General features: G+C 46.1%; 49 protein-coding genes and 1 pseudogene (1 of these 50 running past the window's edge). 29 read left to right on the top strand and 21 right to left on the bottom strand.

Going from position 1 to position 57,671, the window contains the following annotated elements:
• The 3 genes from ppk1 to LEP1GSC061_RS18320 form a co-directional block, all read left to right on the top strand.
• Positions 1-1,575, top strand: partial view of a polyphosphate kinase 1 gene (ppk1, locus tag LEP1GSC061_RS18330; RefSeq protein WP_016547271.1) — the 3' portion only. It extends 558 nt beyond the left edge of the window; 1,575 of the gene's 2,133 nt are visible here — the last part of the coding sequence; its start codon lies beyond the left edge, outside the window; its stop codon occupies positions 1,573-1,575.
• Positions 1,576-1,578: 3 nt separating this feature from the next.
• Positions 1,579-3,000: an FAD-binding oxidoreductase gene (locus LEP1GSC061_RS18325; RefSeq protein ID WP_016547197.1), complete on the top strand. Its 1,422-nt coding sequence runs from the start codon at positions 1,579-1,581 to the stop codon at positions 2,998-3,000.
• Between the two features lie 147 nt (positions 3,001-3,147).
• A complete protein-coding gene (locus LEP1GSC061_RS18320) occupies positions 3,148-3,864 on the top strand; it encodes a lysophospholipid acyltransferase family protein (protein ID WP_016547161.1) in 717 nt (238 codons plus the stop codon).
• Here LEP1GSC061_RS18320 and LEP1GSC061_RS18315 read toward each other — a convergent pair.
• From LEP1GSC061_RS18315 to LEP1GSC061_RS18305, 3 genes are all read right to left on the bottom strand, one after another.
• On the bottom strand, positions 3,853-4,494 hold the full coding sequence (locus tag LEP1GSC061_RS18315) for a hypothetical protein (protein WP_016547118.1): 642 nt from the start codon (positions 4,492-4,494) through the stop codon (positions 3,853-3,855). The genes LEP1GSC061_RS18320 and LEP1GSC061_RS18315 overlap by 12 nt on opposite strands.
• A gap of 162 nt (positions 4,495-4,656) precedes the next feature.
• Positions 4,657-5,277, bottom strand: coding sequence for a LuxR C-terminal-related transcriptional regulator (locus LEP1GSC061_RS18310; protein ID WP_040509979.1), 621 nt, complete (start codon positions 5,275-5,277; stop codon positions 4,657-4,659).
• 246 nt (positions 5,278-5,523) lie between these two features.
• Positions 5,524-6,339: an alpha/beta fold hydrolase gene (locus LEP1GSC061_RS18305; protein WP_332248712.1), complete on the bottom strand. Its 816-nt coding sequence runs from the start codon at positions 6,337-6,339 to the stop codon at positions 5,524-5,526.
• Positions 6,340-6,488: 149 nt separating this feature from the next.
• Between LEP1GSC061_RS18305 and LEP1GSC061_RS18300 the strand changes: the two are divergent.
• The 4 genes and pseudogenes from LEP1GSC061_RS18300 to LEP1GSC061_RS18285 all read left to right on the top strand — a co-directional run bounded on the left by LEP1GSC061_RS18300 (position 6,489) and on the right by LEP1GSC061_RS18285 (position 12,103).
• Positions 6,489-8,824: pseudogene (locus LEP1GSC061_RS18300) on the top strand (ATP-binding protein).
• A gap of 22 nt (positions 8,825-8,846) precedes the next feature.
• Positions 8,847-10,364 carry a hybrid sensor histidine kinase/response regulator gene (locus LEP1GSC061_RS18295; RefSeq protein WP_016546941.1) on the top strand — a complete coding sequence of 506 codons (1,518 nt, stop codon included), beginning with the start codon at positions 8,847-8,849 and terminating at the stop codon, positions 10,362-10,364.
• A 12-nt stretch (positions 10,365-10,376) separates the two neighbouring features.
• A complete protein-coding gene (locus LEP1GSC061_RS18290; protein WP_016547419.1) occupies positions 10,377-11,372 on the top strand; it encodes a phosphotransferase in 996 nt (331 codons plus the stop codon).
• Between the two features lie 2 nt (positions 11,373-11,374).
• Positions 11,375-12,103 (top strand): sugar phosphate nucleotidyltransferase, encoded by a 729-nt coding sequence (locus LEP1GSC061_RS18285; RefSeq protein ID WP_016547331.1) that lies wholly within the window; start codon positions 11,375-11,377, stop codon positions 12,101-12,103.
• 8 nt (positions 12,104-12,111) lie between these two features.
• Here the strand turns inward: LEP1GSC061_RS18285 and LEP1GSC061_RS18280 are convergent, their stop codons facing one another.
• Both LEP1GSC061_RS18280 and LEP1GSC061_RS20910 read right to left on the bottom strand, forming a co-directional pair.
• The gene (locus LEP1GSC061_RS18280; protein ID WP_198014287.1) at positions 12,112-12,789 is read right to left on the bottom strand and encodes a YqjF family protein; all 678 of its coding nucleotides are present in this window, start codon (positions 12,787-12,789) and stop codon (positions 12,112-12,114) included.
• Positions 12,790-12,842: 53 nt separating this feature from the next.
• On the bottom strand, positions 12,843-13,262 hold the full coding sequence (locus tag LEP1GSC061_RS20910; RefSeq protein ID WP_016547320.1) for an RDD family protein: 420 nt from the start codon (positions 13,260-13,262) through the stop codon (positions 12,843-12,845).
• A 152-nt stretch (positions 13,263-13,414) separates the two neighbouring features.
• Between LEP1GSC061_RS20910 and LEP1GSC061_RS18270 the strand changes: the two genes are divergently transcribed.
• Both LEP1GSC061_RS18270 and LEP1GSC061_RS18265 read left to right on the top strand, forming a co-directional pair.
• Positions 13,415-13,981 (top strand): RNA polymerase sigma factor, encoded by a 567-nt coding sequence (locus tag LEP1GSC061_RS18270; protein WP_016546989.1) that lies wholly within the window; start codon positions 13,415-13,417, stop codon positions 13,979-13,981.
• A gap of 11 nt (positions 13,982-13,992) precedes the next feature.
• Entirely contained in the window at positions 13,993-14,568 is a 576-nt protein-coding gene (locus LEP1GSC061_RS18265) for a ClpP family protease (RefSeq protein WP_040510103.1), read from the top strand.
• Between the two features lie 19 nt (positions 14,569-14,587).
• On the opposite strand, the gene LEP1GSC061_RS18260 is transcribed toward LEP1GSC061_RS18265, so the two are convergent.
• Both LEP1GSC061_RS18260 and LEP1GSC061_RS18255 read right to left on the bottom strand, forming a co-directional pair.
• Entirely contained in the window at positions 14,588-15,181 is a 594-nt protein-coding gene (locus LEP1GSC061_RS18260; RefSeq protein WP_040509977.1) for a GNAT family N-acetyltransferase, read from the bottom strand.
• Positions 15,182-15,217: 36 nt separating this feature from the next.
• The gene (locus LEP1GSC061_RS18255; protein ID WP_016547075.1) at positions 15,218-16,111 is read right to left on the bottom strand and encodes a hypothetical protein; all 894 of its coding nucleotides are present in this window, start codon (positions 16,109-16,111) and stop codon (positions 15,218-15,220) included.
• Positions 16,112-16,687: 576 nt separating this feature from the next.
• On the opposite strand from LEP1GSC061_RS18255, the gene LEP1GSC061_RS22030 reads away from it, so the two are divergent.
• Positions 16,688-16,810, top strand: a complete 123-nt coding sequence (locus tag LEP1GSC061_RS22030) for a hypothetical protein (RefSeq protein WP_269571882.1) — start codon at positions 16,688-16,690, stop codon at positions 16,808-16,810.
• A 46-nt stretch (positions 16,811-16,856) separates the two neighbouring features.
• Here LEP1GSC061_RS22030 and LEP1GSC061_RS18245 read toward each other — a convergent pair whose 3' ends face one another.
• A complete protein-coding gene (locus LEP1GSC061_RS18245; RefSeq protein ID WP_016547453.1) occupies positions 16,857-18,197 on the bottom strand; it encodes a glucose-6-phosphate isomerase in 1,341 nt (446 codons plus the stop codon).
• A gap of 136 nt (positions 18,198-18,333) precedes the next feature.
• Here LEP1GSC061_RS18245 and galK point away from each other — a divergent pair, with 136 nt between their 5' ends.
• The 3 genes from galK to LEP1GSC061_RS18230 all read left to right on the top strand — a co-directional run bounded on the left by galK (position 18,334) and on the right by LEP1GSC061_RS18230 (position 20,721).
• Positions 18,334-19,497 (top strand): galactokinase, encoded by a 1,164-nt coding sequence (gene galK / locus LEP1GSC061_RS18240; RefSeq protein ID WP_040509975.1) that lies wholly within the window; start codon positions 18,334-18,336, stop codon positions 19,495-19,497.
• Positions 19,498-19,670: 173 nt separating this feature from the next.
• Positions 19,671-20,090 carry an STAS domain-containing protein gene (locus tag LEP1GSC061_RS18235; RefSeq protein ID WP_040510102.1) on the top strand — a complete coding sequence of 140 codons (420 nt, stop codon included), beginning with the start codon at positions 19,671-19,673 and terminating at the stop codon, positions 20,088-20,090.
• 10 nt (positions 20,091-20,100) lie between these two features.
• Entirely contained in the window at positions 20,101-20,721 is a 621-nt protein-coding gene (locus LEP1GSC061_RS18230; RefSeq protein WP_016547390.1) for a uracil-DNA glycosylase family protein, read from the top strand.
• Positions 20,722-20,723: 2 nt separating this feature from the next.
• On the opposite strand, the gene LEP1GSC061_RS18225 is transcribed toward LEP1GSC061_RS18230, so the two are convergent.
• The 8 genes from LEP1GSC061_RS18225 to LEP1GSC061_RS18190 all read right to left on the bottom strand — a co-directional run bounded on the left by LEP1GSC061_RS18225 (position 20,724) and on the right by LEP1GSC061_RS18190 (position 26,633).
• Complete coding sequence (locus tag LEP1GSC061_RS18225) at positions 20,724-21,452, bottom strand: helix-turn-helix domain-containing protein (RefSeq protein WP_016547276.1); 729 nt, start codon at positions 21,450-21,452, stop codon at positions 20,724-20,726.
• A 13-nt stretch (positions 21,453-21,465) separates the two neighbouring features.
• Complete coding sequence (locus LEP1GSC061_RS18220; protein WP_016547389.1) at positions 21,466-21,750, bottom strand: helix-hairpin-helix domain-containing protein; 285 nt, start codon at positions 21,748-21,750, stop codon at positions 21,466-21,468.
• Between the two features lie 52 nt (positions 21,751-21,802).
• The gene (locus LEP1GSC061_RS18215) at positions 21,803-22,369 is read right to left on the bottom strand and encodes a hemerythrin domain-containing protein (protein WP_016547092.1); all 567 of its coding nucleotides are present in this window, start codon (positions 22,367-22,369) and stop codon (positions 21,803-21,805) included.
• A gap of 94 nt (positions 22,370-22,463) precedes the next feature.
• Positions 22,464-22,895, bottom strand: coding sequence for an EamA family transporter (locus LEP1GSC061_RS18210; RefSeq protein ID WP_016547413.1), 432 nt, complete (start codon positions 22,893-22,895; stop codon positions 22,464-22,466).
• On the bottom strand, positions 22,896-23,108 hold the full coding sequence (locus LEP1GSC061_RS18205) for a putative signal transducing protein (protein WP_016546957.1): 213 nt from the start codon (positions 23,106-23,108) through the stop codon (positions 22,896-22,898). It abuts the gene before it with no gap.
• A 58-nt stretch (positions 23,109-23,166) separates the two neighbouring features.
• On the bottom strand, positions 23,167-25,080 hold the full coding sequence (locus tag LEP1GSC061_RS18200; protein ID WP_016547130.1) for a B12-binding domain-containing radical SAM protein: 1,914 nt from the start codon (positions 25,078-25,080) through the stop codon (positions 23,167-23,169).
• 94 nt (positions 25,081-25,174) lie between these two features.
• Positions 25,175-25,588, bottom strand: a complete 414-nt coding sequence (gene lep / locus LEP1GSC061_RS18195; protein ID WP_016547040.1) for a LipL41-expression chaperone Lep — start codon at positions 25,586-25,588, stop codon at positions 25,175-25,177.
• Entirely contained in the window at positions 25,569-26,633 is a 1,065-nt protein-coding gene (locus LEP1GSC061_RS18190) for a lipoprotein LipL41 (RefSeq protein WP_016547097.1), read from the bottom strand. Before LEP1GSC061_RS18190 ends, lep begins: the two co-directional genes overlap by 20 nt.
• Positions 26,634-26,964: 331 nt before the next feature.
• On the opposite strand from LEP1GSC061_RS18190, the gene nadA reads away from it, so the two are divergent.
• Genes nadA through LEP1GSC061_RS18175 form a run of 3 tightly spaced genes read left to right on the top strand, consistent with a single transcriptional unit; the run spans position 26,965 to position 28,876 of the window.
• Positions 26,965-27,936 carry a quinolinate synthase NadA gene (nadA, locus tag LEP1GSC061_RS18185; RefSeq protein WP_040510101.1) on the top strand — a complete coding sequence of 324 codons (972 nt, stop codon included), beginning with the start codon at positions 26,965-26,967 and terminating at the stop codon, positions 27,934-27,936.
• Between the two features lie 5 nt (positions 27,937-27,941).
• On the top strand, positions 27,942-28,424 hold the full coding sequence (gene ispF / locus LEP1GSC061_RS18180; protein ID WP_016547367.1) for a 2-C-methyl-D-erythritol 2,4-cyclodiphosphate synthase: 483 nt from the start codon (positions 27,942-27,944) through the stop codon (positions 28,422-28,424).
• Entirely contained in the window at positions 28,397-28,876 is a 480-nt protein-coding gene (locus tag LEP1GSC061_RS18175) for a hypothetical protein (RefSeq protein ID WP_016547252.1), read from the top strand. Before ispF ends, LEP1GSC061_RS18175 begins: the two co-directional genes overlap by 28 nt.
• Here the strand turns inward: LEP1GSC061_RS18175 and LEP1GSC061_RS18170 are convergent.
• The gene (locus LEP1GSC061_RS18170; protein WP_016547295.1) at positions 28,868-29,311 is read right to left on the bottom strand and encodes a GNAT family N-acetyltransferase; all 444 of its coding nucleotides are present in this window, start codon (positions 29,309-29,311) and stop codon (positions 28,868-28,870) included. The two genes, LEP1GSC061_RS18175 and LEP1GSC061_RS18170, sit on opposite strands and share 9 nt — an antisense overlap.
• 191 nt (positions 29,312-29,502) lie before the next feature.
• Between LEP1GSC061_RS18170 and LEP1GSC061_RS18165 the strand changes: the two genes are divergently transcribed.
• The 9 genes from LEP1GSC061_RS18165 (at position 29,503) to LEP1GSC061_RS18120 (ending at position 41,368) form a co-directional block, all read left to right on the top strand.
• Complete coding sequence (locus LEP1GSC061_RS18165; RefSeq protein ID WP_040509972.1) at positions 29,503-29,856, top strand: DoxX family protein; 354 nt, start codon at positions 29,503-29,505, stop codon at positions 29,854-29,856.
• A gap of 152 nt (positions 29,857-30,008) precedes the next feature.
• On the top strand, positions 30,009-30,878 hold the full coding sequence (locus LEP1GSC061_RS18160) for a tetratricopeptide repeat protein (RefSeq protein ID WP_016547157.1): 870 nt from the start codon (positions 30,009-30,011) through the stop codon (positions 30,876-30,878).
• A 35-nt stretch (positions 30,879-30,913) separates the two neighbouring features.
• On the top strand, positions 30,914-31,867 hold the full coding sequence (locus LEP1GSC061_RS18155) for a DNA-processing protein DprA (protein ID WP_016547104.1): 954 nt from the start codon (positions 30,914-30,916) through the stop codon (positions 31,865-31,867).
• Between the two features lie 15 nt (positions 31,868-31,882).
• A complete protein-coding gene (locus LEP1GSC061_RS18150) occupies positions 31,883-33,382 on the top strand; it encodes an HTTM domain-containing protein (RefSeq protein WP_016547191.1) in 1,500 nt (499 codons plus the stop codon).
• A gap of 403 nt (positions 33,383-33,785) precedes the next feature.
• On the top strand, positions 33,786-39,584 hold the full coding sequence (locus LEP1GSC061_RS18140) for a beta strand repeat-containing protein (protein WP_016547263.1): 5,799 nt from the start codon (positions 33,786-33,788) through the stop codon (positions 39,582-39,584).
• Positions 39,581-40,063, top strand: a complete 483-nt coding sequence (locus tag LEP1GSC061_RS18135) for an LIC_10463 family lipoprotein (protein ID WP_016547448.1) — start codon at positions 39,581-39,583, stop codon at positions 40,061-40,063. The genes LEP1GSC061_RS18140 and LEP1GSC061_RS18135 overlap by 4 nt, the downstream gene beginning before the upstream one ends.
• On the top strand, positions 40,050-40,430 hold the full coding sequence (locus LEP1GSC061_RS18130) for a Bor/Iss family lipoprotein (protein ID WP_016546935.1): 381 nt from the start codon (positions 40,050-40,052) through the stop codon (positions 40,428-40,430). Before LEP1GSC061_RS18135 ends, LEP1GSC061_RS18130 begins: the two co-directional genes overlap by 14 nt.
• The gene (locus LEP1GSC061_RS18125) at positions 40,427-40,732 is read left to right on the top strand and encodes an LIC_10461 domain-containing protein (RefSeq protein WP_232218510.1); all 306 of its coding nucleotides are present in this window, start codon (positions 40,427-40,429) and stop codon (positions 40,730-40,732) included. The genes LEP1GSC061_RS18130 and LEP1GSC061_RS18125 overlap by 4 nt, the downstream gene beginning before the upstream one ends.
• A 48-nt stretch (positions 40,733-40,780) precedes the next feature.
• Positions 40,781-41,368, top strand: a complete 588-nt coding sequence (locus LEP1GSC061_RS18120; protein ID WP_016547066.1) for a DUF2179 domain-containing protein — start codon at positions 40,781-40,783, stop codon at positions 41,366-41,368.
• A 42-nt stretch (positions 41,369-41,410) separates the two neighbouring features.
• Here LEP1GSC061_RS18120 and LEP1GSC061_RS18115 read toward each other — a convergent pair whose 3' ends face one another.
• Together LEP1GSC061_RS18115 and LEP1GSC061_RS18110 are read right to left on the bottom strand one after the other, a co-directional pair.
• Entirely contained in the window at positions 41,411-41,941 is a 531-nt protein-coding gene (locus tag LEP1GSC061_RS18115; protein WP_016547175.1) for an SET domain-containing protein, read from the bottom strand.
• A 317-nt stretch (positions 41,942-42,258) separates the two neighbouring features.
• Positions 42,259-42,828: a hypothetical protein gene (locus tag LEP1GSC061_RS18110; protein ID WP_016547181.1), complete on the bottom strand. Its 570-nt coding sequence runs from the start codon at positions 42,826-42,828 to the stop codon at positions 42,259-42,261.
• Positions 42,829-43,032: 204 nt separating this feature from the next.
• Between LEP1GSC061_RS18110 and LEP1GSC061_RS18105 the strand changes: the two genes are divergently transcribed.
• Positions 43,033-43,440 (top strand): GreA/GreB family elongation factor, encoded by a 408-nt coding sequence (locus tag LEP1GSC061_RS18105; protein WP_016547348.1) that lies wholly within the window; start codon positions 43,033-43,035, stop codon positions 43,438-43,440.
• Here LEP1GSC061_RS18105 and LEP1GSC061_RS18100 read toward each other — a convergent pair.
• Entirely contained in the window at positions 43,437-45,674 is a 2,238-nt protein-coding gene (locus tag LEP1GSC061_RS18100) for a carbonic anhydrase (protein ID WP_016547141.1), read from the bottom strand. The two genes, LEP1GSC061_RS18105 and LEP1GSC061_RS18100, sit on opposite strands and share 4 nt — an antisense overlap.
• Before the next feature lie 233 nt (positions 45,675-45,907).
• Here LEP1GSC061_RS18100 and msrA point away from each other — a divergent pair, with 233 nt between their 5' ends.
• On the top strand, positions 45,908-46,531 hold the full coding sequence (gene msrA, locus LEP1GSC061_RS18095) for a peptide-methionine (S)-S-oxide reductase MsrA (protein ID WP_016547449.1): 624 nt from the start codon (positions 45,908-45,910) through the stop codon (positions 46,529-46,531).
• Between the two features lie 14 nt (positions 46,532-46,545).
• Here msrA and LEP1GSC061_RS18090 read toward each other — a convergent pair whose 3' ends face one another.
• Positions 46,546-47,253, bottom strand: a complete 708-nt coding sequence (locus LEP1GSC061_RS18090; RefSeq protein WP_040509968.1) for a LuxR family transcriptional regulator — start codon at positions 47,251-47,253, stop codon at positions 46,546-46,548.
• A 408-nt stretch (positions 47,254-47,661) separates the two neighbouring features.
• Here LEP1GSC061_RS18090 and LEP1GSC061_RS18085 point away from each other — a divergent pair, with 408 nt between their 5' ends.
• On the top strand, positions 47,662-48,291 hold the full coding sequence (locus LEP1GSC061_RS18085; RefSeq protein WP_040509967.1) for a glutathione S-transferase family protein: 630 nt from the start codon (positions 47,662-47,664) through the stop codon (positions 48,289-48,291).
• A gap of 471 nt (positions 48,292-48,762) precedes the next feature.
• Positions 48,763-56,136: an RHS repeat-associated core domain-containing protein gene (locus LEP1GSC061_RS18080; RefSeq protein ID WP_415751841.1), complete on the top strand. Its 7,374-nt coding sequence runs from the start codon at positions 48,763-48,765 to the stop codon at positions 56,134-56,136.
• Positions 56,137-57,671 lie beyond the last annotated feature (1,535 nt).

Genomic DNA, 57,671 nt, shown 5'->3' with positions numbered 1-57,671 from the left:
ATCGTTCTTACAGCAGACGACGAAAAGACGGGTCTCAAGAAGGATCTATTCGCGGTCGTGCAGGTGCCTTCCGTTCTCCCGCGATTCTTCCAACTGAAAGGAGAAGGGAAAGTAAGACGCTTCTTTCCTCTTGAAGAAATTATAAAGCTACACGTGAGCGATCTATTTTACGGGATGACCATCAAGGAAGTCTATCCTTTCCGAATCGTGAGGGACGCGGATATCTCCATCGATCAGGAAGCTTCCGTAAAGGACCTCTTGATCACTATGAAAAAGGAGATACGAAACCGTATCTGGGGAGAAGCGGTCCGCATGGACATCGATCAAGACACTTCTCCTTTCGTAAGAAACACACTTAAGGAATTACTGGAACTACAAGACCAGGAGATCTTCGAAGTGTCCTCTCTTTTGAATATCAGTGACACGATGTTCTTCTACGGTCTGGAACATACTTCTAAATTCAAATATCCGTTCTTCCAGCAAAAGACCACTCTCAAATTCGAATCTCCAGAGAAGATCTTTGAAGCAATCAAGAAGAAGGATAGATTACTCCACCATCCTTACCAATCTTTCGGAGCGATCGAAGACTTGCTCAGAATTTCCAGCGAGGATCCGAAAGTGCTGGGAATCAAAATGACTCTCTACCGAACGAGCGGAGATTCTCCCATCATCCAATACCTTGGACAGGCGGCCGAGAACGGCAAGCAGGTCACCGTTCTTGTGGAGTTGAAAGCTAGATTCGACGAGGAAAGGAATATCAAGTGGGCCCAGAAGCTGGAAGAAAGAGGGGTTCACGTGGTTTACGGAGTCGCCGGACTCAAGATCCATTGCAAGATGCTTCTAATCGTCCGCAGAGAAGAAGAGCATCTAGTCCGTTATGTGCACCTGGGAACGGGAAACTATAACTCCACTACGAGTAAATATTATACCGATCTAAGTTTCTTCACGGTCAATAAGGATATCACCGAAGACGTTTCCACCATCTTCAATACGATTACGAGTTACGCCAAGATGCCCATTTTACATAAACTGGCAGCTTCTCCTCATAATCTTAAATCCGTATTCTTAGAATTGATAGAGAAGGAAACCGAGAACGCCAAGGCGGGCAAACCTGCGAGAATCATATTCAAGATGAATAGCCTCGTGGATCCGCATATAATTCTGGCGATGTACAATGCAAGTCGCGCGGGGGTCATCATCGAGTTGATCATACGCGGAATCTGCTGTTTGAAACCGGGACTCCCCGGCATTTCGGAAAACATAACCGTGATCTCCATCGTAGGAAGATTCCTGGAGCATACTAGGATCTATTACTTCCTGGCAGGCGGAGAAGAAAGCACCTTTCTTGCTTCCGCGGATTGCATGCCAAGAAACTTCGAGAGAAGAATCGAGGTCCTGTTCCCTATACTCGATACCAAGAATAAGGACAGAATCAAGAAGATCCTGGACGTTCAGATCCGGGACAACGTGAAGGCCCGCTTACTTTCTCCGGACGGAGTGTATCGCAAGCGCCATAGAGTCGAGGGCGAGAAGCCGGTAGACAGTCAAATAGAGAGAATGAATTTCGCCGAATAAAACATGAGCATATTGAGCCTGGAAAACAAAAACAAACTAAAAAAACTCTTAGGAGAAGACAGAGTATTCTTCCATGATGAAAAAGTAATGGATGAGGCGACCTTTCTCTCCTACGGAACGGATCGCACCAAGGTCTATTCTCCCAATTACGAAATACTGACATTTCCGAAGAATACTCAAGAAGTCTCGGAAATCGTAAAATTCGCGTATGAAAACGATATCCAAGTGGTCCCTTCCGGAGGAAGAACCGGATACGCAGGAGGCGCTGTGGCAAAATCCGGCGGGATCGTCGTTTCCCTATCCAAGATGGACCAAGTCCTGGATTTCGATCCGTTCTTCGGCTCTCTAACCGTTCAAGCTGGAATGATCACCAAAAACCTGCACAACGAATGCGAGGAGAGAGGATTCTACTTTCCGGTCGATTTTGCCGCCACAGGCTCCTCTCAAATCGGGGGAAACATAGCGACTAATGCAGGCGGCGTAAGAGTGGTGCATTACGGGCTTATCCGTCAGTGGGTTCTAGGGCTAAAGGTCGTCACCGGAACGGGAGAGATCCTGGAGTTCAACGGAGAGATTCTGAAAAACAATACCGGCTACGATTTAAAACATCTATTTATCGGCTCCGAAGGAACCTTAGGAATCATAACCGAATGCACCGTCAAACTCACCAAGAAGCCATTGGACAATCGTATTCTATTTACCGCGGTTCCCGATTTTCCTTCCATATTGGAATTATTCAAGGAAACCCATAACATATCCGTTCCTATTCTCGCCTTCGAATTTCTAACCAAATATTGCCTGGACAAGGTCATAGACCATTTGCAGGTTCCGGATCCGTTCTCAGAACCGAGCCCATATTACGTTTTAATGGAATTCGAAATCGACGAGGCAGCCGACGAGGAGAAACTTTTCGCCTTCTTAGAAACCATTCTGGAAAAAGGTTTCGTGACCGATGGGAGCTTGGCTCAAAATTCCCGGCAAGCCGAGACTTTCTGGAAATATAGGGAAGGAATCAGCGAATCGATTTCGATAGACTATACCGTTCATAAAAACGATATTTCCCTGCCTCTCCGAAATATGAATCCGTTCCTGGAGGACATGCAGTCTCTCCTTTCCGATAAGTACCCCGGATTCGAAGTGGCCCTTTTCGGACATATAGGCGACGGAAATCTTCACTTAAACATAGTAAAGCCGAAAGACCTTTCCGATGCTGACTTCTTCTCGCAATGTAAAAGCGTTGATCCGAGCATGTTTCAGCTTTTGCAAAAACATCACGGATCCATTAGCGCGGAACACGGAATCGGTTTATTAAAGAAGGACTTCCTACATTTTTCCAGATCGGAAGCGGAGATAAACGTAATGCGCCTTATAAAAAAAGCATTAGATCCGAAAAACATCCTAAATCCGGGGAAAATTCTTCCCTAAAAAAAAGGCGATGGACGCACCCCGGACCATACCTTCCCGCACGGTAAACGGTTCCAGCAGGAACCGTTTTGGCGGCCCGGCATTACGATTGCTCGGATCGATACTTCGGCTTTTTCTTCTACCGTTCTTACGGAGGAGCGAAGAAGCGTGAAAGTTAAAATCGCAGCCTGGATTTCCTTTTTCATTCTGCGAATTATTTATCTAACTGTTCGCTGGGAAGAAATCGATCTTCCTAAATCCACCGAAGAGCAACTCCTAAAAGGAAAAGGGTTCCTATTGGCGCTCTGGCACAATCAAATCCCCAACGTAATCCATTTTACATATAAGTTTTTCATAAAGCGATACAATTTGGAAGTCGTACCGATGGCCTCCCGATCCAAGGACGGAGAGTTGGCCACTCGGGTCATCAGCCATTTCGGAATGCGCCCCAAAAGAGGTTCCAGTAAGAAAGGCGGCTCCACCGCTTTGAAAGCGCTAGTACAGGATTCCAAAAAAGGAAGCATAGGCCTGATTACTCCCGACGGTCCTACGGGTCCGATTTACGAATTAAAACCCGGGATCGTGCAATTGGCTTCTCTGACCGGATTTCCGGTAATCTCGTATTATGCAAAATACGATCGCTATTGGCAGGTACATAGCTGGGATAGAACGAAAGTCCCTAAACCATTTTCAAAAGCTAGATTTTATATTTCGGAGCCTTTCTTTATCCCTAAGTTAAAAGGCCCGGACGATCTGCAAAAATGGACTGCATCCTTAGAAAATTTTATGTTAGTCCAAACCGGAATAAGTGTGCAAGAGGCCCGAAACTTACGGGAAGAGATTCAAAAAGAGAAAGAAGCCAAATCGAAACGCTCAGGCAACTAAACGAAGCCTATAAAAGCTCCAATGTACGATAAAGATTCTGGAAATCAGAAGATACAAGGATTCTCCGTATTTGCTTTCGTTGGATTCTCCGATTTCTATAAAAGAAGAGATCAATTCCCTTAGAATCTCCCTTTCACCAGGATCCTCTACTTGATCCAAATCGATCGAAACAAGATTTTCGTCCTCCGGAAATCGCAGGCCGTTCGATTCCAAAAGAATTTCCAATAACTTCTCCGCCTCTATCACCACCGATTCGGAAGTAGTTTCCGGAGGTTCCGGTCCATCTAACAAAGCGTAGATGCCATCGGCTAATTCCAAAATCAGGGCGCCTAATACGGAATCGTCTTCGGATTCGAACATCCGATTGACTTTCTCGAATTTATCCTTAAGCAATCTCCGAACGTCTTCGAAAGCGTCCGAAGCGTATTTCATCTCGCCTTCGTCCATGGATTCTTCGAATCCTTGTAACCAATCCGGTCCTGTAGGTTCGAATCCGTCCCAGTCCGCCCATAAGGATTCGCAGGCGAGAAAGACTTGGTCCGCTGTATTTCCCACATGTTTGTACGTGGAGATAACGACGGCCAACTTTGCGATGGCCTCCGACCATTCCGTCTCTCGTATCCCCTTCATGCCGTATACCATATACTAATAACAAACGGAAGGAAGCAAGTTTCCCGATTATTCGATCGGGACTTAAGATTTATTTCTTAGCTTTCGCCCACTACCTATAATATGTAGTAGATAGTAATATTTACGACGACATATAAAATAAACCTTTGGGATTATTTTATATCAAGGACGGGAAAACTTGCGAACTAGATCCACTCTAGAGTTCACTTTCATTTTCTTGAAAATACTTTTGATTTGAATCCGAACCGTTCCTTCTTTCGTTCCGAAATAACCCGCTATTTGCTTAGTTCTCGCTCCGCGAACTATATGCTCCAGGATTTCCCTTTCTCTAGGAGTGAGAGAATTCAGTTCTTGCCTCGGAGGCTTGTGAAAGAAGGAGATAACGCGCGCCGCCAAACCTTGGGATAATATCCCTCCTTCTCTCATAACGGTAGTCGCCACATCGGCGATATCCTCTAAATCCTTCTTTAAAACGAAGCCTACGGCTCCGGCCTGTATGGCTTGGTAGAGAGTCTCGTCGGAATCCACCGTGGAAAGAACGACATACTTCGTATTCTTTCCTTGAACTTTTTCTTCCTTTAGAAATTCGATCCCCGAATTTTGGGACGGAAGAGCGTCCAAGAAAACCAAATCGAAACGATTCGGATCGGATTCGAAAAAAGATTCTACGGATGAGAACACATCCGTTCGCGAGACGTTCTCAATACTTCGTAATGATTCCACGCAAGATTTCGCAAATGACGTATCGCTTTCCACTATAGCAATTCTTGTTTCTCGCCTCATCGGATGGCCTGACTCTTAACTTTATGTGAATTTATAAAGTATATTCACGAGTCGGACAATTCGGACTTAGTCGTCTCAGAAATTCGAAATTTTTGCAAAAAATGTGGAACGTTCTGTCCGAAACTTGTCGCTGCTTGAATAAGTATAATGTGAAGCTCCGCTTCACGTCACTCGACCGAAACGAATATGCGAAGGGAAATCATTCGTCGTATTCTCCGGAAGTCCTCGGAAACTTTAATTTCCAGACTACAACCAGCTATTGATATGATTTCCGATTTCGGAAGCTCTCTCAAAATGAAGAGCGTGTTTCGCTCCTTGGATCCAAACTAGTTTACTATTCTTTAGATATCCGTGCAATTTCCTAACCATAGGAGGATCCGTAATCGGATCTTCGGTCCCGGATAAAATCAACGCCTTCTGTTTTACCGCGGAAAGTTTAGAACCTATAAAAATCTCCTTCTCTCTTTCCAGGGTGTTTTCGGTCAGATATCGATGCGGTAAATTATTCCATTGGCTGAGTAGCGCTTTCTTGGCGAGCCAACCTAATTTCGGCACATTCTCCTTATATAAAGAAGCGAAGAGCCTATCCATATCTTGCGGTTTATTCGGAAAAAGTAACTCTCTCATTTCGTCCCGTTTAGGATGCGGTATTCCCCCCGGAGCAAGTAAGAGGAGTTTTTTAATTCTTTCTTCCCTGGTCGAATCTCTGATTGCGATCATCATTGCAATCAGGGCTCCCATAGAATGACCGCCTATAACGAAATTTCGTAGATCCAATTTGCGGATAGAGTTATAAATCAACTCCGCAAATACGTCGACTTGGTAGAGATACCGCACTTTCGGTAGTATACTCCAGCCGAATCCCGGAATATCCGGAACAAGAATGTCATAATCCTTCCGCAAATAGGGAGCCAATTTGCGGAAACCGGTGGCGGAGTCCAAGAGTCCGTGCACGAACAAGAAAGTTTTGCCGGAAGAATCGGAAGCCCTGCGCCGTAAATAGAATATTTTATGTCCGCCTAAGTCCACATAAAGAGGTTCGAAACCTAATTCTTTCTCCATGAACTTGACTTTTTGTTTGGTGTAATTATTCAGAAGCAGTTCGTAGATAAATTCCATCTATTTAGGCATTGTTTTCGGTTCCGGCAAGAGATAGCAAGGAATCCAAATCAATTCCTTTGGGCGGAAATCCGATATAGTAAGAATATCCCATGGATAACTCGGAGCTCATTCAGCTGATTGAAAAGGCTTTCTTTCCCGCTCAGGAAGGAATCCTGATCCTGGAACCCGGGACCTATAGTATACTCGGATCCAATCCGAAAGCGGCAAGCATACTAGGATATTCCAGGGAAGAATTAGCCGGCTTAGGACTCAGCCAGCTTCTTTCCCGCCCGGATAGTATCGGCAACCACGGAAATGGTGCGGAAGAATTGGGTATCTCCCTTCTCTGGAACCTAAGGAAAAAGGACGGAGTTCAACTACTCGCCGATTTTACGATCAACGTTTTTTCCGACGCTCCCAAGTCCCCGCTCATTTTTCATATCTATCAGAGATCAGAAATCAGAGAGATCGAGCTTAGACTTTATTATCTACAAAGCATCCTTAGAACACTTCGACTCTTAAAATTGAATCTAAGATCTCTGCGTCTGAGTTCCGAAACCACCTTATTCCAGAAGATCTGCGATACCTTAAAGGAGAATCCTCACTACAGTTTGGTATGGGGATTTCATAGAAGAGAGGACGATTCGGATCAGATTCTCATCCAATCCGATCTGGACTCCAAATGGAGAAAAATTTTAGAGTCTGCCTGGGAAGAAAGAAAGCATTCCTCACCTTTCTCCACATTGCTGGACGGAAAGGAACAATTCCATATCTACGAATTCGGCACGCGGATCTATCCGGAGTGGGAAGATACCCTATTAACAAAAGATTTTAGACGTTCTCTCAGCCTTATCATCAGAGAAGAAGGAAAGATCATCGGAGGAATCGAAATCATATCCAAAGAGAATATGGCCTTTGATTCGGGCGAGAATTATCTTTACTTCGAGATCGTGGAGGACCTTCTCTCCTCTTTGCAATACCTACGCATAGAAAAACAAAAAAGAGAAACGGCTAAGTTACTACAATTCCAAGGAGCTTTATTGAATTCCTTGGAGGTCCCCTTACTTTCCACGGACGACGAAGGTTTTATTACCTACGCGAATAATAATTTAAGCACCTTATTGGGAATTCCTAGGGAAGAAATCTTAGGAATCCAAGTAAGAGATCTACTCAAATTGGAACCCGAAGCGATGGATATGATCCTTCTCGGTTCCAGGGCGGAAACCAGGATCACGATTCGAGGCAGACGAGAAGTACCTTTTCTTCTAGCTTCTTCTTCCTTAAAAGATGATTACGGGAACAGGATCGGAACGATCCTACTTCTACTCGATATCACGGAACAAAAGAAGAACGAAGAGCTCATACGCGCTTCCGAAATAAAATTGCGGAATCTTTTCGCATCCATGAATAACGGAATCGTAATATTGGATCCTGAAGGTAAAGTTCTGGAAGTGGCTCCGATCCTAAAATTCTTCCTATTCCAATTCTTAAACGTAGATGTAGGAGATGATTTCCCCAAACTATTCTCGGAAGAGGAGGAAAAAGGAATCCGAGCCAAGTTGGAAGAATGCCTCCAAATCCAAAGAGCGGTTTATTTCGATCTCTCCATGGCTCTCTTAGGGGAGGAAGAAAATTATTTTTCCATAAAATTCCTCCCTCTCAAAAAATACCAGGATTTGCCCGTCGCGGCGATGCTCGTATTCTCAGACGTCACTCAAACGAAATTATTGGATAGACAATTGTACGAGACGGCGAAATTCGCATCTATAGGAGAAATCGCAGCGGGGATCGCTCACGAAGTAAATAACCCCCTACAATCCAGCCTTCTCTATCTGGAAGATCTGATAGAACACGAAGATCAGGATGCGGACGAAAGAAAAAAAGTGTACAGAAGAATCGAGGGAGCCGCTCTAAGAATCCGAGATTTGATCAAGGGCCTTTTGGATCTGGGAAGAAGAGCCCCAAGGAAGAAGGAGTTGGTTTCGCCGTACTTCATTCTTCTCAGAGCCTGCGAACTCATCGAGGTAAGTTGCAAGAAGAACGGCATCGAATTGAAACGCGTTACCAGTCCGGAGCTGCCTCAGATTCTGGTCGCCTGGCAGGAGATAGAGCAGGTGCTCATCAACTGTCTCGTGAACGCCGTTAACGCGATTTCCGAAATGGAACATAAGCCGGCCGCCCCTTTAATTCAAGTTTCGGCGAGAAAAGAATTATATTTGAACGGAGAGACGGTAAGTTTTACCATTCAAGATAATGGTCCAGGAATGAGCGCCGAGGTCGTGGAGAAGGCATTTTTACCTCTCTACACGACACGAAGCAAGGAACCGGACTAGGGTTAACCATCTCCCAAAGAATCATTACCGATCACGGAGGCTCCATTTATCTGGAGTCCAATCCCGGACAAGGGACCAAGGTCACGATTCGCGTTCCAGTAGGCAAGGTATGACGAATTTTTATCGCAGGGCTAAATGACGACTCGGGGGAATCCCAACGTATTAGTGATAGACGACGAGGCGGAGATACGTACCGCCTTGGAAAGGGTAATCTCCCGCGAAGGCTATCACGTTTTTCTAGCCGAGGATTTCGATTCCGCGATGCGGATCGTAAGGGACCAGCAGGTAGATATCGTCATCTCCGATATTCTCATGGCGGGAAAAGACGGAATCGAAGTCGCAAGAGAAATTAAAAAATATAATTCTAATATTCCGGTTATCTTAATTACCGGAAATCCCCAATTGCATACTGCCGAAGAGGCTCTTCGAAACAGAGTTTTCGATTATATTTACAAACCCGTAAGTAGGCAAAACATTCTTGCCGCATTGGAAAACGCGAGAAGGGAAAAAGAGGAAAGGGATAGAAAATCCAAAAAGATCTTAAAGGCTGTAAGGGAGAAAACCCATCTAGCCCAACAATCCAAGGATTTGAATTATCGCAATAGTCTAATTCTGGAAACCACCGGCGATTGCGTCATCACTCTCGACGACGATCTTGTGATACACGGAGCCAACGAAGCGACGATACGCAATTTCGGCTACGAAGAAGGCGATATCATAGGGCAGAAAATTTCCCTTCTTATTTCGGAGGAAAATCGGAAAACTTACCTGGAAAGGATCCAACATCTGATCAATCGCAGGACCGGGCATAATATAGCAAGATTGCATAACGCGGAATTGATCAGCAGAACCGGGGAAAAAATCAATTTCGACATCTCCGTTTGCCGTTACGAGCTGAACGGTAAGACTTACTACACCGGAATCGCGAGGGATATCACCCAGAAAAACATCATTTCCGAAAAGTTGATAGACGCGGAAAGAAGAGCCTTTCTAACCACAATCGCGTCCAGTATCGGACACGAGATCAATAACGCATTAACCGCTGTACAGGGATTCATAGAAGTCGCAAGATTGCCCGATGCGGACGAGACGATCAAAGACAAGGCAATCCAGGTGACCTGGAATCAGATCACAAAACTGAAAAACCTGACATTCAACCTACTGCAACTCGGAAAACCGGGCGACTTGGCGAGAGATCGAGAACTGCTGGATCTGAACGAAGTCGTGGAATCCGTAATCGAAGTATTTCGTAAGACCACTCGTTTAAAATATTGTGAAATCGTTTTCCAGAGATCTTCGGAGAAGATGCTCGTGAACTCCAACTCGGATCAATTAAGCCTCCTCTTCTCCAATATTTTCCTAAATTCCGCCGACGCTACAGAGAATAAGGGAAGAATAGAAATTTCAGTGATCGAAAAGAACCGTCATCCTATGGTCAAGATCAGCGATAACGGAGTCGGCATGAGCCAGGAAACCATGCGAAAGATTTTTCAACCCTATTTCACCACCAAGAAGACCGGTCAAGGAACGGGATTGGGAATGTTTGTCGCAAAGGAGATCGCCGATATCTTCGGGATCCGGATCGAAATCGAATCGGAACCCGAAAAAGGCGCCGAATTCCGCTTGGTCTTTCCTGACAAATTGCAGAACTAGCCGAAAGAGGCTATGAACGAAGTACTAGGAGAAATAGATCTTCGCTTTCTGATCCAAGACGGTAAATTTCCGGACAAGGTGGACTTACTCACTCCCGAAGCCTCCGCCAGAAGATATTACAGAGTGACCTATCCGGACGGAGATACCAAAATCCTGTGCAAGGACGGGGTCTTCCAACACGACTTCATCGAAATCGGAAGCTTCCTGGAACACCACGGCTTCCATGTTCCCAAAATCTTTCGAACCGATGTACTCAACAAATTGATCCTACTCTCGGACGAGGGCGATTCGGATCTAAGCTCGGTTACGGACGACGCGACTTACAGGGACCTGCTGGTTCAAGCCATACAATTACTGATTTCCTTGCAAAAGCTAAGGCCTGAGCCGCCCGTTTCGGGAAGGGAGTTCGATTACGAAAAATTAAACTTCGAGAATCAATTTACCTATTCCTCCTTCGAAAGATTCTCCGAAATGTTCGGAATTAAGACTAGACTAAGACCGGAGGTAAAATTCTTCCTGGAAGAGGCCTCCGGTTTTCTTTCCGAATACAAGGAGAAGGTATTCTGCCATAGGGATTTTCACGCTCGCAATATCATGTTGTCTCCCGAAGGAAAGCTAACCCTCATAGATTTCCAGGATGCCAGAATGGGTACGCCGTTCTACGACTTAGCAAGCCTTCTTTACGACGCTTACAGACCGATTCCTTTCGCGATGCGCCAAGGGCTTTTCCTTTTGTTTCTAAAGTCCACGACCGCACAATATCCTAAACCGAAGGAATGCTATTATCTGCAATGTTTACAAAGATCCTATAAGGCTCTCGGATCCTATTTTATGTTAGTTGCTGATAAGAAACAGGATAAATACAGGGTGAGCATTCTGAATTGCTTGGACAATCTACTCGAGATCGTCCAAGTAGGACTTTTTCCGGACCAACTCTTTCTGTTCTTTCATTTGCTCAAGAAGGAACTTTTGGCGAGCGAATCCTTTAGATCCGGATCGAGGATTTAACTTTGGTCCGAAGGGCATTCTTTCCTGGAGCGGGATTCGGCACCCGCATGAAGGAATTAACGAAAAACCTACCCAAACCGCTATTAAAAGTATATAATATACCTCTTATTTACTACTCCTTATTTTGGGGAAAATATTGGGGAATAAAAGAAGCCGTCGTAAACGTCCATTATTTGGGAGACAAGATCCGCGAAGAATTACGAGGGTTCTCCGAATTCAAACTGGATATCTCGGAGGAAAAGCCGGACATACTAGGAACCGGAGGGGGAATCCGTACCGGTATCCATAGATATTGGAATCTAAAGGACGATTTCCTGGTGATCAATCCGGACTTTCTATTCTTCGCGGCCCCGTCTTTCTCTCCTTGGCCGAACGAAGAGGAAAAAGGGAATTTCGACTGCATCCTTTTTCTGGCAGAATCCGATCCTACACAATCCTACACGGGTCTTTCGCTTTCGGAAGGCAAAGTAAGTTTCGAGAAAGGCGGATATTTTTATTTGGGACTTTCTTGGATGAAAGCTTCTTGTCTGTCCTCAATTTCTCCCGACAAATACTACGATCTATCGGATACCTTTCGAGAATTGGCGGCAAAAGGAAGATTAGGAGGCAAAGTTTTTCCGGGGACCTTTCTGGATTTAGGAGAGAAGGAATTTTACGAGGCCCATCGAAATACCGATTTTTCGAATCGACTCCCGAAAGAATGGATCTCTTTTCGCGATAATATCAAATAAATAGAATATTATATCACCCTTTCCAGCCCCCAAGTAATCACTTCTATCCTCTTGGAAAAATGCAAAAGAGGAGAAGTATCCGGCAGCCTAAACCCCGGCAAATCCACCATCGTATTGGTTCGGATTTCCGCAGAAGCCTTCTGTAGAGGCCATGGTTCATGAAGTATCTCGCAACGATAAATTCTATCCTTTCGATTCGAATACAAACAATATCTTTCCGTTAACCAATATTCCAGGCTCCCCTTCTCCGCATTGTAAACATCGCTTTCAGGACGATATTCTCCTAAAAAACGGAATCGATCACCCAAAGGATATCTGGAAGAATCGTAATGAATCCGATTCTTATCGGAAAGAATATTAAACTTCGCATAATAATAGGGAAGATAATAAAAGGCTCTCGCGACTTTTACAGCCAAATAATTCGCCGCATCTAGGCTGAAGAAATATACTCCCGGCTTTCCATCCAGAGTTACATAGACCCTTACGTTTATCTCTGCAAATCGGGAGGTGAAAGGAATCTCCGGCAAATAATGCATTCGAATTCCGCTCATATGAAAAGGCACGACTCCTATCCATGTCTGGCCGTGATACATATCGATCTCCAATTGCTTTGGAACTAGAGGTCTTAATATGGAAACGGGCACCGACCAATGAGCGAAGAGTAGATCCTCCCAGACCTGCTTCATTCTCCATGGAGACGAAGGAACTTTCCAAGGGCGATGATCGGAGCGCATCTAACTTACTTTTCCAAAACCAGAGTATCTACGATTTTATCGTGAACGGTTTGCTTTCGCGAATCGAAGAATGCAACCATCCACGGGATCAAAAATAAACTAGCCGAGACTGCTTTAAAAACGGTGCGAGCAAACGCTTTTAAGAAACCGATCCGATTTCCTTCCAAATCGGTAATTTGGATCCTCATGAGAATTTTACCTATGGATCCACGGAATCTAGAACTGACGAGAAACAGATTTAGAAGCGGATAAACCGATGCGGAACCGATTAAAACCAGCTCCCTTACGGATTCATTTTCTCTAAACCGGGGCGAATCGATCACGAGTCCCGCGAAAAAGACCGGTACCCACATGGCATAAAGAAAACCGAGAAAAAAGTCCAGAAATTGTGCGATGATTCTTTTGATCGGATGTGCGTATCTCATGTTGGAACTCCTACAAATCCTCAGGTTAAGATATTCTCCTAAACCCTAGAACCGGACAGGGTTCCAATCTAGACTTCGGTCCGGCAGTATCAAACGGAAAAATTGTTCCATTTCGTACACCCCGAAATACAATTTGGGACCCTCTAACAGATATGCGCGATTTTACAGTACTAGTCAAGGAAGCTTCCCAAGGCGAAGAACCGGCGTTCAACGAGCTCATGACCCGTTTCGAAAAATATGTGAGTGCCCAGGCCTCGAAAAGAATTCGGGATGAGGCGAAAGCGGAAGACCTGAGCCAGGAAGTCTTCTTGGAGGCCTGGAAGGTTCTACCGAATCTCAGACAGCCGGAAGCTTTCCCGTTTCTTCTCCGAAGACTCGTACTCAAGCATTCGGATCGGATCCTGAGAAAGAAGGATTTGACCGGCACGGAACTCAACGCCGAAATCACAAGAGCGACGCCGGCTAATGGAGACGGGTGGAGAAAAGAAGTCCTGGAAGCTCTGGACGAACTTCCCGCCGAAGAGAAAGAACTTTTGGATCTTAGATATTTCGGAGAATTGAGCTACGAGGAAATCACTGAGAAAACCGGAATCCCGATAGGCAATCTTAAGAATAAGTTGAGAAGAAGCCGGGAGTTGCTTCGTAGGCAATTGCTGAACAAATCGGACAGAAAAGAATGGTTGGAAGTCCTACACGGCCCTATGGCGAAGGCATCCTAATGGAGAATCGGATGGAAAGCGCCGTTACCGAACTCCCTTCCTTTCCGGGAGCCAAGCTGGAGGAAAGCCAACTAAAAGAGAGAAAGGTTTTCCTTTGGGGTCAAGTGGACGATATTTCGGCTAAATACGTGGTGGAGCGTCTATTATATCTTTCGAATGAAGATCAGGAGAAGGACATCACTTTAGTAATCAATAGCCCCGGAGGCGCGAATACCGCCGGCATGGCGATCTTAGACACTATCGATCTGATTCCCAACGATGTGAAGACTGTTTGCATGGGCCTTGCCGCAAGCTTCGGAGCGCTTTTGCTGCTCTCCGGTACGAAAGGAAAACGATTCGCCTATCCTCATAGTAGAATCATGCTCCATCAACCTCATGTTCCCGGAAGATACGAAGCCAAGGCTACCGATATCGGTATCTTTGCCTCTATGATAGAGAAGGATAAGAAGGAAATCAATCGTATCATCGCCGCTAGGACCGGCCAACCTTTGGAGATCGTGGAGAAAGACACGGATCGCGACTTATGGTTGAGTCCCGAAGAAGCGAAAGAGTACGGAGTGATCGACGATATTCTCGAAAAATGGTAAAGGATAAGCTCCTTTCATTCTACGAATCCAATTTGAATCTTAGATTGTTTTTCACCGTCGGCCATTCGCTTTGCAGAATACTATAAACCGCAGTGTCTCTCAGGGTTCCGTTGGAATTCCAACGATGGTTCCGTAGGATTCCGTCCAATTTCGCTCCGAGTCTCTCGATCGCCTTTCGAGAAGGGAAATTGAAATAATTCGTCCGAAATTCGACCGCGATACAATTCAAAGTTTCGAAAGCGTGCTGCAAAAGTAGAAGCTTACATTCCGTATTGACGGAGGTTCTTTGGACGCTCTTGGCATACCAGGTGGTGCCGATTTCCAATCGCCTCGCATCTTTTTCGATATTCATATACCGAGTGCTACCCAAAATCTTTCCTTCCTTGCTTTGAACGACGAAAGGAAGTGAGACTCTTGCGTCCTCTTCTTCCCGAGCCTTTCGGATCCAGGCCTCCATCTTATCTGGAGTCGGGATAAAAGTGTACCATAATTTCCAAAGCTCTCCGTCGCTCACGGCTTCTTGCAAACCGGCTAAATGTTCCGCTCTTAAGGGAAGTAATTGTACGTTCTCGCCCTTTAAAGAAACGGGCACGGGCGGGTATTCTGAACTCAATATTTTTCGACCTCCAGGCGATTCACATTATAAAATTTAAATATAACTGGAAAGACACCAGGCGCATACTCCGTTCTTTACGGGGAGATCGGCGAATTTTAAGCTGACATCCTCCGGAACGGTGGCAAAGAAAATACGATCGTCCACGGTGCGCCCGCAAAGCTTGCAAACCGAGATTTTCCAAGGAGTCAGGGTTTCTCCTTCCTTTTCTCTCTCTCCCGGAAAAGGAAAAGGCCGAACTTCTTCGTCGTCGGCTATCTTTTCCCGTATGGATTTATATCCAGTTCCGAAAGGAACTTCTACCCGAAAGATATGTTCCCCGTCTGCGGTATCGTATCGTAAAAGACTCGGATTCAGACCTAGTTCTTTGAATTGCAAAAAAGCGAGAGCGATCCCTATCTCTTTTCCTTCTTCGTCGAAAGGATAATCTTCGTAATATTCCGATACGTTTTCGTAGTTTTTCGCGCGGGAAAGATATTCGGTCAGTTCTTCTTCCGCTTCGGAGGTGATTTCGGCTCGATTAGCGACTTCTAAAGCCACGCCGGTATTATTATGATAAATCGTGGTTCTGAGAAAGAAACCTTCTTCCTTCAGTCGGGAGCGAACCGCAAACGGTTCTGAGAAATTCCAAGATGAGAAGAATTCCGCATCTCTCTCCGCCAAGGATTCCTGCTCGGTGGGATTCCAGCCTCTTTCCCGAAAGTAGGAATTCCTACAATTTTCCGAATAGGCCTTTTGCAAGAGGCTTTGTAATAACGAAGCGGTGGGCGGGAGTATGTCCGTCCTCTTATAGAATTCCAGACAGAAACGAAGGTAATTTTCTAGATTGGAGGAATAATAGCCGGAAAGAACGAAACCGTGCAAGACGATCCGCTTGCCGAGCTCCATCGCCCGTATCAGGCGGTTCCATTTCGTAAATTCCAATTCCATCCGCTCGGAGTAACCTAAACTCTCCGAAAAGTATCCGGGTCACGACTCTCTGTCGCCTTTTTTTTAAGAGGCTAAAATCGAAAAAGAAACCGATCCCGAGCGAGAAACCTTAGGTCTTTCGCCCGGGAACGGTCTAATACGGTGCTATATTGGATGGGAAAAGATAACTGTTCCTACTTTGCTTGAATTGGTTTACGTATGTTCGTTTTCTACGAATCCGGTTCTATAATCGAGAAACGGAATAAGAAGGAAATTCGCGGGAGATCCGCTAGTGCCGAAACCCGAAGGGCTTAGGAGAGAGATGGAGGAGGAATATTTAGGAGATGCTTAGAAAGTAATTTTATGTGTTGGAATTGAAACCTATCCTGACGGGAAGGATTTAATTGTGAGAGACCGGGTTTATCGATTTTAGAAGAGTATAGATCGCCGAAAACGAGTTCCGATATTTCGGATCCCTCGGCTAAATCGCTCTGCTCGTCGTATTCGGTCTCGAACCCTACGATTGTTTGTGTTGATAAGGGTTTCTTCCCGGGATAAGGACTGGAGGATGGTCCGGAATGGAGGAAAAAAGCAAGAGTGAATAATGCTAAGGATGCGGCGACGATCCTAGTTGCTTTCCCTCTCAGAGCCATACAGCCTTATCCGAAACCCAAAGAATACTATGTCAAGCTTTTCGAAGCGGGTTTAAAAATCCGGTAGGAAATTTCTTTGCGATTTTTGCCGATTAAGGGACAAAATACTAAGTCTAAATTCCCTTATCCTTGAGTGTTTTGCGCAATCCTTCGAATCCTGGTTTACCTAGGAGCGCGAACATATTCTTCTTATACGCCTCCACCCCGGGTTGATCAAAAGGATTCACCCTCAATATATTTCCGGAAATCCCGCAAGCCAATTGGAAGAAATACATCAATTGGCCTATGCTCCCGATATCGGTGTCCGGAAATCGGATCTCCAGGCAAGGTACTTTTCCGGCGGAATGCGCCAATAATGTTCCTAGGATCGCCTGCCTATTCACTTCTCCCATCGATTTGCCGGAAAGAAAATTCAACCCGTCCAGATCCACCGGATCGGAAGGAATTTGCAAATCCGCCTTTTGCCGCTCCGGATAGAGAACCGTTTCGAAAATACTTCTCTCCCCTTCTTGCAGATACTGCCCCATCGAATGTAAATCGGTGGTCAGATCGACCGATGCGGGAAATATTCCGAGCCCTTGTTTTCCTTCACTCTCCCCGTAAAGCTGCTTCCACCACTCGGAGAAAGTATGCATGGACGGATCGTAATTCGCGATCACTTCCAGTTTTTTTCCGGATCGGTAGAATGCGTTGCGGTACGCAGCGTATCTACAAGCAGGATTGAGATCGGGTTTAAGCTCTCCGGTCAAGGCGTCCGCGGCTTCCTCGAATCCATTCCAAAATCTTAATATATCTAATCCTGCCGCGGCGATCGGAAATAGACCCACGGGAGTGAGAACGGAGTATCTGCCTCCGATATCGTCCGGAATTACGAAGGTTTCGAATCCCAATTCTTCCGACATTTTTCGGAGAGCGCCTTTGGATTCGTCTGTGATAGCAACCACTCTATCCTTGGCTCCGGCTCCGTATTTCCTACGGACCGAATCCCAGATCAAACGGAAGGCGAGAGCGGGTTCCGTCGTGGTTCCGGACTTGGAGATTACGATTACGGAAAATTCGCGATTCTCCAAATATTTTACCAATTCGGAATGATATCTGGAATCCAATTGATGTCCGGCATATAAAATTTCGGGTTGGCCAAGCTTAGGAGAAAAGAAATAAGATTGCGAGGCTTCTATGACGGCTCTGGAACCTAGATACGAGCCGCCGATTCCGATGACCACGACCGTTTCGGAGAAGGAGCGAAGCTTCTCCGCGACGGAAATAATGCGATCCAGCTCGGATCCCTTTTTACTCTGAGGAAGGCGAATCCAACCTAAGAATTCGGATCCGGGAGATTTTCCCGAAAGAAGATTTTCTAAAGCGAGTCCCGATTCCCGGAATAGATCCTCTTTTACTTTAGGATCGATAAACTCCGAAGCAAATCGGTCGCTTAGGTCCAAGGAAAAAGCCATCGGTACTCCCCATTTCGGAACATCCGAGACAAACTACGCTTATTGCCCGGAATGGCAAGGAAAAACGATCCTAGATTGATATTACAATTCGTCAAAATCCCTTGTAAGTTTGGATGATTCGTTTTTTTTCTTCCAAATGACTCCTTCTCTACGAGAGAATCTGATCTCCTCATTGGATCGAAATTTTCCGAATTCTACTAAAACGACTCCTATACGATTCTTTTCGGCGCCGGGTAGAATCAATATTATAGGGGAACATGTGGATTACGCGGGCGGGACCGTTTTTCCTGCGGCCATAGACTTCCGAGTATACCTGGCCGTCCGTAAGAATGATACGGAGACCTTTCGGATTCATTCCTTGGATTTTCAAGCAAGCCTTTCCACGAAATCCATCGAATACGATTCGAAGAATCCTTGGGCAAATTATATTCTAGGAGTCGCTTCGGAAGCTAAGAAGAAAGGGCTGCCAGTTCACGGATTCGATCTAGCCTTTACGGGAAATATTCCCCAGGGAGCGGGGCTTTCCTCTTCGGCCGCAGTAGAGGTCGTCGTAGGATTTGCTCTCTCCCGGATCTTTGGATGGGATCTTTCTAGAGAGGAGATCGCACTGCTCGGTCAGGCTGCGGAGAACCGATTCGTTGGAGTCAATTGCGGAATCATGGACCAGTTCGTTATCTCGGTAGCCAAACCGGATTCCTGTATTTCCCTGAACACGGAGACCTTAGAATATGAATACCATACCCTGGATCTTCCCGGTTTCGAGTTCTATCTAATAGATTCCAAAGTGAAGCACAATCTGAAGGAAAGCGAATATAACGAAAGAAGAAAGGAAGTGGAATCCGTCCGGAATAAGTTCCGATCGGTCTCTCCCGGATTGAAAAACGTCTATAACGCGGATCCGAATCTATTGGAGAAAGTAGATCTGAACCTAAACGAAAGGAAAAGGGCGTTGCATATACTCGGAGAAAAAGCCAGGGTTCAAAACGTTATTCGCTGCTTAGCTCAAAAAGACGCGATCGGTTTGGGCAAGGAACTTTACGCCTGCCATAAGTCCCTTTCCGAAAACTTCGAAGTATCTTGTGAAGAATCCGATTTTATCGTAGATGGACTTTTCAAAAGAAACGTCTTGGGAGCGAGAATGATCGGAGGCGGATTCGGAGGTTGTGTTTTGGTTTTGGACCGGGAGCACCGATCCGAGAAAATATTCTCCGAATTACAAAAAGAATACGTCGAAAAGTTCGGGTTCTCTCCGGAGATCTATCGCTTCCGGATTTCAGAAGGAGTGAAAGAGGACCCTTAAGAGATATGCAAATTCGGAACACATTCTCATACTGAGTCGGACCGACTGCGTGAACCTCCCGATAAGTGAGGGATAAAAAACGGATAAAAATTCTTGCTAAAACCGAAAGATATTTGATAGTCTTCGCATTCGGTCCCGTTTGGGATCTTTCTCCTTCGGGCAATTTGGAAATTATGGCAGACACTCCCTGGAACTTGGACAGTAAGGAATTCGATCACGACGCCCCTGAATTGGGCGTATATCTGGACCAAGCAAATACCCCGTCGGGACTTCCAAAGGACGCCGTTGTTCTTAAAATATCGGGAGAAATCAACCTATACTCTGCGCAAATCATGAAAGAAAGGTTCTTTCATCTCTTAGACCGGGGTTTCATTTATCTTTTGGTGAATATGGAAAACGTAAAGTACATCGATTCTTCCGGATTGGGTGTCTTTATGGCGACTCACTCCCGCCTAGTCAAAAGCGGTAAAGGAGGCATCGCGGTATTTTCCCCTTCTTCTCAGGTAAATAAGATTTTAGAACTCACCAAACTCAAGAGTCTGATCCGCGTAGGAAGTAATTCCGCGGAAGCTTGGAAGCTTCTCTCTCCCTGATTCCTTTCGGATGAAACGATCCTTAGAATTCGAAAGACATCTCGATACTCTCGTTCATTGCAGACTCTGTCCTAAAATGCAGGGAAATCCTGTACACGGCTCCCTGCCAGGGTCCAAGATCATGAGTATTGGACAGGCTCCCGGAATCCACGAGGAAAGGTACGGGAGGCCATTCGCCTATACCGCAGGTAAGACTCTATTCAAATGGTTTTCTTCCATAGGAATAGAAGAAGAAGTCTACCGTTCCGTAGTGAATATGTCCGCGGTTTGCAGATGCTTTCCGGGTAAGGCAAAGAGTGGGGACAGAAAACCGGATCCTACCGAAGTGGAAAATTGTTCCCGTTATCTTCGTTTCGAAGTAGAGTTCAATCGTCCGGAGCTCGTGATCCCGATCGGAAAATTGGCGATCGATCAGTTGTCGGAAGATAAGAAATACAAACTGGACGATGTGATCGGTAGAAAGTTTAAGAAAAACTATTATGGAGTGGAACTGGATTGGATTCCTCTCCCCCATCCTTCCGGTCTGAACGTTTGGAACCATTCTCCCCAAGCGAAAATTCTGATCGCAAAATCCTTGGACCTGATCCGCAAACACCCCGCGGTTAAAAGAGAATTCTTTTCTAGAAAGTAGAATCAAATTCCGTTTTTCTTCCGGAACCATTCCTTGGGAGAAACTCCCGAGAATTTTCTGAATTCCCGAATGAAGTGAGCCTGGTCGTAATACCCGGAGCGATAGGCAAGGTCCGTTAAGTTCTCCGATTCTTTAGAATGCTCGAAGATTTCTCCGAATCGAACAAGACTTGCATATTCCTTCGGGGAAAGTCCGATTCTTTCCTTAAAGTCCCTTTCCAATTTACTCTGGCTGATCCCCAAATCGGAAACAAGTTGTCGAATGGATACATCCCCCTTCGCTTCTTGTATTCTTCTTTCGGCTTCGGGTATATAACGGTCCGTCTTTTTTCTTTCGGGTAAAGAATTCCAAAAACGCGTCCAAGCTGCGAGACCGTCTCCTTCGGAATCTGCCTCTTCTTCGCAATCCGATAAGAGGGAAAGAACCTTGCTGGCAGGGAATAAGTCCGAAAGACCGATACTGCGATTCTTGATTTCCGAAAGGGAAAAATCCAACTTGGAAGAGAGAGAATAAGGAGAAGCGATTATCAGTAGACTACGAGTATTTCCGGTGGAAGTAAACTTGCGATGCTCGGTCAAAATTCCGGTAAGTCCCGCCTTTTCCAAGACTTGGACTTCCTCTTCTTTCTGCCAACGGATCCTTCCGCTTACCTGGACTCCGAATACGCAACTCCTAGAAGGAAGAACCGTATATGGTTCTGGATTTTCCCTAGTATTCCAGTAAACTTTCATACGAAGCTCGATCTTATCTACTTAGGACGGAATCTTTCCAATTCCACCATTTCCTTTTTTCGGGATCCGGATCTTCCGAACCGGCAATGTATACCGCACAACGGAATACATAGAGCATACAACGATCCACCCGAACGCCTTGTTGCCTGCAAAGATCTTCGTAGAGAATTTCCGGATCTTTCGAGGCGAGCTCCGCCTTACTCCTGAGACCTAGATTCCAAAGGTCCTCCGCGATGGATTTTCCCACCCCGGGCAGAATCCTAAACTCTCGCAAGACTTCGGTCTTCTCCGCTTTCATGTTTTAAAACATAAGGCAGAGAAGTAAAAAAGCAAGTCCCAAATTGAAGTTCCTACACGGAAACCGAACGGGCTCTTTCTTCGAAGGCAGCTCTCTGCTTCGGAGGAAGAGTAGGAAGAAGATACTTGGACCAAAGTTTCATCTCCTCCGGCTCCAAGGCCTTCATGATCTCCAAATGATGCGCTTCCAACTCGGAATCCGTAAACTGTTTCCAAATCAGCTCCTGGGTTTCCGTTTCCTCTCTTCTCATATGAGAGAAATAGCGACTCTGAAAATCGATAAGAGAATCGTAAAATTCCGCGGTATCCGAAACGCCCGCATTTTCTCTTTGCAGAATTTTAGCCAAGGCATCCAAACGATTCTCCAAATCGACATGTTCCCTTCTATCTTGTTCGGTACTCCCCGAAAGTCGGTCCTCCAGATGCCTAAGAGTGAATTTCTCCTCGTCTCTTGCGTGAGCCTCCAGGATTCGGAATATCTCCAAGGCTTTTCCTTTTAGTTCCTTCCATTCTTCGGAAACCGAGGATTCGATTCTCCCGGATTCTAAAACCAATTCCGCTAGTGCGTTTCTGATGGCCCGATGAGGGAAATGGAATACTTTCATACGTTGATTTTGCACGGATTCATTCTCCAAAACTCATGCGAGTATATTCGTGGAGGATCCGGAAAAATTGTATAAAATCGTCAAAAAGAAAGAATTCTAAATGAGAAAGTTATTTTCCCGTAGTTTGTCCCAAATGGAAGAGTAGAATCGCAAGTACGGCGGAGACTACGGAAAACAAATGGTAGAGATTGAACTTTTCTCCGAACAAATAGATCCCTACGAAAATGGAAGTGGTGAGAATGGAGAATACCGCATATAGAATATAATAAGAGGCCCCGAATCTGGTAAAAAGAAAATAGAAACCTAGGAACGTGATATAAAGTCCCACCCCGCTTAAGAATATTTGAAACAGATTTCTTTGGATATATTCCCTTGCACCTTCCTTCTCGAAAAACAACGCGGAGAATAGTAGAAGGACGGCGCACAAAACCGTATAACTGAGTAAAAATAAAAACGGATTATTGGAAGTTTCGGATTTCTTTTGCCCAAACGTAAAGAGTGCGTTGCCGAAAGCGGCAATCAACGCGTAAACGATATGCATCTAGTATTCTTTCTCCAGGTCTACAAGACGAGAGGCGAGGTCGTAATCCTCCTCGTCCACAAGAATCGTGATCAGTGTGTCGTTGGGCGGAAGGGTTCCGCGAAGTACATGCTGCTCGTCTCCGGTCTTGATATAAGAGATGTCTTCGTCGATCAATTTGGATTCTACGAGAGAGGCATGGATATAATCGTTCGTTTCGAATAATTTCTTCATACGAATCTCTCCTCTCCGGTCCTAGAAAATTTAAAAGGGGGAAATTAGAAGTCGGCAATCATTTTTCGGAATAACCGAGAACCTCCCAACACCAGCTCTTTTCCAAGGCCCTATCGGCGAAAGCAACGGTTTCAGGATCGGCATATTCTTTTAGACGCTTCCAGGCGGATTCGTTTCTAGTATTCTCCACGATTCTCGCGTTAGAAAAATCGCCTCCCAATTCTTCGGCTTTTTTGGCCGCCTCTTCCCATTTCATTTCTTGGAATACCGGAACATATTCCCGGATTTCTTCCACCCATTCCAATGGGAAGGTCTTTCCGAGCGGCAAAACGAGAACGATGCGATGCAGCATATTCTCCCCTCTGTGTGCCAGAGTCCTGGAGAGATAAGATGCGGGGACCCTTGCGAATTCGTCCAAGATATCGTCGATCAAATCGGGACTAAAGGGACGATCCGGATACAATACCAAATCCGTAACCGCAAAAGGATCCCTTTCGAAACGGGACCTCAGCTTGGAAAAGAATTCTTGTTTAGAATTTTCTAATGATTCCGATCTCCACCAGACGGACACGTGCCTAGAACCCGGAAGGGAAAAATCCGTAAGACCGAATTTTTCGTCCTTTCCCGGAGAAAAGGAGAATACGTCCGCATTTGTCGGATCCGGATCCACGAGTAGACTTCTAGGAGTCTCGTCCAATCTCCTATCTAGTCTTTCCTCGGAACGAAATAGTGTAGAACTCAGATCCTCGGGAGAAAAGTTAGGAGTGCGAATCACCCTATAAGGAGGTTTGGGAAGATAAATAAGTCCTTCGTTTTCCGCGTCCTTTCTCATCGCGGTTCCGGGAAGAATGGAAAGCGGAAATACCTGCACCCATTCTCCCAATCCGTGACCGTAAAAAAATTCGATCCCCTCCATCACGTCCTCCGGAGAGTCTCCGGGTAGACCTATGATCAGATCCAAAAGCAACTCTATACCTCGATCCGCGAGCATTCTTGCGGCCTCGGCGACCTTTTCCGGACTGCCGAACCGTTTTACCCGTTTTAGAGTTTCCTTATTGATGGACTGCATTCCGAGTTCTATGCGATTGAAACCCGCCAAAGCCAATTTGTCCGCGATCTTTTCCGTGATTCCTTCGGATCTCAATTCTCCGAACATGGTCATGCTTCGATCTTCATTGACTCGAATGATCGAGTCCAGAAAATCCTCGAAGCCGGGTCTATGATTGAAAGTCGGATCCAAAAACACCAACTCCTTGGCGCCGCGATCCTTTAAACTGGAAAGTAGTTTTACCGTTTCCGGTATATCCAGAGTTCTTAATACGTTGCTGCTCTTAGGATAAAAACAATACGTGCATTGGGATCTACAACCCCGAACGGTTTCCAAATAAGTGGATCTCGCGGGATCCACAGGCACAAAACCTTCCAAATAGGGAGAAGGATAACTCGTTAGGGGAAAATTAGCGTCTTCCTCCGGAGAGAAAGAGCTCATTTTACCGTTCTTATCCCGAAGCGCTATATTAGGAAGTTTGCGGGGATCCTCTCCGTCCAGAAGAGTGCGGATCAGTTCCGCAAAAGTATGCTCCGCTTCTCCGGAAACCGCGATATCGTATCCCTGCTCGGAAAGAACGAAAGGGTTGTCCGGATTCACCTCCGGACCGCCTACGAGAATCTTTGTCTTCGGGGATCTCGCCTTGACCTCTCTGGCCAGATGCAGACTTCTTTCCGTATTCCATAGATAAAGAGAGAACCCCACGAATTCAGGCTCTTCCTTTGCGATTCTATCCGCAAGGAGCGTATCCCCTTCCTTATCCGTGATCTCCGGATCTAGAACTTCCAGATCCAGTCCCTTCTTCTCCAAACCGTTTATACGTGCGGAAACCGCCAAGCATCCGGCTGCTAAGGGAACATTGCCCGTAGCGGCAAATGCACTAGGAGGTGGAACGGGAAGTTGAACGAGCTTGAGTTTAGCCATCGGAGTCTTAACTACAAGAGTTTAGACGGGAACGGTTTCTACAATTCGGAAATCGAAGCCCAAAGAAAGGGCTCCTAACGAAGACTTTAGCGAATTACGGTAGGGTCCGACTTTCCTCACCGGGAAGAGAGGCATCCGTAGACGGCTCTTCCGGTTTACCGAATTTCTTACATTCGAATAATTCGGAGAATTTCTCCTTGGATAACTCGCATTGTACCTGGAGTAGAGTCTTGTTCTCCACGCAGGAACGGATGATTGCCTCGCTAGTCTCCGGCTTTAAGACGCTACGAAGCATCAGAGCCTGAGTCTGCTTATCCATGGTTTCATCGTTCGCGATGAGCTTGGAGATATGGATTTGTGCATCGGAACATTCTTCCAGATTCGGTTTGGTTCTTTTGCATTCCGAAAGGAATAAGCAAAGAAATAAAAGAAAAGCGGACGTTATCCGCCCGCTCTTCTTCCGAAATCCGAAAAGTCGTCCGAAAGGATTACTTTTCAGTGTCGTCAACGGCTGCAGCCGCTTCTACGCGTTTACGCAATTCTCTCACGTATTTCTTGTCTGCACCGGTAATTCCCATAGCGGTCTCATAGAATTTGATCGCTTTTTCGAAATCTCCGGATTGGAAGTAATAAGTTCCGAGGTTTGCTTTCGCTCCCCAAGATTTTCCACCGGCTTTCTTGTCGGCTTTTTCCCAGTATTCTTTCGCTTTTTTGAAGCTAGGAGTTTCACCAGTGATTTCTTGGTAACCTTCGCCCAAAAGCTCGGCTACTTCGGGATCTTCGTCTTTAGTGAAAACGTCGATTTTCTCGGTTTTAACTTTAGGAGAAAGTCTGTCTTTGATGTAAAGAGCCGCTTCGTCCAAAGCTTTTCCAAAAGAGTCCAGAACGGAAGGGCAATCCAAGTTACCTACTCCTGCGTCTACTTTTGCAGGGTTGGAAACGACAGCCTTCTTAACTTCTCCGGTCTCAACTTTGATCAGAGTCGCGTCGAGAGGAATCAGCATGTAACGGATACCGGTTTGTTTGCTTACAGCACCGCCGCCGCCGTCTATGTTCTTACCGGTAGCCATGGAAGCGATAGCTCCCCCTACTTTCAGAGCGGCCGCACCGTAATCTACCATCATCTCGCTTCCGCATTCGGTATAAGGTTTTTGGTAACCGATGTGAAGAATCGCTTCCGCACCGAGTTGGTTTCCGAGTTTTACGCGGCTCTTAGTGATACCTGCCAGAGTAAGAGTAGCTTCGTTTAAGGAATCCGCTCTTTTGCTCAAGTCGATGAGTTTGTAGTAAGTTTCTTTATCGAATGCTTCGAAAACTTTCGCAGGCATTTGATCGATGAAGCTGGAACCTGCGCCGAAAACGGTTTCCCAGAGGCTTTTTTGAGGCTTCTCAACTGCCAGACCTACGTTACGGATGGAACCTAGGAATTTTTGAAGTTGGCGTCCTTCTTTGGACTTAGGGAAAACTGGGTATTCCACGTCTACGGTCTCGCCGCAATTGGAGACGGAGAATACGAGGGCTCCCGCGAAAAGCAGAGCTGCGATTTTTTTCATTGGGTTAATACCAATCCTTTATGGATGATTTTAGGAATAACTTCGTATTGGTCCCGGCATTTCATTTTCTGTCAATTTATTTTACGATACGAAGGGAAACGAATTCCGGATCGGAATTTCTTCCCACGATCCCGCCCGAAAAACGGGAATCAGGCGACGAAACGAAGCCGTTTTTCGGAAAGTTTTTCGGCCAAACTCTTTCTAGAAACACTTGCAAAGCGCCAATCCCGCAAAGATCGTACAATTCGGTTCAAAAATGGAATCCGTCTCGCCCGAGCGAGTCAAAATAGAAAAGGGGGGAAAACCCCCGAACCCGGCCGAAGGGGGCCCAATGAAGACTGTAGAGGAACTCCGAAAATCCCTGGAATCCACCTATATGGAGCATGAAATCGAGGAGAAGCTTCCGCTCATCCAAGAGATCAACCGGCTCAAAAAGGAAAAAAACGCTGTTCTTTTAGGACATAATTATATGACTCCGGACGTTTTCCACGGAGTTTCCGATATCGTAGGGGATTCTCTCTACCTGAGCAAGGCAGCTTCGGAGACCGATGCGGACATAATTCTATTTAACGGAGTGCATTTTATGGCGGAAACCGCCAAGCTCATGTCTCCGGAAAAAAAGGTACTCATAGCCGATCTAAAAGCAGGATGCTCTCTTGCGGAAAGTATCACCCGGGCGGACGTTCAAAAGCTAAAGGCCCAGTATCCCGGGGTTCCCGTGGTCACCTATGTGAACTGCACCGCAGAAGTGAAGGCCGAAACGGATATTTGCTGTACTTCCGCCAATGCGGTCCAGATCGTAAATTCCTTGGATTCGGATACTGTCATCTTCTTACCGGACGAATATCTTGCAGGCAACGTTCAAAACCAGACCTCTAAAAAGATCGTCTCCTTTCCCGGAAGATGCATGGTGCATGAAATGTATACCGCGGAGGACATTCTTTCCGTCCGGAGACAATGGCCCGGAGTGACCGTGATTTCCCACCCGGAATGCAATACGGATGTGGTAGCCGTTTCGGATTTCGCAGGATCCACTTCTCAGATGTCCAAATTTATCCGGGATTCCGGAGCAAAAGACGTTTTCCTCGTAACGGAATGTTCCATGGGAGACAATCTACGGTCCGAATTTCCGGAGAGGCAATTCGTATCTTCCTGTAGGACCTGCCCTCATATGAAACGGATTACCTTGGAAAAAATAAGAGACGCTCTCCTTCACGAAAGATATGAAATCCAATTGGATCCCGAAATCATTGAAAAAGGAAGAATGGCCGTCCAGAGAATGTTGGACGTGAGCTATAAATAGATCTGATGTATCGAATCGGACAAGGACTAGACTTCCATCGCTTAGAAACGAATCCCGAACGCCCTCTGATTTTAGGAGGAGCAAGGATAGAATCGGAACTCGCATTAGTAGGACATTCCGACGCGGATATCATAATACATGCGTTAGCCGACGCAATACTGGGCGCATTGGGGCTCGGGGATATCGGACAGCATTTTCCGGATACGGATCCTAGTTTAAAGAATATGGACTCCAGATTGATCTTAGAAAAGACATTGTCTTTGAGCGAAGAGAAGGGATTCTCCCTGGTGAATATTGATTGCACTCTAATCGGAGAAAAACCGAAGATCGCTCCTCATAGAACGAAAATCCAATCCTCGTTATCCTCCCTTCTCCGACTGCCCGAAGATTGCGTTTCGGTCAAGGCGACCACGACGGAAAAAATGGGTGCCTTAGGAAGAACGGAAGGGTTGGGTGCGAGTTGCGTAGTCTTACTGGTAAAAAATTAAGAATCGGTCCGGAGTTTCGGATCGCGATCTTAGCGACCCTATTCGTTCTGATCGGCCTATTCTTACTGCAATATTTCCGGGATTCACCCATTAAGGAAACCGCATATAGTATAAGATACTCCGTTCTGGATCGGATTCCCATCCGATCGTCCAAGGATCAGGTTCTGGATTATTTGGATAAAATGGAATGGGACAAGCGGGAATTTTCCGTCGGTCCCGTGGATCCGGATCCTTCCGGAGCGGATATTCTCGTCTTCAATAAGACCGGTTTCATCAATTCCAACGCATATTATACTTTTCGAAAGGAGAATAATGGAATCCGGGTGGATTTGGGATCTTACTGGGACTTCCGAAAATCCCCCGTATTTATAGCGAGAATTCGGGTTTTTCTGTATCTATTGTTTTTAGACGAACAGCTTGTGCAAGTCCGAGTGGTCAAGATCCTAGGCTGATATGATACCGGATCTTTTCATTAGGATAGCATCCTCTCCCGGAGAATAATAGGATTTTCTCCTACCTACCTCGACGAATCCCAGTTTTCGGTAAAGAGCTAACGCGGGAGAATTCGTATTAGAAACTTCTAAGAGAACTTCGGAGTAAGAATCGCAGAGAGATTTCAGAATTTTTTCCGCCTCTCCCTTCTTTCTTTTTTCGGGAAGGATTCCGATCCTTAGAAGTTCACAAGCATCGCCTAATTCCAAAAAAAGAAGGTATCCGGTATTTTCCGATACCCAGGCAGGATGGGATCCCAAATGGCTTCGAACGGATCTTTCACTCCAAGCTGAATCCGAAAATATCTTTCTTTCCAATTCTTCCAATAGAATGGAATCTCCCTCTTCCGCATATCTCCAGCCTTTTGGAAGAATCTTTTTTTTTCCCGAATCCAACCTATTTTCTCCTTGCCTAGGGCCTCGAGAATCCATACTAATTAGCGGTCGCTTTACGAAAGTAGATTCTTCGTTCGACTCGTATTTATTCGGGAGTTTTTCTCCGAGGAAGTCCGAAAGAATTTCCGAGATACCCCGACCGAATGAGAGGAGCCTTCTTCGAAAAGCCGAAAATCCATAGGAGTTTCATCATGAAAACAATCGGCAAATACGTTTATGCCACACCGTTCCTAATATTTGGAATTTTCCATTTTCTTAAAGCGGATATGTATGCAGGGATAGTTCCGAGCTTTATTCCCTTCCCTGTCCTTTGGGTCTATGTGACCGGAGCGGGTCTTGTAGCGGCGGCAATCAGCATCTTCATCAACAAAAAAACCAAATTGGCGACAACCTTACTTGCGGTTCTTTTAGGACTCTTTATCGTTCTCGTACATTTCAAAGGAGCGGCCAGCGGAGATATTCCTTCCACCGTTTCCCTTCTCAAAGATCTGGGACTCTTGGGCGGCGCCCTGGTCATCGCAGGTATTTCCAAAGACAATACCTGATCCCGATTCGGGGAGAATGCTCATTCTCCCCTCTCTTCCGCCTTTTTATTCGTCCGAAAAAAATTCCATTCGGAGGGATTTTCCGTCGACCACTCTAGTCGCTTCTCGACATGGTATCGGTAAGATATAAACGAAAAATCAGGTGGAATGTCATGAGAGCTCCTCTTACCTTTCTCGCACTTCTTCTTTTTATTTTAACCGATTGCAAGAACCTAAGTAAATTCTCCTCTGCGAGTAAAATCGCAAAACCTCCGACTGTCGAGGATCTGGAGGCGTGGAAACGTAGGCTGGATATGGACGAGTCCGAGATCGTAGAACTCGAAAAAAAGATCCGGGAAATGGCGGCAAAAACCAGATCCGCGGGAGCTTTGAGCTGGAAGATCGCGCAAGGTTATATGAAAATCGGCGATTACGATCTGGCCGCCAAATATTATAATAATGCGATCCAGGCCGAGGTATCCGGAAAAAAATCGGAAGTGGTCGGCGCCGACGTTCACTTCTTCGAATCCGCTCTTCCTTATTTCGATAAGGCCCTTTTACTCGCTCCCGTGGACCAACAACTTCTTTTCGAAACAGGCTTGGCCTACGCCAACGCATCCAAAGACAGAGGCTGGGAACCTAAAAGAAGGCAAACTGCAGTGGAGATATTCCAATCCCTCACCCGCCAGGACCCCAGAGATTCCCGATTTCCTTACCAATTGGCGCTCATCTATTTCGATTCTTCTATGAACGATTCCTCCTGGGAAGGTCTACATGCCGGTTTTCAGGACCAGGACAAGGCGTTCTCACTCTTGGATTCCGTTCTGAAAAAGGAGCCCAGAAACGTTCCGGTACTTTTTGCCAAGGCGAACTTCCTATATCGCTCCGGTAAAACCGATCTGGCCAAAGAGGAATACCTTCGTCTCAAAACCACCATAGAAGGATTAAAAACCGACGGCTTCATAAAGGAAGACCTGAACGAAAACGAATCTTATAAAAACGTAATTAATAATTTGAAAAAAATGGAATCCTCGGAAAAGTAAAAACGCCCAAGTTCCGAGGAACAGGAAGGTGAAAAATGGATTTTCTATCCCTAAGCTCTCCGTCCCTGCTCTCGATTTTAGCCAAGGGAAGAATCCTATCATCCTCCTCTGACGAAAAAGAAGCCGTAAAAGCAGTCGAATCCCTTCTCCCTAAAGAAATCCGGGAAAAGATAAGAATAGAAACTTCCTCTTATATCGGAGATCTTAAGAGGCTCGGAGCCTGCGTACTGAGTTACTTCGATCCGAACTACCCGGAACTATTGCGCGAAATTTACGACCCTCCTCCCAATTTATTCTGCTTCGGAGACGTTTCCGCACTGAATCGAAAATTCTTAGCGGTAGTAGGAACTAGAAAAGTCTCTCCCGTCACTCTTGCCTATTGCGGTCAAGTACCCGATTTCCTATCCTCCTTGCAAATGGAAGGAATAATCTCCGGGCTCGCATTAGGAGTGGATGCGGCCTGCATGAGCCTAGGCCTTGAGAAAGGACTACCCGTACTAGGCGTGATGGGAACCGGTCCCGAGAAAGAATACCCTTTCGAAAATCGTAATATATATTCCGAATTGAAGAATTCTCCGAACTGCGCTATCGTAACGGAATATCCTCCCGGATTCAGAGTCGGAAAATACGCTTTTCCCAAAAGAAATAGGATCATAACGGGAATCGCTTCCGCACTTCTTTTAATGGAAGCGCCTTCCAAAAGTGGAGCCTTATCATCCGCTTCGAATGCGCTTTCGCAGAATAGGGAAATTTATGTTTTTAATCATCCATACCAGTTGCAAAACGAAGGCGGAAGAAGATTGATATCGGAAGGAGCGATCGAAGTTTCTCTACAAGAAGATACGGGAAATATCAATGTGTTTCGTACGAGCGAAATTCTGCCCGATAATTTCGAGGAACTTCCCGGAATGCTTGCTCTAATCGGAAAACAAACCTTAAATGGTAATTGGACCGAATTAGGAAGCGGTTTTATCCAATCCAATACATAATAAGGTCGGTTAAGAATGGGTTCCACCCCTAATCTCCTCGATAGGTTACGATTCGGGCTCCACAAAACTTCCCCTGCGTGGTCTCTCGGCGCCTTTCGATTCGGATTCGGAATCCTACTATTCGCTTTAGTTCTGCGTTATCTTTACCACGGTTGGGTCGCCAAGTATTTTCTCGAGCCCGAATTTCACTTCAAGTATTTCGGATTCTCCTGGGTTCCAGTTTTTCCAGGCTGGATATTGTATCCTATTTTTATAATACTCTGCATAGCGGCATTAGGAATCTGCCTGGGAGTGTTGTTTCGAACCAGCGTCCTAATTTATCTGATCGGATTCGTTTATTTTAATCTCTTGGACGTTTCCACTTATCTGAACCATTACTATCTGATCGCTTTACTCCTATGGATCCTACTCTGGACGGAAGCGAACTCCTGCTTTTCCGTCGCTCACTTTCTTGCGACCTATCGGAAGGGAAGATGGTCGATTCCTAGGGTTCCGAATTGGAATCTGTATCTTCTTAGATTTCAAATCGGATGCGTGTATTTTTTCGGAGGCATCGCGAAGTTAGTCCCGGATTGGATCCTAGACGCGCAACCTCTCAGGATATGGCTGGTAAGGAGCACCGATTTTCCTTTGATCGGAAGCTTCTTCTCCTATCCGATTGCAGGGTATATATTCAGTTACGGAGGAATCGTCTTCGATCTGCTGGTTCCTTTCTGCCTTCTCAAGTCCAAATTGAGACCCTGGGCCTACGGATTCGTTCTCATATTCCATGCGATGACGTGGAGATTGTTTCCGATCGGAATTTTTCCATGGGTCATGTCTTTTTCCGCACTGCTATTCTTCTCGCCGAATTGGCCCCTCAATGCCAGACGCTTTCTCAAAAAAAGGGGAATCTTTCCTTACGGGGAAATTCGGAACTTGATTCATTCCGCTTGGACCAAGCTGCCCGTACAACTTAGATTCGATACGGCTGGGATTTTTCTAAGAATTCTAAAAATATTAGAAAAACCGAATGAATGGGGGAGAAAACTCGAAGATAGAATCGGAAATTTCCGGACCAAAATCGGACCCGGGTTAGGCTTCTGGCTTTGGGGAGCTTACGTACTATTTCATATTCTCTTTCCCTTACGCCATTTTTTTTATCCGGGCAACCATCTCTGGACGGAACAGGGATACAGATTTGCCTGGCATATCATGTTGATCCAAAAAAACGGAATCGCATCCTTTCGAGTGGTTAATCTGAGGACGGGAGAGACTCAATTCGTCCTACCGGAGAATTATCTTACCGAATTGCAAAAAACGATGATGAGTACACAGCCGGATCTGATCCTTCAGTTCGCCCATTTTCTAGGAAATAAGGAAAAGAAGAAAACCGGGGACGAAATCGCGGTTTATGCGGAAGTTCGGGTTTCCTTGAACGGAAAGAAAAGCAGCATTCTCATCGATCCGAACCGGGACCTAATGAAGGTGAAAGACGATTTTTCTCATAAAGACTGGATCCTCCAGTTGGAGTAAGCGAATCCGGACGTTTCCAGAGGAGAAAATCCCGATCTTTAAGAGACATACGTCCCGAATAACGGAAGTGTGTAAGCGTACACATACAAGTTAGAGCACGTTATTTTCCATTAATTTGTGGCAATTTGCCATCTTTGCATTCGGAATATTTTTCCAAACAAGAACGCATAACGTTCTTGTTTCCCATTCCCCCACTCAAGGGATGAAAAAAAGAAAATTGGAACAACTTCCATTCCTTTCCGGTCTTCGGCTCTCGTTCGTAGCCCGAAGTAATCGTTTACTTACTCAAGTAATCCCTTATATTTATTTTTCCGTGAAATAGTCCGTAGGATTATATCGTCTCTTGGTTTAGGTCGATAGAATATTTACCGGTTACGCTTTAAAACGTAACAAAGAGAAGCAGATGCCAGTACGAATCAACGCCACCCAAAAACTTTACGCACTTATTGCGGCTTTTTTCCTATTTTTTCAAGGCTGCGTGGCTTGGCCTGCGCTCACCGGAGCGGTTGGATTGGCGGCCGGAAAAAAAGGAGGAGGCGGTCTCTTCTTTCTCCCAGGTTCCGGATCTCCTGCGGAATTGAATCGTGTAGAAATCTCCTCTCCCAATTCCAGCTTCGCTAAGACTACGACCATGTCGCTTTCTGCGACTGCGGTTTATTCCGATAATACGAATAAGGATATCACCGCGGACGCAAGTTGGAGTTCCAGCGATTCGAATATTATAGAAATGTCTTCGAACGGACATGCAAAGGGAAAAAACGTGGGTTCGGCCGACGTAAGCATCTCCTACCAAGGCAAGACGGCTCAAATGTCTTTGGGAGTAACGTCCGCGCCTCTTTCCGGTCTTACCATCACTTGTACGAACCAAGGAACCAATCTCCCGAAAGGTAATACTAGACAATGCACGCTCACGGGTAATTTTGCGGATTCCACCAACCAAGACCTCACGAGCGATCCAGGAGTCGTTTGGAAAACGGGAAGTAACTCGGTAGCTACCATCGATTCAGACGGATTGGTAACCGCGGTAAATGTGGGAACCACCACGATACAAGCATCGTATCATGGAATGTCCGCATCCGATTTAAACCTTACGGTTAGTTCGGCTACTCTAGTTTCCATCTCGGTTACTCCTACGAATTTATCCTTACCCTTAGGCAAGACGCAACAGTACACCGCCACTGGCACTTATTCCGATAGCTCCACTCAGAATATTACGACTTCCGTAACTTGGAGTTCTTCCGATACTTCCGTTGCGACAATCGGAAACACTTCCGGAACCAACGGATTTCTATCCACAGAAGCGGAAGGAACGACTACTATTACCGCTACTTCCGGATCCATCAGCGATAGCACCGGTCTCACCGTCACCGACGCCGTTCTGGAAAGCATTTCCATCAGTCCTTCCGCCCCGGAAACTCCGAAAGGAAGGACGTTGAACCTGACCGCAACCGGGCTTTTCTCCGACGGTCATAACGAGACGATTACCGATCAGGTGACTTGGTCCAGCGCCGACACAAGTACCGTTACTATAGACAACGGAACCGGACTGGAAGGTAGAGCCACAGGACTCAATGTAGGAACCGCGAACGTTACCGCTGGAATCGGAGGGATCAATGCGACAGTTTCCTTCAAAGTAACTAGCGCCGTTTTGGATTCCATCCAAGTGACTGCGGACGATACTTCCATTGCCAGAGGAACTTCCACACTCGTTCTCGCGACCGGGATTTATTCGGACGGAACTTCCCAAAATATCAGTTCCTCCGTCAACTGGACCACTTCCAGTTCCTCCACTCTGCAAATTGGATCCTTGAACGGAGTGCCTAAAAGAGAGATACTTTCTCCGAATAACGGCAATATCACCACGGCAAGAATCACCGCCGAAGGCACGGGAGGAATCACAGGTTATGTGGATATCACGGTAACCGCTGCAAAACTTGTTTCCATCGCGATGACTCCTACGAACCCGAGCGTAGCCAAAGGGCTGACCAAGGATTTCACCGCTACGGGGACTTATACCGACGCGACCACTCAGAATCTTACTACCTCAGTCACCTGGACTTCCTCGGATACGAGTAAGGCAACGATCAGCAACGCTTCCGGAACGGAAGGTAGGGCAACCGGAAATGCATTAGGAACTTCTAATATTACCGCAACTCTGGGTTCAGTGACTTCTCCCGCGTCGACTCTGACAGTGACTGCGGCAGTCCTGCAATCCATTACAATCACTCCTTCCAACCCGAGCATTGCAAAAGGAAGAAGCCAAAACTTAACCGCAACCGGAACCTATTCCGACTCTAGTACGGCAAATTTGACCTCGATCGCTTCCTGGTCCAGCTCGGATACGTCGGTCGCGGGAATAAGTAACTCCTCCGGTACCGAAGGAAAGGCTACGGGTCTATCTGTAGGAACTTCTACCGTTACCGCCACTTCGGGTTCCATATCCGGTTCGATCACATTTACGGTTACGGCCGCCGTTCTGGATTCCATCGAGGTTTATTTGGATAATTCTTCCATAGCTAAGGGAACGTCCACTCTCGCGGAAGCCAGAGGTACTTTCTCGGATTCGACCACACAAAATATCAGCGACCAAGTCGTATGGACGAGTTCCCAGACTTCGATCGTTCAGTTGGGAAATCTCACCGTAGCGCCTAAGAAGCAATTGAATTCTCCCAATAACGGAAGTTTAGGTACGTCCCGTATCACTGCAACCTTAGGTTCCGTAAGTGGGTATTCCGACTTAACGGTAACTTCTCCTACTTTGGTTTCTATCCAAGTGGATCCCACGAATCCGAGCGTTGCTAAAGGATTAACCAAGAATTTTACGGCTACCGGAACTTATACCGACGGTTCCACTCAGGACTTGACGACTTCGGTGACTTGGTATTCTTCCGATACCGCTAAGGCCACGATCAGTAACGCTTCGGGAACCAACGGGGTAGCAACCACTCTACAGACCGGAACCACGAATGTCACCGCTAAGCTAGGTAGCGTCACCTCTCCTGCAAGCACCTTGACGATTACCGCTGCGGCGTTAAGCAGTATCACGATTGCACCTTCTCCTACCTTAAGTATAGCTAAAGGTAGAACCCAAAACTTTACGGCAACCGGACATTATACGGATAGTAGCACTCAGGACCTTACCACTACCGTTACTTGGAGTTCCTTCGATCAAACCAAGGCCACGATCAGTAACGCCTCCGGAACCAACGGTAAACTAACCGCTCTCCAAGAAGGTAGCACACAAATTTCCGCTACCTACAATTCGATCACTAGCACGGACACTTCCGTTACGATAACGGCGGCAGTATTGGAAAGCATCTCGATCACTCCGGTGAATTCCAGCTTAGCGAAAGGTTATACCACCCAATTTACCGCAAACGGAGTATATTCGGATTCGACTACTTTGGATATCACCGCCCAAGTTACCTGGGCTTCCTCAAATACCGCGTCTTCTACGATCAGTAACGCGACGGGCAACCAAGGTTTGGCCACTGCGGTCTCGACGGGAACGAGCACGATTTCCGCCACCTTAGGTTCCGTTTCCAACTCTACTAATTTCACGGTAACCGCGGCGGTACTCGCGTCGATTTCGGTGGCACCTACCAATACGACGGTTTACACCACCCAAACTAAGGATTATACGGCTACAGGCACGTATTCCGACGGAAGCACTCAGAATCTGACTACGAGCGTTACTTGGACTTCTTCTAATACGAGCTACTCTACGATCAGCAACGCTTCCGGGACGGAAGGAAGAGCCACGGGAGTATCCGCAGGAACCGTAACGATCACCGCTACCAGCGGATCCGTGAGCGGTAATACCCAACTTACCGTAGTCTATCTGGATACTACTCCTCCTACAGTGTCCAGTGTAGTATCCTTGAGCCCTACTACGGTAAGAGTTACATTCTCCGAATCCGTAGCGACCTCGGGAGCTACCACAGCCGCAAATTACAAGCTGGCTAAGACAGCTTCCGTAACGGGAGTCTGTTCCGATAACAGCAACTTCTCTTCTCCGTCCGAAATTGCGGTTTCATCAGTAAGTGGAAGCGGTGCGATTTATACTCTTACTTTGGCCTCTTCCCAAACTTCCGGTACGGGCTACACTGTGATCGTGAATAAATCCGGGATCCAGGATCTTTCCGCCGTTCCGAACGCGTTAGGATGTGCAAACTACGGAGACTTCGTCGGACAAGAACAGTTGAAGGTTAGCTCCGCATCCTGCGCGAGCACGAGTACGATCATTATAAACTTCTCCAAACCGATCAAATCCGGAAACAATGTGGCGGGATCCGCAGAATGTAGCAGTACCGCAGAATGTGCAAAAAGATACTCCTTAACGGGAACTACCGACTTAGGAAACGTCAGCTCGGCTAAAATTCTGGACGGAACCATATGCGGAGGAGCGTCCGCGGATTCGGCTAAAGTTTGCGTAACCCATAGCATTCTGCAAACTGGAGCTCAGTATACAATTATAGCTGCAAATAACGTGGACGGGGACAATTTCGATAATTCCTCCTGGGGATCCATCCGCGATTCTGGAGATTCCGAAAATGTCCAATCTTCTCCTAGAGACCGAGGAGTCTTCTTAGGCTGCGGAACTACTCCGACAAAATTCGAGGACGGTCCGATCTCCATCGATCCGAACGGATCCACATTCGGATATTTGGCGGACTTCAATAGTAAAATCTATACTGGACCTAATAATGCAGGAAACGGAGCGCTTAGATTCGCTTATGACGGATCGAGCCCGGAATCGGTACAATTCTCCTTCGCTAAGGATACTACAGCTCAGGCAAGCGATTCCACCAATGTCAGTTCCAATACCGCGATCACTCGCGAGAATAGCATCGCAGTTCCGCCTTACGTGACTCTTGGCCACTCGGGCTGTACCCAAAACAACGCGACTTTGGCGAGCGGTTGCGGACCCGATAACGAAAACGGAAGAGGAATCTTTACCACAGGATCCCTAAACGGAAGTCCGTATATATTTATCGCAGCGGCGAGAACGACCCCCGACGGTTCCGGAAACTATCTCTTCGATTATATCTATTACTCGAACGATACTTCCACTAACCTGAACTATAAATACATAGATATGGGAACGATCACTGGAACAGTAACTGCGGGAACGTCGTCCATCAGCGTTATGAATAATCGCGTCTTCCCGGGATTTGCAAAACCGAGCAATAGCAGTGGTGGAGGTTTGAACGCACCCGATTTCGGTTATATCACCTTTAATACCTCCGACTCAGGTGGAGGAGGTTCCACAGGATACTGTACTTCCGGTTCCAATTGCGACGCAACGGATAATACCAACGGTAGAAGGATCCGCATCGATTACATGCCTTACTTCGGCGGGCCTTCCAGCGGTAGTAATAATACGAATAGTAGCCCGAACTGGGCCTATTATATCGGAGTGGATTCTTCCTTCGTCTTCAAGAACCGGCTTTATGCGGCGAACGGAGGTTTACATGCGATAGGGCATAATGGATCCATCATACGTTCCGAGTCCTCCAATCCGACGACCGCTTGTAGCGGCAAGGACTCTTGTTCCGATTGGACGGAGATCGGACCTAGATCGAATTCCAAATGGCATAATAGTCCTACGAATAACTGGTTCTCTCTGGAACTCTCCAAATTCTACGATTTGATCCCTGCCGATCGCGCTTTCGCTCAATTCGCGGAATTCAACGAGAAACTTTATGTGACCAGAACGATCTGCGTCCAAAGCACTCAGGCAAACGGCTTAAGAACCTCCGCCGGAACCGTAGCGGGATGTACCGACGGAACTGACACGAACAGAAGGGCCCAACTTTGGAAATGCGATCCTACTCTGACGAGTAACGGTAACGAATGCGACCCGGGAGATTGGAGTGTCGTCGGAGACGACGGAACCGGAATCACCAACTTCGGAGATTCTACGAATCGAACGATTACTATGGTCGCTAAAAACGGATCCTATCTATACGTGGGATTCGATAATCCGGGAGGAATTCGAATCTATCGCACGAACGTTACCAATCCAGGATCGGCTTCCAATTCATGGTCTCAGATCGCGGGTAACGGATTGACGGATACTTCCAACGTGCAGCAGATATTCTCCGCGATCTCGGTGCCCGTGAACGGAGTGAATTATCTCTACGTGAGCGTGGGTAAGAATAATACGCCTGTGAGGGTGTATAGACAGTCCAACGAATGAAAATAGCGACTCTCTTCATTCCATTGATCGGCTCCCTTGCCTTAGGAACATTCTTCGGATGCGTTAGAGACTCCGGATACGAGCCTCTACGTTTCGAAAGGATCTCTAAAGCGGAGAATCTGACCTTCCAGGCGAATGTGGACGGAACGTTGTTCGCCGGACAATGGGAGTATCGATTCAGGATCAAGCAAGCGGATCGAGTCTCCCTGCTTGTGGAAGTTCTCTCCGACCAGCCCGACCTAGGCGTTAAATTGGTCCGGAAAGGAATATTATTCGATCAGAATATAACCTGCAAGGAAGCGATCACTTTGCAGACTCCGTGCAAACTGGAAATCAAGAATCCGGACCGGGGAGAATACTCGTTGGTTCTACAACACGGAACCGAGCAGGAGTCGACGGTGCATTATAGAATTTTTGCGGGCGTACACGGACCCGGTTACGCATCCGTAGTCTGGGAGGAAGAAATTGCGCGTAGGTAAATCGATTTCCTTTATCGGGATATTATTCTCGGTTCTGCTTCTGCAGACTTCCTGTAGACATGCGATGGTTCGCTATCCCCAAGCATTGCCGGATGCGTGTAAGGCATATCCGAATTCCAAAGAATGCAAGAGAGCATTGGACATTCAGGCCTCCAACCAGGGAGAAAAAGGGGAAACCTACAAAATCCCTCACACGTATTACTTTTTCGGATTGTATCCGGGCAATATCGTAGTCGATGCCGGTAGATATTGCCCCTCCGGACCTAAATCGGTCCACCAGTACACTTCTTTCTGGGACGGACTCTGGGAACAGCTTACTCTCGCCATATATTCCCCCCAAACCGTGGAGATAGAATGCTACAGATGAATCGAATTTTAGTACTGATTCTTTTACTCGGATGCCTCCTAGGCTGCCATTCCACGACTGTGGTGTACAAATCGGGAGATACTCCGTATTCTCTTTCCAAGGAAGCTCCCGGAGCGGATAAGCGAACCAGACAGGGAAGCATCGTGATGGGAATCTATATGGCCTCGAACGCGGAAGAAGCCGTTTGTCCGAATTCCTTTCCGGAAGTGAAGATGTTCACCGGATTCTTGGACTTAGTCATCCATTTCTTTATCGGACCCTTCTACACGACCAAGACCGTGGAAGTCTATTGCCGGAAATAAACCGGAAATTGCTCGCAAATCGAACCCCTGCCCGGCTCAATTACGGCTATGCCGACTTGGGCCTTCGATTATATCATTTTACCCTTAGGAATTTACTTAGCTAGAATGACGGACGTGAGTATAGGCACGGTCCGGATCATTCTTATATCCCGGGAAAGAAAGGCGCTGGCCGCCATGCTCGGTTTCGTAGAAGTGCTTCTCTGGTTGATCGTAATCACTCAGATTATGCGAAATCTGAACAATGTACTTTGCTATATCGCCTACGGAGGAGGATTTGCGACCGGAACCTACTTAGGGATGGTCATAGAGGAAAAACTAGCGATAGGACATTCCTTGGTTCGAATCATCGTTACCTCCCAGGGAGAAGAGATCGTTAGAAACCTAACCGAGGCGGGATTTAGAACCACTAGTTTAGACGCCAGCGGAGCGAGAGGCCCGGTTAAAGTGATTCTTTCTTTTCAGAGAAGAAAGGATATCCCTTTCGTCCTACAAATTCTGAAGAATACGGCTCCCAATGCGTTTTATACGATAGAGAACGCTCGCAAATCCAGCGATCCTATATGGAGGGTTTCCGGAGAAGAAGGGGATAATCTGGCGCGTCTGCTTTGGAGAAGGCAATCTAGGATTCGGAAATGAAGGCCCGGGGAATCCCCGGGCAAAAGATGGATCGGGTTTCCCTTAAGCGGGAACCTTTACCAGGATCTTCTTGATTTCCTTATGCATAAAGGTAGGGAAATTCAGATGGTACTGGGGTAATAGGATTTTCCAGTCGTCCTTACGGATAAATTTGCGGCAGCCGGACGCTCCACATGCGCATTCGAAGGTCTGATCGAAGTTCACTACGAAATTTCCGTAGTCTATGGTCAGCTCCTCTCCAGACTCAATATCCCTTTTAGCGATGATATTGTCCGATTGGTCGTACCACATATTGGGTTCGCAGGAGTGATTCATAAAATTGGAGCTATTGATAACATACTCCAGGCCAGAGGGTCCGGTAACAAGGCCGAAGTCTACGTCGTATCCGTATTTCATGAAGATTTCCTTCTCCTGTTCTGGAAGCTCGTCGGCCTCGGACACGGAGAGAACCTTCCAGCCGAATTCTTCGTCCTCTATCCACTCGCTGTAACTGAAAAGGAGGGTTCCTTTAGCGATTGGCTGAGAGGCAAAGATGCCGTTTTCCCCGAACTTGTTCGTGCGTCTTTCGATCATGCAAGATCAACCTGCTCTTCCCCATTTGGGGCAAAATTTTAATCAGTCAAGACCGGGATCGAAAAAAGTTCAATTAAAAATATGAAATACCCCCTAGCTCGGTCGGTAAAAAAAATCCGGGGCTTGGGAAGCAAGTTCCAAGCAAGGGTAAGGAAAGAAATTTCTTAGGACGGCCCGAAGACCTTACTAGGACCGAAGTCATCGAGACTCGGTTCCGAAAGACAAAGACAAGGCGGGGAAAAGACTTAAAGGCCCCCGAGGAAAGCCGAGTTTGGAAGTCCTTCATGAAGAAGGAGGACGCGGGGCGCTAGGCCCTCCTACTCCAGAAGGAAATTGGAAAGCAGTTCTCCCGTCCATTCTCCTCGAGGGTATTCCTCGCTCACTTCCTTCAGACGTCTCCAGCCGGAGTCCCTAGCCTCCAGAACCAAGGAAGAAATCCGGAAAAGACTCGTGCGCACGCTCGCCTCCTCCAGTCGGGAACTAGACCTGCCGATCTCTAGAAAACAAGTAAGGGGAAAATTCTTTTCCCAAATTTCTCCCAGACCTTCGAACCTCTCTCCTAAGTCCTTATCGGGAGAAGAATCGGAAAGACGGCTCACGTCTATGAAGATGGGTAGCACCCGACTGGAGGTCCCGAATCTGGTCTCCTTCAGTTCCTTGCAGAATGCGACAGCTTGCGCGAAGGACTCAGCGAAGCAAAGCATGGGTGCCGACTCGTCGTTCGGAATTTTGGAGAGAAGCTTACCGAGCTTGAGACCGTCCTCCATACTCAAGGCTTGCTTGGGAAGAACCAATATAGTCCGAACATCTTTACGAACTAAACGAATCAGATATCTGAGAAGACGAGAGGATCGTTTGGGCACCGGTTCTAGTAAAGTTAAGAACATCTCTATCCCATATGTCGTTCGAAACTTATCCTTCGTTTAGTATATTTTCTCCCCTTATCGAGGTATCGGATTAATTCCTATGTCGCATATCGTTTCCGAATGTCGCGAAAAATCAAGAAAACGAAAAACGCTTGAGTACAATATGTAGATATGTAAGTTACGGATTTGATTTTTCAGTACTTTGTAATGCAGGAGGCTGCTTCCATGAGTGGAAAACGTTTTCTTTCCAAACACGATCACCAAAGAATTCTTTCTACTCTGCAGGCCCCGGACATCCCTCAAACTGTCCAGCCAAGTCTCCTCGAAACGATACGCAAAGCTCTTTCCAAGGCAAAGAAGCTGGATGCCAGCCAAGTTCCCGAAGATCTGATCACGATGAATTCCAAATTCGTGCTTCGGGATCTGGGAAATGCGGAAGCATTCCAATTCACTTTGGTCTATCCGGAAGAATGTCCGGAAAACGCGGCAGCGGCCGGGAAGATCTCCGTACTTTCTCCCCACGGATCCGCGGTATTGGGAGCCCGTGTAGGAGAAGTCGTCCGTTGGGAAATCAACGGTAACGACAAGTACCTAAGAGTACAGGAGTTGCTCTTCCAACCGGCGGCTATTTAAACCTTTTCGGGGTAACCATAGACTCCGCCCAACTCCTTGGCTAGTAGACCCTTATAATCCACTTCTCTTATTTTTCCGGTGCGGATATCGTAAACCCAACCGTGGATCTCCGGAAATCCGTATTTCTTCAAGGCGGTCTGGATCATACTGGTCTTATAGAGATTCACTACCTGCTCGGCGACATTCCACTCTATCAGCTTTTCCTCTTTTGCTTGGTCGGGCAAGGCGTCCAATTCTTCCCTATGCTTTAGATACACGTCCTTGATGTGAGTGATCCAGTTATCTATGAGCCCCGCGGTAGTCCCCTTCAAGGCTGCCTTGACCCCTCCGCAACCGTAATGTCCGCAGACGATGATATGCTTCACGTTCAATGCCTCGATCGCGTATTGAACCACACTAAACAAAGACATGTCGTCCACGGAGACCACGTTGGCGATATTACGGGTCACGAAGATCTCTCCCGGATTAGTCTTAGTGATCACATTCACCGGTACCCGAGAGTCGCTGCATCCGATGAAAAGAACCTGAGGAGTCTGGCCTTCCGCGTGACGGGAGAAGAATTCGGGGTCCTCGGCGGTTCTTTCCTCCACCCAAGTCTCGTTATTCGAAAGCAGTCTTTGATAGGTCTCGCTCATCTCTTTCTTCAGCGATTCTATATCGTTTTGCATGTTCGCTATCCCTCCTAATATTACGGTGATTTCTTTTTGGTGAGCGCTATTTCTGAACTCGTAGATCAATTCCCGGATATCCGGATCCATATGAAGATTTCGGGTACCGTCGATTTCCAGAGTGATCCCGGACGGCTGGCTCTCCAGAACGCTTTTGATTCTTGCTTTCTGAAAAAAGCCCAAATTCTCCCCTAAAACGATCCTACGAAATTTACCGTGATCTTCGACCCGGATGATCGCATTCAAATGGTCCGCGTATAGAACGAAAATCAGGGATGTAACGATACCGCAGAATGTACCGATGAGTACGTTCGTGAATACGGTCGCGATAATCGTTACCACAAAAGGAAGAAACTGAGAATACCCCTTTTGGAAAATCTGTCGGAAGAGCGAAGGCTTAGCTAGCTTAAATCCTGTCATCACAAGTATGGCCGACAAAGAAGCCAAAGGGATCATATTCATGAATTTGGGAAATAAAAGAACGCTAACGCCGATAAAGACGCCGTGAAGTACGGCGGAAAGTTTGGACTTGGCTCCGGAGGCGGCGTTCACCGATCCCCGGACCACCACGCTCGTGATGGGAATTCCTCCGGAGATTCCGCATACCATATTCCCCACGCCTTGAGCGATCAATTCCCTGGACATAGGAGTCTTACGATTCTCCTCGTCCAATTTATCCACCACTTCGATGGAGAGGAGGGATTCTAGAGAAGAAGCCAAAGCGATCGTCAACGCCAAGGCCCAAACGGAAGAATTTCTCCAAAAGGAAAAATCGGGAAAATCCAACTGACCGAATAGATCGGAAGCGTTCTTAAAAACCGGAAGAGTGACCAAGTGATCCTGGGACAAATTTCCCCCCGGTAGGAACTCTCCTAAGAAGAAGTTACCGCCGGTTCCTACCGCGATCGCCACTAGAGAAGCGGGAACGTATTTGAACTTCTTTGCGAAATACCGATCCCAAAGAATAAATACCGCCAAAGAGACCGCACCGATCGCCATCACATTGGCTCTCAGATTCTCGAAAGCGTGCATGAAGACCGTGAGAGAGTTGGTTTCCTTGCCTTCATGCGGATCATGATAGGTTTCGTTGATATCCTCTTTGGTCAGATCGAATTCCTCCACACCGAATTCCTCGATATCGTATCCGATCAAGTGAGGAAATTGTTTAATGATGAGAAGTAATCCTATCGCAGCGGACATACCCACCACGGTGGAGGTGGGAATATACGCGGACAGGGCACCGGCTTTAAGTAAACCTAATATGATTTGTATAAAACCGGCAATCAAGACCGCCAAGAGAAACGCTTCGAAGTTCCCTAAATCGCTGATACCGGACAAAACTATTGCGGTTAAGCTTGCGGTGGGACCCGATACGCTTAAAGAGGATCCGCTCACTAAACCTACTACGATTCCTCCCACGAAACCGCTGATAATGCCGGAGAAGAGCGGAGCTCCGGAGGCGTGGGCGATTCCTAAACAGAGAGGAATCGCAACGAGAAAGACCGCGATACTCGAGGAAATATCGTATGGGACTCTCTCCGCGATATTACGAAATGCTTTATTCATTGGTGCCCGCTTTGTTCGAAATTTTTTCCTTAACCGGAAAAATTTTTCGCAAGATACAAACAGATACTAATGTAACTAAATTAGATACCTTTCGAAATTACCCGGGAGGTTCATAAAATGAAATTGGGATATGATTTCCAGGATTTTTTTATAAGATTCGATTGCCGTTTCGACAGACATTACGATCAAAATCGGAACAATCGCGGGTATTTGCAAAAGAAAAGGAGACACGTATGATAGATATGATTCGCAATGGGCGAAAAATCGCCATCATCTTATCCATTCCGATTATATTCTTTTTTTCGAATATTATTAACTCCAAGGAGAATACCGAGACGGCGATATTCGCAGGAGGATGCTTCTGGTGTATGGAGGGTCCGTTCGAAAAATTGCCGGGAGTCGCTTCGGTAATATCCGGATATTCCGGCGGTCAGGAAAAAAATCCGACTTACGAGGACGTGGGTTACGGAAGAACGGGACATCGAGAATGCGTGAAAGTGACCTACGATCCTAAAAAGATCGGTTATGCCAAACTTTTGGATACTTATTGGAGACAGATAGATCCTACGGATTCGGGAGGACAATTCGCCGACCGTGGCAATCAATACAGAGCCGCGATCTATTATAAGGACGAGGCGCAAAGAAAACTGGCACAGGAATTCAAGGACAAGATCGAAGCCTCCAAGAAATTCCCCAAACCGATCGCGGTAGAGATACTAAAAGCGGGCGAATTCTATCCTGCGGAAGAGTACCACCAGGACTATTACAAGAAGAATCCCGAACATTATCGAAGCTATCGAAAAGGTTCGGGACGAGAGGATTATTTAATCAGAGTTTGGGGAGAATCCCCGAAGTAGAAATTCTTAACGGCTCATTCTCCCAAGAGACGGAAGAGATAGATGGTAAGTCTTTGCAATTTATCTCTTTCGGGGCCCGGGATTTCCTTTTCCAAATCGATCGTCTTACGATAGATCGATTTCAAATGGTTCTTCATGGTTCCGGAATGGATTCCTAAATCTTCGCTGATTTTGCTCTTATCCTTTCCGGATGCGATTCCCGCGCAGATTTCCGTTTCTTTTTTGGTGAGCTTGGTCTTCTCTCTCAGGATCGAGACTAAAGTCTCCGGATTCATTCCTTCATACTTTTTGAAAGTATCCGACGGAGAATGTTGAAAAGAATTATGTAACGCGTCGGAATTATTCGCCTCGTATTTTCCTTCTTCGGAAAAGATGAATACATAGGAGGGAACGTTTCCGTATATCGGCATCTGATAGGCGGTCTGTCTGGTATGGATAAAGTTCCCGTCCTTTTTCTTTAAACGAAGTCCTCTTCCTTCGAATTCTCCCGATCTAACGAGAGCGGGCATAAGAACCGTTTCCAGATATTTGCGGTCCGTATCGGATAAAAAGTCCGATACCTTCATTCCCTGAATGTTTTCTCCTGAGGGAATACCGAGAACCATTCTTCCATTCTCGTTGATCTGAGCAATCTGTCCTGCGGTATCGCAAATCAATAGAATATCGGGCACCGTGTCTCTTCTTTGGATAATTTCCTTAACGTCTTCCAACCTAGAATCCATCCGATTCGCAATGAATCGTAAGACATTTATTTTCCTCTTTGAAAGGACGAAGCTCTCTCTTGCGGAAGTCCCTCTCGGAAGAATATCCTTTTATAGATAGCTAAGACCGAGATTTTTTAAAAAATCCCACAGACATTTTCCGGGTACTTCTTTAAACCGATATGAAAAGCTCGTGACTACCCACTCACCGACCCGATCTCAATCTTAGAAGGATCTCCTACATTCGTGGATGGTAGAATGGACCTTCTTGTGGCAAGCGTTATAGGCCTCTATGTCGAACAGACTAGGGCGGCATTTTATACGAGGGGAACTAAGGCAAAGGCGGCATAAGAATTTCGAAAGATAGGAAGAAGTACGGATTACTTTCTTGCAGAGCGGGAGAGATCGGAGAACTTAAGGTCCAAACCTATGAGCGATCTTACACTTGTAATCGGTAACAAAAATATTTCGTCGTGGTCTTTCCGACCTTGGATCCTTTTGAAGCAAGCCGGAATCCCTTTCCAAGAAGTATCCTTGAAGTTATTCACTCCCGAATACGCTTCGGTAATCGCAAAGTATTCTCCCTCCGGAAAAGTTCCGGTCCTTCATGACGGGGATCTCCAAGTATGGGATACTTTAAGCATTTCGGAGTATCTAGCGGAAAAATTCCCAAACAAGAACTTATGGCCCAAAGAAGTTAAGGCTAGGGCAAAAGCCAGATCCGCAGCGGCCGAGATGCATTCCGGTTTTACTGCTATGAGATCCAATATGAGCATGAATTTCTGGGGAAGATTCCCGGAAAAAGAGCTACCTCCCGAGGCGTTAAAAGATGTAGAAAGAATCTCTTCCCTTTGGTTGGAATTCCTACAGGAATACGGGGGGCCTTTTCTATTCGGCAAGGAATTCTCCATCGCGGACGCTTTCTATTCTCCCGTAGTTTCCCGTTTCGTTACCTACGGAATCTCCTTGGAACCCAAATTACAGGATTACGTAAATACGATCACTTCCTTACCCGCTTATAAGGAATGGGGAGAAGGGGCCAAAAAAGAGATCTCCTAATCCAAAAACGAATTCGGATTCGGATTTGATCTTAACCCAGGTCCAAACCGAATTTCTTTCCTAAGAATAACAATAGCCCGGATTGCGATTCTCCGGACTATGTCTCCCCTTCTCTCTCTATAATCCCTACAAAGCGGACTTCCCCGCTCAGACAAGTCTTCTATCCGGGTTTCGATTACTCCTGTCCGCAATATTCCTTACCCGAAGCACCGGCCCTCTTCACGATCGAACCCGAAAAGGCTGACTTTCGTTAGGCGACTCTCCCATATCCCAAAAGTGAATACTCATTCCGAATAACGCAAATTTAGATCAATCATCGAAATCCATTGACACATTTTAATCTCGACATTGTCATTGCAACGGGATAAACGAATTCTATAGATTGGAAAAGATTTATATTCCGTTAAATTATTAAAATAATATTTAATAAAACTTAAATTGTATAAAAAAAGGGAAATTTTACTCAGAAAGATGATTTCGTACAACGTTAAAAAGGATCGCTCTCTCCGGAACTCCGCGAGACTATCCCATTCGGGATATTGCGGCCTTTCGGACGAGCAAATGGATTTAGAAACATTCAAAAAGATTTATTCTATAATATATAAATCGGATCGTATGATCGATCATATTACGGAATTGTTACATCAAGTCGGCGGATATCGTATGCGTAATGGATATTTTTCAGAAAACAAGCGGAAGTATAGTTCGCTTAGGAAGGCATTCACTTTTTTTATTTTTGCCTCATTCCTCGGCATTTTTTCGAGTTTTTCCATCCGCTCCCTGTATCTTAAATTAACGGGAAATCTAGTACCTCAGCCGGTGCCGAAACTGAATGTTTCCTCCGGTGGATCTCTTACTTCCAACGTGGAAATACCTTTGCCACCGGGAAGGAAGGGAATCGCTCCCCGCCTCGCATTTTCGTATTCTTCCGGTTCTAGAAGCGGTTTACTTGGCATAGGTTGGGACATAGAGGGAATCCCCTCCATTCTGAGAGATTCCGGTTTCGGAATACGCTATGACGGAACGGACGACTTTCTTTCCACTCAGGCGGGCCAATTAACGGACGTTTCCGGAAATCGAAGCGTTTTCCATTCTCGTAAAGAATCTTGGCTTCGGTTCGTACCCGGCGGAGTTTGCGGAGATGGACCTTGCTCTTGGCTTGTAACAGATAAGGACGGGATAGAATATTCTTTCGGAGCGACCTCCGATTCTCGGATCGAGGCGATCGGCCGGAACGGTTCCGTTCGTGCTTGGGCTCTCGATCAAGTTCGCGATTCTTTCGGAAACGGTTATAATATTAGTTATATCGAAGATTCCGTCGACGGGGAATATGTTCCCAAGGAAATCGTTTATCAAAACAGAAAGATCGTATTCGAATATAACGACGACCGTTCCGATACGGTCCCGAGTTTTTTATCCGGATCCTTAGTAAAAAATTCCAGACTTCTCGATTCCGTTAAAATCTACGTGGACGGCTCGATTATTCGCGAATTCGGACTTTCCTATTCTAAGGGTTCTCTTTCAAACCGCCCCGTACTTTCCGCAATTTCCAGAAGAGAATCGAATGTCTTCGGTTCGGAAGAGTTCGCAGATTTGGAATTTACCTACGGTTCGGATGGATTCGTCCTAAAACCCATCTCCAATATCGATTTGAAGTCCACTAGCTCCTTAGTGAACGTTTTCGTTCCTAGCGGTTTACTTTTATACGCTAATCTTCTATTCCAAAACCCGTTACCGAGCGAGCCTAGCGCCCAGGATCGTAAGATCGCGGATTATCTACAATACGTTATGCATATGCCTGTACCTGAAAGGGATAGTTGCAATATAGGCCCTGCCGCCTGTATTTGCGCCGCGTACGCTCCTTGCTGGGGAGGAAACGCCGACTTTTTCAATCAGTTGGTTTCCTCCTGCTTGGACTACAATAACTGGGGTGGACCTCAATATTGCAGCGGAGGGATCGAAGCCGGACTGACCAATTGGATGCAGTTAGACGCCAATGGAGACGGTCTCATAGATTTCGCTAGCGTGGTGGGTTCGGAAACGTTTAATAATATTCGTTTACGAGTTTGGACCGTTTCGGAAGGCAAAGTGGATTCCGATAAAAGTTTTTTAAGTCCGGTGCTTCCTCTCCATTATAATACATTTTCCCGTACCGTGGACCTGGATGGAGACGGAAGAACCGATTTCGCATATGAGAATGGAGGCAAGCTGAATGCGATTCTTTCCAAAGGAACGTATTTCAGCGATCCCAAGTCTTTCTCGAACGTGAATATTCCCGCGGCAAATCGAAACATGACGGTATTCGCTCCTTATTCTTATCTGTATGAACCTTCGGAAACGGATTCCAAGAGACTCGCTCCGGACAAGGCGCCTGCGGATTGGTTCGCCGATATGGACGGCGACGGTCTTTCCGACTTCATCCATTACGACGGATCTTACTTCAACATTTATATCAACAAGAAAGGTAGATTCGAAGATGCGATTCGGATCGTAGGCACATCCAATTATTATCTGAATGAATTTATCGATCTGGATTCGGACGGAAGAGCGGAATATATTCGTTTAACTAGATATAGCGAGAACCCCCGATACACGGAATTATCCGATCGTCTTTCGGAAGCGGATAGCCGGGCTCAAACGGTAACGAATCAATATTCCACGCAAAACGAAATTCTGCAAAGACTGATTTCCGACGGAGCCGGATCGGCATCTTCTTCCGATCTGAATCTTTTAATCGATTATTATCTGAAAGGATGCACGTATTATATAGAGGGACTAGGCACTGGATATTCCCCGGACGATATCGTCCTAGTTCCGAATAGCGAAGGAACGAACGTGGCCTGTTTCGTTTCCGATCCGAATTATGCGGATATTCTTCAATTAAAAGCCGTCGCTTCCGGAGGCTCCGTTTCTTCTCCCGATAGCCTGAGAAGCAATATGCAGATGATTTATGCCCGAGAGATCGCGCCGATTCGTTCCTTGCAGAAGGATCTTCAGGCTCAATTGAATTCCATCGACGCAAATTCGGGAGGCGTCACTCGATACAGACTCGATGTTACCGGTTTTCAGTTGCATTCTAAGACTTCCCAAACGATCCAATTGGACCTGGGAACTTCCGCGGATCGTCTGCGTAGTTTTTTCGGAGATGTGAATTCGGACGGACTTCCCGATTTTATCACGATTGTCGGAACTCAACTCAAAGTGTCCCTGAATACCGGCAAGGGTTTCTCTTCGCAAGTTTCCAGTTCTCTTCATACCGACGATATAAAAAAGGTTTCTCAATTCAATTTCGGAGACGTGAACGGAGACGGTTTAGAGGATCTAGTTCTTTACAATAAAGGCAGTCAGCAAATCGAAAGCTATCTCTCGGACGGTTCCGGAAATTTAAACTATAACGCAACCTTCGGATTCGGTCAGATCGAACTAGCGGAAGATTCCTCCTCCGGCGTATATAAAGCGGATATAGGACAATTGATGGTCCAGGATACGAATGGGGACGGTTTCTCCGATGCAGTGATGATCAAGCTCTGGCAGGACAAAAGCCAGGCCCGAGTTTTCGTTCGCAATACGAATGTGAAGTCCGTCCAAGAGGACGATTTGATTTCCGTCACTAACGGGATCCAATCTTCCACGGTCATATATACTCCCAAACATTTACATTCGAATGCGATCCAGGCGGGAACGGGAGATTATCCCAACTTGGTCGATACATCTCCTCGGTATTTGGCCACAAGCGTTCGGACTGATATTGGAGGTGGAATTTCCACCGAGGAGAGTTTTTCCTTCGAGAATGCCAGGTTTTTTGCCGGGACCCGAGGAATAGCAAGAAGCCTGGGCTTCGGAAAAGTTCGAGAGAAGGACCAAGGGACGGGATTTTTTAAGGAAACGGAATATTTCCAGAATGATTATAGATTAGCGGGAACTCTGATCAGCGTAAGCAATTATAATGCTTCCGGGAAGTTATTGCAGCAATCGATTTATAGCGGATTCAAATTTCCGAATCCTTTCGGTACGGAGATTTCAGTCGCTACGAATATCGCTAAGGCTTCCTTTCATAACGGTAACTTGGAGGTTTCCTCAAACACGAGTTTTACGATAGACGACTACGGATTTCCGAAGAGCCAGACGGAAACTGCCGGAGATCATTTCGTGTTTTCCGATATCGACCTGGTCTATGACTGGAATGGCTGGAGGATCGGACGAAATTCCCGCACCAAGAAGTATGTGGATGGAACGCTTATCCAAGACCAATCCGTTGTTTATGACGGAGATACGGTCTCCTCCACGGTCCAATTCTCGGGAACTTCCGCAGAGCAAATCACAAAATATACGTACGATTCCTACGGAAATCCGATCACTTCCACGGATCCTGCCGGAGCCGTTACGACGATTTCTTACGACCGGATTCTCCATATATTCCAAACGGAGAAGACGAACGCACTGGGGCATAAGGAAATTACGGAATACGAAACTTCTTTGGGATTAGAAATATCCAGAACGGATGTGAACGGAGCTAAAATCCGTAAAGATTACGACGCCTTGGGTCGAGTGGTCGCAGTATTCTATCCAGGTAGTTCGGATCCGAACGAATCTTATGAATACCGCAACCCTGCCCGTTTCGATTTGTCGGACCTCTCTTCGACGCAATCAGTGATTAAGACCGTCAGAGACACGACTACCGGAATTGAAACCGTAACCGAGGAATATTCGGATCCTTTCGGCAATATTATCCGATCCGTATCCGATACTGCGGTTTCGGGAATCGATTTAATTACGGACACAGTCTACGATTATTCTACGGGACTCGTCGTTAAGAAATCGAATCCTTACTTCAGCAATCTTTCTCCTTTTTGGACGTCCTACAAGTATGAAGATCCGGATCTTCGTTCCACCGGCAGCATTTTCAGCGATCCTACGGGAAATACGGTGACTTCCATCTCTTACGGAATTCTTTCGACGAATACTTCCATCCAATATCCGGATGGAAGTGTAAAATCCTTTTCGGAAACGAAGAACGAGTTGGGTCAGACCGTTTCCAAAACGGAGAATGGACAGACTATTCTTACTTACTATTCTCCTTTCGGCCAACCGTCTCGGATCACGGATCCCTCGGGAAAGGTCACGAGTTTTGCCTACGATATAGCCGGTAGAAGAATTAGTGTTACGGATCCGAATTCAGGTACGATCACGTATTCTTACGATTTCGCGGGAAGAGTATCCAAGCAAACGGACGCCAGAAATAAAAGTCTTTCCTTTCATTACGATTCGCTAGGACGGATCCTATCTACGATTCCAAGCGGGGGAGAAGCGGCGGTTTTAAACGAATATGACGGAACGGACAGTTCTTACGGAATCGGTCGACTGACTCGAATCGTCGACTCTTCCGGAACGACGGAGATCGGTTATAATATCCAAGGAAAACCGGTTCTACAGAAGAAGACGATAGACGATCTGATTCTCATTACCAAAATGGAATATGATTCCTTAGGGAGATTGACCGCGATTATCTATCCCGACGGATCCAAAGTCCACCAAACCTATTCTTTGAACGGAAATCTGGAAAGAGTTTCTTTGGATTCCGCGGACGGAAACGCTTATGATTCTCTCGTAGCGGAATATGCCGGACCGATTTTCCAAGACGGAGCGGCCATCTTTAGAAAGACCGCGGGGAACGGAGTGATTACGGACCTCCGATTGGATCCTTCCCATTTCCGGACCCAGATTCTTTCTTCCAAAAAAGAAGACGGAAGCGATTTACAAAAAATCTCGTACGAATACGACGGATCGGGAAATATTCTACTTCAAACCGATCATAAGAACGCCACTAGAACCCGAAGCTTTGCCTACGATATACAGAATCGTTTGGTGTCCTCCTCGGGAAGTTCCGGTACTTTAAATTATACTTATAGTGCGGACGGAAACCTGATCCAAAAAGGAAAGTATACCCTGACTTACGGAGACGCCGGTCATGCCCACGCGGTAACCAAGATATATAGCCAAGACTCGGGAAACGTCACGTATTCCTATGATGCCGCGGGGAATATGATCTCTCGAAACGGAGATACATTATCTTACGATTCTTTCGGAAAACTCACGGAATACAGTACAAGCGATGGAGTAGAAATCCGGTATACGTACGATTATTCCGGAAACCGAGTAAAAACGGAAAATCGGAACGCATCTACAATCACTTATTCTATGGGAGATTTATACGAAATCGTACAGGCCCCCGGTGTCTCACCCAAGTATACATCGTATATCAAAGGCTTAGGAGGAGAAATCCTAACTCAGATCACCCGGACGGATGCGGTCCTAATGACGGAAGGCGGAGAGCAGAAGACGGATATAGGAATTGCCGGGAGCTTATTTTATGGATTAGATTTTTGCACCGGAGCGATGGATTGCGGAACCTACTGGAAGAATAGAGTCTTCTCGCCTATCTACGGATTCTTTACATATTCGAAATTATTCCGATTCGGGATCCCTACCTGGCAGTTGCGAATCGGCTATCTATGTTTCATTCTGGGGGTTTTGTATCTAACGTATCCGTATTACCGCAAAGGAAACGAAATATTACAAAGAATGAAAATTGCAGGATGGAGTTCACCCGTACTACTACTCTCCTTCTTCGGAGTCTTAATATTCCAAGATTGTAATGGAATATTAACAGGATCTAAAAAAGAAGCAGCACCTTGGTATCTATTATCCAATAATGCAAGCTCGGAAGTATTGCCTCCCGTATCACCACCGGGGAAAGGATCCCAAGGAATAACAGGAGCAGGAGAACCGGCAGTGGGAGCCTACTTCTACCAAACGGATCATTTAGGTTCCACGACTATGTTGACGGACGGATATGGAAATCCCATCGCGGGTCCGGGACAATCCGGAACGAGTTATATGAGCTATTATCCATACGGCGAAATTAATTATACGGAATCTTCTGGGCCGGATATATTCCGTTATAAATTCACGGGCCAGATTGCTGACTCGGAGACCGGTTTGTATTATTACAAATCTCGCTACTACGATCCTTTCTTGGGTAGATTCATACAGGCGGACGATAGAGCGGATCAGGGTATCAACGGTCTCAATCGTTATATGTATGTGGGAGGAAATCCGGTCAATCGCATCGATCCGGATGGACATAGCTGGTTGAGTAGTGCCCTCGGAAAGGCGGGGTCATGGTTGCAAAGAGCTACTTATATAAGTAGCCAGCGTTGGGCTTCCGTTGGGAATACATTTTATAATATCGGAAGCGCCATCGGTGGTGCGCTTCTATTAATCGGAATAGTTGCTTTTTCCCCTGTCCTTTTACTTGCCGGAATAATATCGAATCCGAGAGCTTTCCAGCATAATTTTGGACAAGCTACTGCGTCATATTTTCGATCTCTCACTGATTTTGGTGTAAGTTCAATCATGAATCCTATTAAAGGAGATCCAAGGCCTAGGTATTCAATAGAGCGAGGAGCTTTTATTGTTTACAACTCTTATGAAGAAAATCATGGCCTCTTCTCGGCCGAACGTAAAACTGCGCAAGCGACCACTCGTGAGGATTATGTTGCAGCAAGGACAGGAATTTCGAATAGAGCGATGCAACATGAGCTGGTGCATATTGATCAATGGTACGCAAATTCGCTTGGACCATTTAGTGAATTTGAGGCGGATCTTCGATCTGGAACGAATGGTTATGGGACTTGGACTTATCTTCAGAATAAGGGGCTGATTAGCAGAGATTTGTATCTTATATTAAATGTCACTAATATTATAGAGCAAATGAAAATACAGTCCCCTTTATTTAACGTTATCAATAGTCTAAATTTGGCTAAAATATTGATGCTACATTAGGAGAAATATGAAAATAATATTTGTTTACTTCATCTTTTTTATACTCTTGCTCTCTTGCGGGGCATTGGGCCCTGAGCAAGATACTACGGGCTGCCTTCTTGCAGTTATCAATGAGTATTATAGTTCAAAACCAATGGGTTCTGATGCGGATCTATTGAATACCCTCCTTGTTTCTGCGGCTTGCTCGCCAGAATGAAGGGAGAACGTTCTTTATGAAGGAGTTGCTGATTATTTTGTAGCAACTCTAAAAGGAAATAACCCCACAATTCATTATGCACGCGGAGGCTGGGGGGTTCGTAATTCACAATTTGCGGAATGGTTTGCTACGGGCGATTCGACTTCTTATGCAAGTTGGGGTGTTGCTCATATTCGAACCGGAGAATCGCAGGATACAATTAAGCATGAAATGGGTCATGTGGACCAATACTTGAACGGTGGAAAATGGGCCAATAGTAGTCATCAACTATTACAAGAGATGGATTCCGATCTTCGGTCAGGGACTATGAATTACGGGGCTACAAAATACTTCTTATACAAAATGCTAAGTCCTCAAGCTTTCGCAGTGTATGCAGGGCTATTAGCATATCGAGATATACAATATCAATTCTTATTTACTATGGCAAACGCAAGAGCTATCGGAGACGCCTCACCGGAAACTTTGGCCAAGTTAGACAGTGTGCTTAATTTATGGTTTGTTCTAAATTACTATCAGAAAGAAGTTGTAGAAGCGAATAGAATGTTTAATGGACTATTTCCTTATTGAGATTGGAAGAGTATGAAAAATTCAATTGCTTATTTTGCTTTTCTAACATTATCCCATTTTATAAACATGGGATGCATCCTGGATCCTCCAGAGGAGAATAATAATTGCTACTTTCAGTATTATGTATACATAAGCTCACCAAATGATGCCGACTTGCAAGGGAGCGCACTCGTTTCTCTTCTTGCCTGTATGGAAAAAAGAAAAGGTAGATAGATTATCCCGAGACTTTGCATAAGCGTGCAAAACCGAAATATAACCGAGAAATAAGGATGATTATAGAATCCTGAAGCGTTCTTTTTTTTATATTGCTACAGGAAAATGCGAGTCAGGACCCGCCGCAATCAACGAACATACATTAGAATTCAGATCATCAGGGAATTATTATGAATAAATTTTCGAAAATAGAAAAAGATTTTAAAGCTTTTCACATAACAATCCAATAAGGGCCCTATGAACAGAAGCCAAATCTTACCACTCTGCCTTACTTTCTTTTCCTTAAATGTGCGTGATTCTGGTTCGCTTTTTCGCGAAGAATTAAAAAGACAGTTTTATAGCACCCTTCTTGCTTTGTGCGGATGAAGTGAAGAAATCGCAGTGATTTTTTAAGTTAGGTACTAAATTCTGAAGAATAGATATTTTTCTCAACCCTTACATTACTTACTTATGATAAATAATATTTTGATATGAAAGCAAACGTGGGTCCGGGGTTTCGAAGGAGTAAATTCCCCCGGAGAGGGGGTAGCAAAAGACGCAAATGCGGCTTTTGCGAGGG

It is taken from the genome of Leptospira wolffii serovar Khorat str. Khorat-H2 (assembly GCF_000306115.2).
GTDB lineage: Bacteria > Spirochaetota > Leptospiria > Leptospirales > Leptospiraceae > Leptospira_B > Leptospira_B wolffii.
The sequence above is the reverse complement of the archived record's forward strand: the minus strand, read 5'-3'. Positions and strand labels throughout refer to the sequence as shown.

Bases quoted from the DNA above. Each gene is read 5' to 3' on its own strand.
- LEP1GSC061_RS18295 (WP_016546941.1), top strand. From the start codon at position 8,847: ATGACGACTCGGGGGAATCCCAACGTATTAGTGATAGACGACGAGGCG.
- LEP1GSC061_RS18105 (WP_016547348.1), top strand. From the start codon at position 43,033: ATGAGTGGAAAACGTTTTCTTTCCAAACACGATCACCAAAGAATTCTT.
- LEP1GSC061_RS18255 (WP_016547075.1), bottom strand. From the start codon at position 16,111: ATGGAATTGGAATTTACGAAATGGAACCGCCTGATACGGGCGATGGAG.
- nadA (WP_040510101.1), top strand. From the start codon at position 26,965: ATGAAGACTGTAGAGGAACTCCGAAAATCCCTGGAATCCACCTATATG.
- LEP1GSC061_RS18290 (WP_016547419.1), top strand. From the start codon at position 10,377: ATGAACGAAGTACTAGGAGAAATAGATCTTCGCTTTCTGATCCAAGAC.
- LEP1GSC061_RS18125 (WP_232218510.1), top strand. From the start codon at position 40,427: ATGAATCGAATTTTAGTACTGATTCTTTTACTCGGATGCCTCCTAGGC.
- LEP1GSC061_RS18080 (WP_415751841.1), top strand. From the start codon at position 48,763: ATGATTTCGTACAACGTTAAAAAGGATCGCTCTCTCCGGAACTCCGCG.
- LEP1GSC061_RS18220 (WP_016547389.1), bottom strand. From the start codon at position 21,750: ATGAAAGCGGAGAAGACCGAAGTCTTGCGAGAGTTTAGGATTCTGCCC.
- LEP1GSC061_RS18230 (WP_016547390.1), top strand. From the start codon at position 20,101: ATGAAACGATCCTTAGAATTCGAAAGACATCTCGATACTCTCGTTCAT.
- LEP1GSC061_RS18165 (WP_040509972.1), top strand. From the start codon at position 29,503: ATGAAAACAATCGGCAAATACGTTTATGCCACACCGTTCCTAATATTT.
- LEP1GSC061_RS18315 (WP_016547118.1), bottom strand. From the start codon at position 4,494: ATGAAGGGGATACGAGAGACGGAATGGTCGGAGGCCATCGCAAAGTTG.
- LEP1GSC061_RS18270 (WP_016546989.1), top strand. From the start codon at position 13,415: ATGCGCGATTTTACAGTACTAGTCAAGGAAGCTTCCCAAGGCGAAGAA.
- LEP1GSC061_RS18115 (WP_016547175.1), bottom strand. From the start codon at position 41,941: ATGATCGAAAGACGCACGAACAAGTTCGGGGAAAACGGCATCTTTGCC.
- msrA (WP_016547449.1), top strand. From the start codon at position 45,908: ATGATAGATATGATTCGCAATGGGCGAAAAATCGCCATCATCTTATCC.
- LEP1GSC061_RS18110 (WP_016547181.1), bottom strand. From the start codon at position 42,828: ATGTTCTTAACTTTACTAGAACCGGTGCCCAAACGATCCTCTCGTCTT.
- LEP1GSC061_RS18325 (WP_016547197.1), top strand. From the start codon at position 1,579: ATGAGCATATTGAGCCTGGAAAACAAAAACAAACTAAAAAAACTCTTA.
- LEP1GSC061_RS18190 (WP_016547097.1), bottom strand. From the start codon at position 26,633: ATGAAAAAAATCGCAGCTCTGCTTTTCGCGGGAGCCCTCGTATTCTCC.
- LEP1GSC061_RS18210 (WP_016547413.1), bottom strand. From the start codon at position 22,895: ATGCATATCGTTTACGCGTTGATTGCCGCTTTCGGCAACGCACTCTTT.
- LEP1GSC061_RS18265 (WP_040510103.1), top strand. From the start codon at position 13,993: ATGGAAAGCGCCGTTACCGAACTCCCTTCCTTTCCGGGAGCCAAGCTG.
- LEP1GSC061_RS18310 (WP_040509979.1), bottom strand. From the start codon at position 5,277: ATGAGGCGAGAAACAAGAATTGCTATAGTGGAAAGCGATACGTCATTT.
- LEP1GSC061_RS18205 (WP_016546957.1), bottom strand. From the start codon at position 23,108: ATGAAGAAATTATTCGAAACGAACGATTATATCCATGCCTCTCTCGTA.
- LEP1GSC061_RS18135 (WP_016547448.1), top strand. From the start codon at position 39,581: ATGAAAATAGCGACTCTCTTCATTCCATTGATCGGCTCCCTTGCCTTA.
- LEP1GSC061_RS18155 (WP_016547104.1), top strand. From the start codon at position 30,914: ATGGATTTTCTATCCCTAAGCTCTCCGTCCCTGCTCTCGATTTTAGCC.
- LEP1GSC061_RS18090 (WP_040509968.1), bottom strand. From the start codon at position 47,253: ATGGATTCTAGGTTGGAAGACGTTAAGGAAATTATCCAAAGAAGAGAC.
- LEP1GSC061_RS18160 (WP_016547157.1), top strand. From the start codon at position 30,009: ATGAGAGCTCCTCTTACCTTTCTCGCACTTCTTCTTTTTATTTTAACC.
- LEP1GSC061_RS18305 (WP_332248712.1), bottom strand. From the start codon at position 6,339: ATGGAGAAAGAATTAGGTTTCGAACCTCTTTATGTGGACTTAGGCGGA.
- LEP1GSC061_RS18085 (WP_040509967.1), top strand. From the start codon at position 47,662: ATGAGCGATCTTACACTTGTAATCGGTAACAAAAATATTTCGTCGTGG.
- LEP1GSC061_RS18200 (WP_016547130.1), bottom strand. From the start codon at position 25,080: ATGGCTAAACTCAAGCTCGTTCAACTTCCCGTTCCACCTCCTAGTGCA.
- LEP1GSC061_RS18245 (WP_016547453.1), bottom strand. From the start codon at position 18,197: ATGGCTTTTTCCTTGGACCTAAGCGACCGATTTGCTTCGGAGTTTATC.
- LEP1GSC061_RS18120 (WP_016547066.1), top strand. From the start codon at position 40,781: ATGCCGACTTGGGCCTTCGATTATATCATTTTACCCTTAGGAATTTAC.
- LEP1GSC061_RS18225 (WP_016547276.1), bottom strand. From the start codon at position 21,452: ATGAAAGTTTACTGGAATACTAGGGAAAATCCAGAACCATATACGGTT.
- LEP1GSC061_RS18140 (WP_016547263.1), top strand. From the start codon at position 33,786: ATGCCAGTACGAATCAACGCCACCCAAAAACTTTACGCACTTATTGCG.
- LEP1GSC061_RS20910 (WP_016547320.1), bottom strand. From the start codon at position 13,262: ATGAGATACGCACATCCGATCAAAAGAATCATCGCACAATTTCTGGAC.
- LEP1GSC061_RS18100 (WP_016547141.1), bottom strand. From the start codon at position 45,674: ATGAATAAAGCATTTCGTAATATCGCGGAGAGAGTCCCATACGATATT.
- ispF (WP_016547367.1), top strand. From the start codon at position 27,942: ATGTATCGAATCGGACAAGGACTAGACTTCCATCGCTTAGAAACGAAT.
- galK (WP_040509975.1), top strand. From the start codon at position 18,334: ATGACTCCTTCTCTACGAGAGAATCTGATCTCCTCATTGGATCGAAAT.
- LEP1GSC061_RS18150 (WP_016547191.1), top strand. From the start codon at position 31,883: ATGGGTTCCACCCCTAATCTCCTCGATAGGTTACGATTCGGGCTCCAC.
- LEP1GSC061_RS18235 (WP_040510102.1), top strand. From the start codon at position 19,671: ATGGCAGACACTCCCTGGAACTTGGACAGTAAGGAATTCGATCACGAC.
- LEP1GSC061_RS18280 (WP_198014287.1), bottom strand. From the start codon at position 12,789: ATGAAGCAGGTCTGGGAGGATCTACTCTTCGCTCATTGGTCGGTGCCC.